This is a genomic window from Streptomyces sp. 5K101 (genome assembly GCF_046506645.1).
Lineage (GTDB): Bacteria > Actinomycetota > Actinomycetes > Streptomycetales > Streptomycetaceae > Streptomyces.
In genome coordinates, this window is record NZ_JBKFFO010000007.1 from 229,300 (window position 1) to 285,640 (window position 56,341).

The 56,341-nt window shown below is 72.3% G+C and carries 48 protein-coding genes and 2 tRNA genes (2 of these 50 running past the window's edge); 15 read left to right on the top strand and 35 right to left on the bottom strand.

The window, feature by feature from the left end; all coding sequences use genetic code 11:
* From ACLB9X_RS16310 to ACLB9X_RS16330, 5 genes are all read right to left on the bottom strand, one after another.
* Positions 1 to 120: the 5' end (the start) of an HD-GYP domain-containing protein gene (locus ACLB9X_RS16310; protein WP_410361072.1), read on the bottom strand. It extends 1,218 nt beyond the left edge of the window; the window shows 120 of its 1,338 coding nt (coding positions 1–120); it begins with the start codon at positions 118 to 120; its stop codon lies beyond the left edge, outside the window.
* A 160-nt stretch (positions 121 to 280) separates the two neighbouring features.
* On the bottom strand, positions 281 to 577 hold the full coding sequence (rsrA, locus tag ACLB9X_RS16315) for a mycothiol system anti-sigma-R factor (protein ID WP_177152924.1): 297 nt from the start codon (positions 575 to 577) through the stop codon (positions 281 to 283).
* The gene (locus tag ACLB9X_RS16320; protein WP_177152923.1) at positions 574 to 1,239 is read right to left on the bottom strand and encodes a sigma-70 family RNA polymerase sigma factor; all 666 of its coding nucleotides are present in this window, start codon (positions 1,237 to 1,239) and stop codon (positions 574 to 576) included. The genes rsrA and ACLB9X_RS16320 overlap by 4 nt, the downstream gene beginning before the upstream one ends.
* Positions 1,240 to 1,486: 247 nt before the next feature.
* Entirely contained in the window at positions 1,487 to 2,122 is a 636-nt protein-coding gene (locus ACLB9X_RS16325) for an alpha/beta family hydrolase (RefSeq protein ID WP_410361073.1), read from the bottom strand.
* A gap of 330 nt (positions 2,123 to 2,452) precedes the next feature.
* A complete protein-coding gene (locus tag ACLB9X_RS16330) occupies positions 2,453 to 3,268 on the bottom strand; it encodes an SOS response-associated peptidase (protein WP_410361074.1) in 816 nt (271 codons plus the stop codon).
* A 49-nt stretch (positions 3,269 to 3,317) separates the two neighbouring features.
* On the opposite strand from ACLB9X_RS16330, the gene ACLB9X_RS16335 reads away from it, so the two are divergent.
* The 4 genes from ACLB9X_RS16335 (at position 3,318) to ACLB9X_RS16350 (ending at position 6,917) form a co-directional block, all read left to right on the top strand.
* The gene (locus tag ACLB9X_RS16335; protein WP_410361075.1) at positions 3,318 to 4,058 is read left to right on the top strand and encodes a M50 family metallopeptidase; all 741 of its coding nucleotides are present in this window, start codon (positions 3,318 to 3,320) and stop codon (positions 4,056 to 4,058) included.
* A 41-nt stretch (positions 4,059 to 4,099) separates the two neighbouring features.
* On the top strand, positions 4,100 to 5,437 hold the full coding sequence (gene aroA / locus ACLB9X_RS16340; protein WP_410361076.1) for a 3-phosphoshikimate 1-carboxyvinyltransferase: 1,338 nt from the start codon (positions 4,100 to 4,102) through the stop codon (positions 5,435 to 5,437).
* Between the two features lie 4 nt (positions 5,438 to 5,441).
* Positions 5,442 to 6,455: a ribosome small subunit-dependent GTPase A gene (gene rsgA / locus ACLB9X_RS16345; protein WP_410361077.1), complete on the top strand. Its 1,014-nt coding sequence runs from the start codon at positions 5,442 to 5,444 to the stop codon at positions 6,453 to 6,455.
* 138 nt (positions 6,456 to 6,593) lie between these two features.
* Positions 6,594 to 6,917, top strand: a complete 324-nt coding sequence (locus tag ACLB9X_RS16350; RefSeq protein ID WP_410361078.1) for a DMT family transporter — start codon at positions 6,594 to 6,596, stop codon at positions 6,915 to 6,917.
* On the opposite strand, the gene ACLB9X_RS16355 is transcribed toward ACLB9X_RS16350, so the two are convergent.
* Entirely contained in the window at positions 6,883 to 7,539 is a 657-nt protein-coding gene (locus ACLB9X_RS16355; RefSeq protein WP_410361079.1) for a TetR/AcrR family transcriptional regulator, read from the bottom strand. The two genes, ACLB9X_RS16350 and ACLB9X_RS16355, sit on opposite strands and share 35 nt — an antisense overlap.
* Positions 7,540 to 7,668: 129 nt before the next feature.
* Here ACLB9X_RS16355 and hisN point away from each other — a divergent pair, with 129 nt between their 5' ends.
* Together hisN and ACLB9X_RS16365 are read left to right on the top strand one after the other, a co-directional pair.
* Complete coding sequence (hisN, locus tag ACLB9X_RS16360; protein ID WP_410361080.1) at positions 7,669 to 8,469, top strand: histidinol-phosphatase; 801 nt, start codon at positions 7,669 to 7,671, stop codon at positions 8,467 to 8,469.
* 169 nt (positions 8,470 to 8,638) lie between these two features.
* Positions 8,639 to 9,037: a cyclic nucleotide-binding/CBS domain-containing protein gene (locus ACLB9X_RS16365; protein WP_410361081.1), complete on the top strand. Its 399-nt coding sequence runs from the start codon at positions 8,639 to 8,641 to the stop codon at positions 9,035 to 9,037.
* Between the two features lie 97 nt (positions 9,038 to 9,134).
* Here ACLB9X_RS16365 and ACLB9X_RS16370 read toward each other — a convergent pair whose 3' ends face one another.
* Positions 9,135 to 10,613, bottom strand: a complete 1,479-nt coding sequence (locus ACLB9X_RS16370; protein WP_410361082.1) for a catalase — start codon at positions 10,611 to 10,613, stop codon at positions 9,135 to 9,137.
* 131 nt (positions 10,614 to 10,744) lie between these two features.
* On the opposite strand from ACLB9X_RS16370, the gene ACLB9X_RS16375 reads away from it, so the two are divergent.
* Positions 10,745 to 11,161, top strand: coding sequence for a Fur family transcriptional regulator (locus ACLB9X_RS16375; protein ID WP_410361083.1), 417 nt, complete (start codon positions 10,745 to 10,747; stop codon positions 11,159 to 11,161).
* A 278-nt stretch (positions 11,162 to 11,439) separates the two neighbouring features.
* On the opposite strand, the gene ACLB9X_RS16380 is transcribed toward ACLB9X_RS16375, so the two are convergent.
* The 4 genes from ACLB9X_RS16380 to ACLB9X_RS16395 all read right to left on the bottom strand — a co-directional run bounded on the left by ACLB9X_RS16380 (position 11,440) and on the right by ACLB9X_RS16395 (position 16,950).
* Positions 11,440 to 11,513, bottom strand: a tRNA-Met gene (locus ACLB9X_RS16380).
* A 72-nt stretch (positions 11,514 to 11,585) separates the two neighbouring features.
* Positions 11,586 to 13,736, bottom strand: coding sequence for a sel1 repeat family protein (locus ACLB9X_RS16385; RefSeq protein WP_410361084.1), 2,151 nt, complete (start codon positions 13,734 to 13,736; stop codon positions 11,586 to 11,588).
* A 213-nt stretch (positions 13,737 to 13,949) separates the two neighbouring features.
* A tRNA-Met gene (locus ACLB9X_RS16390) sits at positions 13,950 to 14,023 on the bottom strand.
* 41 nt (positions 14,024 to 14,064) lie between these two features.
* Positions 14,065 to 16,950, bottom strand: coding sequence for a UPF0182 family protein (locus ACLB9X_RS16395; RefSeq protein WP_410361193.1), 2,886 nt, complete (start codon positions 16,948 to 16,950; stop codon positions 14,065 to 14,067).
* Between the two features lie 137 nt (positions 16,951 to 17,087).
* Between ACLB9X_RS16395 and ACLB9X_RS16400 the strand changes: the two genes are divergently transcribed.
* Entirely contained in the window at positions 17,088 to 17,666 is a 579-nt protein-coding gene (locus ACLB9X_RS16400) for a PPA1309 family protein (protein WP_410361085.1), read from the top strand.
* Positions 17,667 to 17,891: 225 nt separating this feature from the next.
* Here ACLB9X_RS16400 and ACLB9X_RS16405 read toward each other — a convergent pair whose 3' ends face one another.
* From ACLB9X_RS16405 to ACLB9X_RS16420, 4 genes are all read right to left on the bottom strand, one after another.
* Positions 17,892 to 18,980, bottom strand: coding sequence for a PDZ domain-containing protein (locus ACLB9X_RS16405; protein WP_410361086.1), 1,089 nt, complete (start codon positions 18,978 to 18,980; stop codon positions 17,892 to 17,894).
* 85 nt (positions 18,981 to 19,065) lie between these two features.
* Complete coding sequence (locus ACLB9X_RS16410) at positions 19,066 to 19,242, bottom strand: hypothetical protein (RefSeq protein ID WP_410361087.1); 177 nt, start codon at positions 19,240 to 19,242, stop codon at positions 19,066 to 19,068.
* Between the two features lie 239 nt (positions 19,243 to 19,481).
* Positions 19,482 to 19,943, bottom strand: a complete 462-nt coding sequence (locus tag ACLB9X_RS16415; RefSeq protein ID WP_410361088.1) for a molybdenum cofactor biosynthesis protein MoaE — start codon at positions 19,941 to 19,943, stop codon at positions 19,482 to 19,484.
* 177 nt (positions 19,944 to 20,120) lie between these two features.
* On the bottom strand, positions 20,121 to 21,248 hold the full coding sequence (locus tag ACLB9X_RS16420; protein WP_410361089.1) for an SDR family oxidoreductase: 1,128 nt from the start codon (positions 21,246 to 21,248) through the stop codon (positions 20,121 to 20,123).
* Between the two features lie 216 nt (positions 21,249 to 21,464).
* Here ACLB9X_RS16420 and ACLB9X_RS16425 point away from each other — a divergent pair, with 216 nt between their 5' ends.
* Together ACLB9X_RS16425 and ACLB9X_RS16430 are read left to right on the top strand one after the other, a co-directional pair.
* The gene (locus ACLB9X_RS16425) at positions 21,465 to 22,937 is read left to right on the top strand and encodes a zinc-dependent metalloprotease (RefSeq protein WP_410361090.1); all 1,473 of its coding nucleotides are present in this window, start codon (positions 21,465 to 21,467) and stop codon (positions 22,935 to 22,937) included.
* Complete coding sequence (locus ACLB9X_RS16430; protein WP_410361091.1) at positions 22,934 to 23,467, top strand: NUDIX hydrolase; 534 nt, start codon at positions 22,934 to 22,936, stop codon at positions 23,465 to 23,467. The genes ACLB9X_RS16425 and ACLB9X_RS16430 overlap by 4 nt, the downstream gene beginning before the upstream one ends.
* 99 nt (positions 23,468 to 23,566) lie before the next feature.
* On the opposite strand, the gene ACLB9X_RS16435 is transcribed toward ACLB9X_RS16430, so the two are convergent.
* The 4 genes from ACLB9X_RS16435 to ACLB9X_RS16450 all read right to left on the bottom strand — a co-directional run bounded on the left by ACLB9X_RS16435 (position 23,567) and on the right by ACLB9X_RS16450 (position 27,478).
* Positions 23,567 to 24,322 (bottom strand): AIM24 family protein, encoded by a 756-nt coding sequence (locus tag ACLB9X_RS16435; protein ID WP_410361092.1) that lies wholly within the window; start codon positions 24,320 to 24,322, stop codon positions 23,567 to 23,569.
* A gap of 19 nt (positions 24,323 to 24,341) precedes the next feature.
* Positions 24,342 to 25,022, bottom strand: a complete 681-nt coding sequence (locus ACLB9X_RS16440) for an AIM24 family protein (protein ID WP_410361093.1) — start codon at positions 25,020 to 25,022, stop codon at positions 24,342 to 24,344.
* Positions 25,023 to 25,035: 13 nt separating this feature from the next.
* A complete protein-coding gene (locus ACLB9X_RS16445; protein ID WP_410361094.1) occupies positions 25,036 to 26,682 on the bottom strand; it encodes a TerD family protein in 1,647 nt (548 codons plus the stop codon).
* A 175-nt stretch (positions 26,683 to 26,857) separates the two neighbouring features.
* Positions 26,858 to 27,478 (bottom strand): M48 family metallopeptidase, encoded by a 621-nt coding sequence (locus ACLB9X_RS16450; protein ID WP_410361095.1) that lies wholly within the window; start codon positions 27,476 to 27,478, stop codon positions 26,858 to 26,860.
* 219 nt (positions 27,479 to 27,697) lie between these two features.
* On the opposite strand from ACLB9X_RS16450, the gene ACLB9X_RS16455 reads away from it, so the two are divergent.
* Together ACLB9X_RS16455 and ACLB9X_RS16460 are read left to right on the top strand one after the other, a co-directional pair.
* Positions 27,698 to 28,843: a TOMM precursor leader peptide-binding protein gene (locus tag ACLB9X_RS16455; protein WP_410361096.1), complete on the top strand. Its 1,146-nt coding sequence runs from the start codon at positions 27,698 to 27,700 to the stop codon at positions 28,841 to 28,843.
* 64 nt (positions 28,844 to 28,907) lie between these two features.
* Positions 28,908 to 30,314 carry an ABC1 kinase family protein gene (locus ACLB9X_RS16460; RefSeq protein ID WP_410361097.1) on the top strand — a complete coding sequence of 469 codons (1,407 nt, stop codon included), beginning with the start codon at positions 28,908 to 28,910 and terminating at the stop codon, positions 30,312 to 30,314.
* Between the two features lie 37 nt (positions 30,315 to 30,351).
* On the opposite strand, the gene ACLB9X_RS16465 is transcribed toward ACLB9X_RS16460, so the two are convergent.
* From ACLB9X_RS16465 to ACLB9X_RS16485, 5 genes are all read right to left on the bottom strand, one after another.
* On the bottom strand, positions 30,352 to 30,567 hold the full coding sequence (locus ACLB9X_RS16465; protein WP_410361098.1) for a hypothetical protein: 216 nt from the start codon (positions 30,565 to 30,567) through the stop codon (positions 30,352 to 30,354).
* 94 nt (positions 30,568 to 30,661) lie between these two features.
* Positions 30,662 to 30,985, bottom strand: coding sequence for a hypothetical protein (locus tag ACLB9X_RS16470; protein ID WP_410361099.1), 324 nt, complete (start codon positions 30,983 to 30,985; stop codon positions 30,662 to 30,664).
* Positions 30,982 to 31,350 carry a WhiB family transcriptional regulator gene (locus tag ACLB9X_RS16475; RefSeq protein WP_410361100.1) on the bottom strand — a complete coding sequence of 123 codons (369 nt, stop codon included), beginning with the start codon at positions 31,348 to 31,350 and terminating at the stop codon, positions 30,982 to 30,984. Before ACLB9X_RS16475 ends, ACLB9X_RS16470 begins: the two co-directional genes overlap by 4 nt.
* 169 nt (positions 31,351 to 31,519) lie before the next feature.
* Positions 31,520 to 31,846, bottom strand: coding sequence for a hypothetical protein (locus tag ACLB9X_RS16480; RefSeq protein WP_410361101.1), 327 nt, complete (start codon positions 31,844 to 31,846; stop codon positions 31,520 to 31,522).
* Between the two features lie 141 nt (positions 31,847 to 31,987).
* On the bottom strand, positions 31,988 to 34,126 hold the full coding sequence (locus tag ACLB9X_RS16485) for an ATP-dependent DNA helicase UvrD2 (RefSeq protein ID WP_410361194.1): 2,139 nt from the start codon (positions 34,124 to 34,126) through the stop codon (positions 31,988 to 31,990).
* A gap of 284 nt (positions 34,127 to 34,410) precedes the next feature.
* On the opposite strand from ACLB9X_RS16485, the gene ACLB9X_RS16490 reads away from it, so the two are divergent.
* Positions 34,411 to 34,653, top strand: a complete 243-nt coding sequence (locus ACLB9X_RS16490) for a mycoredoxin (protein WP_392323889.1) — start codon at positions 34,411 to 34,413, stop codon at positions 34,651 to 34,653.
* A 43-nt stretch (positions 34,654 to 34,696) separates the two neighbouring features.
* Here ACLB9X_RS16490 and nudC read toward each other — a convergent pair whose 3' ends face one another.
* The 6 genes from nudC to ACLB9X_RS16520 all read right to left on the bottom strand — a co-directional run bounded on the left by nudC (position 34,697) and on the right by ACLB9X_RS16520 (position 46,340).
* The gene (nudC, locus tag ACLB9X_RS16495) at positions 34,697 to 35,644 is read right to left on the bottom strand and encodes an NAD(+) diphosphatase (RefSeq protein WP_410361102.1); all 948 of its coding nucleotides are present in this window, start codon (positions 35,642 to 35,644) and stop codon (positions 34,697 to 34,699) included.
* A gap of 38 nt (positions 35,645 to 35,682) precedes the next feature.
* Entirely contained in the window at positions 35,683 to 37,080 is a 1,398-nt protein-coding gene (locus ACLB9X_RS16500; protein ID WP_410361103.1) for a dipeptidase, read from the bottom strand.
* A gap of 10 nt (positions 37,081 to 37,090) precedes the next feature.
* Positions 37,091 to 40,861: an ATP-dependent helicase gene (locus ACLB9X_RS16505; protein WP_410361104.1), complete on the bottom strand. Its 3,771-nt coding sequence runs from the start codon at positions 40,859 to 40,861 to the stop codon at positions 37,091 to 37,093.
* 65 nt (positions 40,862 to 40,926) lie between these two features.
* Complete coding sequence (locus ACLB9X_RS16510; protein ID WP_410361105.1) at positions 40,927 to 41,919, bottom strand: hypothetical protein; 993 nt, start codon at positions 41,917 to 41,919, stop codon at positions 40,927 to 40,929.
* 98 nt (positions 41,920 to 42,017) lie between these two features.
* The gene (locus ACLB9X_RS16515) at positions 42,018 to 45,755 is read right to left on the bottom strand and encodes a UvrD-helicase domain-containing protein (protein ID WP_410361106.1); all 3,738 of its coding nucleotides are present in this window, start codon (positions 45,753 to 45,755) and stop codon (positions 42,018 to 42,020) included.
* Between the two features lie 102 nt (positions 45,756 to 45,857).
* The gene (locus ACLB9X_RS16520) at positions 45,858 to 46,340 is read right to left on the bottom strand and encodes an MGMT family protein (protein ID WP_410361107.1); all 483 of its coding nucleotides are present in this window, start codon (positions 46,338 to 46,340) and stop codon (positions 45,858 to 45,860) included.
* 206 nt (positions 46,341 to 46,546) lie between these two features.
* Here ACLB9X_RS16520 and ACLB9X_RS16525 point away from each other — a divergent pair, with 206 nt between their 5' ends.
* Together ACLB9X_RS16525 and ACLB9X_RS16530 are read left to right on the top strand one after the other, a co-directional pair.
* Entirely contained in the window at positions 46,547 to 49,441 is a 2,895-nt protein-coding gene (locus ACLB9X_RS16525) for a lysylphosphatidylglycerol synthase domain-containing protein (RefSeq protein ID WP_410361108.1), read from the top strand.
* 137 nt (positions 49,442 to 49,578) lie between these two features.
* Positions 49,579 to 51,135: an alpha/beta hydrolase gene (locus ACLB9X_RS16530; RefSeq protein WP_410361109.1), complete on the top strand. Its 1,557-nt coding sequence runs from the start codon at positions 49,579 to 49,581 to the stop codon at positions 51,133 to 51,135.
* Between the two features lie 58 nt (positions 51,136 to 51,193).
* Here the strand turns inward: ACLB9X_RS16530 and moeZ are convergent, their stop codons facing one another.
* The 5 genes from moeZ to ACLB9X_RS16555 all read right to left on the bottom strand — a co-directional run.
* Positions 51,194 to 52,372 (bottom strand): adenylyltransferase/sulfurtransferase MoeZ, encoded by a 1,179-nt coding sequence (gene moeZ / locus ACLB9X_RS16535; protein ID WP_410361110.1) that lies wholly within the window; start codon positions 52,370 to 52,372, stop codon positions 51,194 to 51,196.
* Between the two features lie 61 nt (positions 52,373 to 52,433).
* Positions 52,434 to 53,195: a spherulation-specific family 4 protein gene (locus ACLB9X_RS16540; RefSeq protein WP_410361111.1), complete on the bottom strand. Its 762-nt coding sequence runs from the start codon at positions 53,193 to 53,195 to the stop codon at positions 52,434 to 52,436.
* The gene (locus ACLB9X_RS16545; RefSeq protein ID WP_410361112.1) at positions 53,183 to 54,142 is read right to left on the bottom strand and encodes an NAD-dependent epimerase/dehydratase family protein; all 960 of its coding nucleotides are present in this window, start codon (positions 54,140 to 54,142) and stop codon (positions 53,183 to 53,185) included. Before ACLB9X_RS16545 ends, ACLB9X_RS16540 begins: the two co-directional genes overlap by 13 nt.
* Positions 54,143 to 54,295: 153 nt before the next feature.
* Positions 54,296 to 55,918, bottom strand: coding sequence for a hypothetical protein (locus ACLB9X_RS16550; RefSeq protein ID WP_410361113.1), 1,623 nt, complete (start codon positions 55,916 to 55,918; stop codon positions 54,296 to 54,298).
* Positions 55,915 to 56,341: the 3' end of a DUF3492 domain-containing protein gene (locus ACLB9X_RS16555; RefSeq protein ID WP_410361114.1), read on the bottom strand. 1,241 nt of this gene lie beyond the right edge of the window; only the last 427 of its 1,668 coding nucleotides appear in the window; the start codon falls outside the window, past its right edge — the gene reads right to left on this strand; the stop codon is at positions 55,915 to 55,917. Before ACLB9X_RS16555 ends, ACLB9X_RS16550 begins: the two co-directional genes overlap by 4 nt.

A 56,341-nucleotide genomic window follows, 5' to 3' on the forward strand; every position in this document is an offset into this window, starting at 1 on the left:
GAGCAGCGCGACCGCGGTCCAGGGCGCCGTGGGAGCCGTCACGGCCGGGGCCGCGCAGACCACAGCGCCGAGGACGGCACCCGTGATGACAGCGTATGCCGCCTTCGTGATGGCCGTCACTGCCCCGCACCCTCCTCGATCCAGCCACACGCTAGCGAGACGAGAGGTGAGGGGCGGCCGTACGGGACCTGTTCGCACGTACGGGTGAACATCACGGAACACGTGAGGCGCGCCACGATCCGTGGCGCGCCTCAGGCAGGTGCGTATGTCTCCGGCGGGGCTACTCCTGTGCCGTCGCCACGTCCTGGTCGGGAACGGCCTGGCCCGAACGGATCAGGTCGATACGCCCCATGACCTTGGCCCGCAGGTCGCTCGGCACGTCGTCATGACCGCAGCACCGCTTCACCAGCTTCTTGACCGCCTGCTCCAGGCCGTACTTCTCCAGGCAGGGGGAGCACTCCTCGAAGTGCACCTCGAACTTGGTGCAGTCGCTGTCGGGCATCTCGTGATCGAGGAACTCGTAGAGATGGTCCAGGACCTCAGAGCAGTCCGTCTCGTGCGGCTCTCCGCAGCTCATGAGCCCGAGCCTTTCGCGTCGTTCGACTCCCCCGCACCGGCCGGGACGAGCCCGCGCTCGCGGGCGTAGTCCTCGAGCATGCCGCGCAGCTGGCGGCGGCCGCGGTGCAGGCGGGACATCACCGTACCGATGGGTGTTCCCATGATGTCCGCGATCTCCTTGTACGCAAAGCCCTCTACGTCGGCGAGATAGACAGCGATCCGGAACTCCTCGGGGATCGCCTGCAGCGCTTCCTTGACGTCCGAATCCGGCAGGTGGTCAAGGGCCTGCGACTCCGCGGAACGCAGCCCCGTCGACATGTGCGACTCGGCGCGGGCGAGCTGCCAGTCCTCGATCTCCTCCGCGGCGCTGCGCTGTGGCTCGCGCTGCTTCTTGCGGTAGGAGTTGATGAACGTGTTCGTGAGGATCCGGTACATCCACGCCTTGAGGTTCGTGCCCTCGCGGAACTGGTGGAACGAGCCGTACGCCTTGGCGTACGTCTCCTGCACGAGGTCCTCCGCATCCGCCGGGTTGCGCGTCATGCGCAGGGCGGCCGAGTACATCTGGTCGAGGTAGCCGAGGGCGTCCCGCTCGAAACGGGCATTGCGCTCGGCGGCCGTCTCCTCGGACTGCTCCGCCCGGCCGTCGTCGGTCCCTGCGTCGGTCCCAGTGACCGCACCCACCTCCTCCAACGCTGTGACGGATCCGAGAGCGGACCCGCTCGAATCGGAGAATAGTCGACCACGCTGCGACGGGGCATGCCGATTCGCACCGCCCACCGCCGGAACCGGCCCGCTCATGCCCTGTGAGAGCACCGTCCAGTCCAGCCCGGTGGCGCGCTCGGCTGTCGGGCAGAAGGTCGTACCCATGCGGCGGACTCCCTACTCATGCTCTGTACTGACATCCGCCACAACAGTGCGCACCCGCGTCTCATTCCCGGAGCACGGCCGTCCAACGGGTCACGGCACCGGTGATCGTCGCGAGGGTCTCGGCCTCCCCGATCCCGGCCCTCTTGGGCACGGCGAACCCGTGATCCCCGAACGGCACCTCGACGAGTTCGTAGGATCCGTCGGGGAACTCCTCGGGCCTGCCGAAGGGGTCGTTGCCGCCCTGCACGACGAGGGTGGGCACGCCCGCGCCCAGCAGTTCGTCCGCGCGGGACTTCTCGGGGCGGCCGGGCGGATGCAGCGGGAAGCTCAGCGCGACCACGCCGGCGGCGCCGAGCTCGACGGCCGTGCGGCAGGCGACGCGCGCACCGGCGCTGCGGCCGCCCGCGACGACGGGCAGCCCGGGCTTCGCGAGGGCGGGCCACACGCCGCGCCATCCGGTGTCGAGCGTCTTCGGCGCGGGGGCGACCTTCTTGCCGGCGACCCGCCAGGGCTGCTCGACGAGGGCGACGGTGACGCCGTGCGACGGCAGGGCGCCCGCGATCGCCTTCAGGTCCCGCGCCTCGATCCCGCCGCCGGCCCCGTGGCCGAGCGCGAGGACGGTGTGCGCGCGCTTGCCGGGGTACCAGGTGATCCGTGCCTGCCCGTCCCCGACGGCGACGCTCTCTCTCCGCTCCATGCGCCCATTCTGACGCGCGCCGGCCACGCCCCGGGGCTCCGCCCCCGGACCCCCGCGCCTCAAGCGCCGGCGGGGCTGACTTTGTCAGCCTGTCCGGCGCTTGAGGACACCGCGCGAAGCGCGGTACGGGCGGAGCCCCGACAGGCGCGACGCGCACCCCCGGGCGCCGCCGGGGCACTCCCCCTGGCTTCGCCCAGGCCCACCCACGGCCGCCAGGCCGTAGGGAGGTACGGGGGCCCGGCCCCCGGAAGACCGCGCGAAGCGCGGTACCGGGTCCGGGCGGAGCCCGGTTACGGGAAGGGGCGGGGTGGGGAAAGGGCTCCCGCAGGGTCAGAACAGCACCGGCTCCTCCGGCCCCGCCAGTTCCTCCAGCAGCTCCGGCCCGTTGTTGCGCACATTACTCACCGCCGTCGTCACCGGATACGCCCGCATCAGCCCCTCCGGCGGCGGCGCGAGCAGGGCGCGGACCTCGGCGGGGTCGGTCGTCGACGGGTCCAGCCACGCGTCCCAGCGGTCGGGCACCAGCATCAGGGGCATCCGGGGGTGGATGTCGGACAGCGACCGCGGCCCCTCGGCCGGTGCCACGCCGAGCGGCCCCTTCTCGGCGTCCGTGGTGATCACCGAGCAGGTCACCCACCAGGCCTGGGGATGGCCGTCCGGAAGCGTGCGGTCGCGCCAGAACTCGTACAGGCCCGCCATCGCGAACACCGAGCCGTCCGCGGGAGTGACGAAGTACGGCTGCTTCCGGGGGCGCTTCTTCTTCCCCTCGACCTCCAGCTCCCGCTCCCCGGTCCCGGTCACCCACTCGTAATAACCGTCCGCCGGCAGGATGCAGCGGCGGGTCAGGAAGGGCCTGCGGAACGACGGCTTCTCGTGCACCGTCTCGGCGCGTGCGTTGATCATGCGGGCCGCGCCCTCGGGCGTCTTGGCGAACGAGGGCACCAGGCCCCACTTCAGCGTCCGCATCTGCCGAACCGGACGCTTGTCGGCCGCGTCCTTCACAGGACGCTCGAGGATCGCGTAGACCTCCTTGGTCGGGGCCACGTTCCAGTCGGGAGCGAGGGTCTCCTCCGGCTCCCACTTCTCCACCTGGAACAGCCCGACCAGGTCCTCGGGCCTACGACTCGCTGCATACCGTCCGCACATAGGTGCCAGACTGCCACTTCCGTACGCGTCCGAGGGAGCCGCCCGCGAAATGGTCACGACACACACCGTCACGGTCCTCGCTGACGCGTCCGCGCAGAGTCTGTGGGACCGGCTCTTCGGGACCCAGGACGCCCCCGAGCCCTGGCTCGTCGTCGTCACCGGGCTCGTGGCGCTCGCCGTCGTCATACCGACCTCCCTGTGGCGGGTGACCCGCAACGCGGTCACCATCGCGCACGAGGGCGGCCACGGCCTGATCGCCCTCGTCACGGGCCGTTCGCTCCGGGGCATCAGGCTGCACTCGGACACCAGCGGCCTGACCGTCAGCCGCGGCAGGCCGACCGGGCTCGGCATGGTCCTGACCGCGGCCGCCGGGTACACCGCCACCCCGTTGCTCGGCCTCGGCGGCGCCTGGCTGCTGGCCGCGCACCACATCACGCTGCTGCTGTGGGCGGCCACGGCGCTGCTGCTGGCGCTGCTCGTCATGGTCCGCAACGCGTACGGCGTCCTGACGGTGACCGTGACCGGCGCCGCGTTCCTGCTCGTGTCCTGGCTGACGGAACCAGGCGTACAGGCTCTCTTCGCCTACACGGCCGTGTGGTTCATGCTGCTCGGGGGCGTACGGCCGGTGTTCGAGCTGCAGTCCAAGCGCCGCCACGGAGGGGCGCCCGACTCGGACGCGGACCAGCTCGGGCGGCTCACTCACGTGCCACCCGCCGTGTGGCTGGCGTTCTTCCATCTGGTGGCCTTCTGTTCGCTGATCGGCGGAGGGCGGTGGCTGCTCGGGCTCTGACCTCGAAAGGCGGTCGGCGCCTAGCCACTAAAGTGATGGCCATGACCGACAGCACCGTGCATCCCGCCCTCTGGCCCGCCCCCTACGCGACCGGAGCCGTCGAAGCGACCGTCACCGTGCCCGGATCGAAATCGGTCACGAACCGCGCGCTCGTCCTGGCCGCCCTCGCCGCCGAGCCGGGCTGGCTGCGCCGCCCACTGCGCTCCCGCGACACCCTCCTGATGTCGGCCGCGCTCCAGGCGATGGGCGTCGGCATCGAGGAGACCGTCTCCTCCAGCACGACGGGCGGCGCCGGCGAGGCGTGGCGCGTCATCCCCTCGGGTCTGCATGGCCCGGCCACGGTTGACGTCGGCAACGCGGGCACGGTGATGCGCTTCCTGCCGCCCGTCGCCGCGCTCGCCGACGGCCCGATCCGTTTCGACGGCGACCCGCGCTCCTACGAGCGCCCCCTCGGCGGCGTGATCGGTGCGCTGCGCACCCTCGGCGCCCGTATCGACGACGACGGCCGTGGGGCACTGCCGATGACGGTGCACGGCGGCGGCGCCCTGGACGGCGGTCCAGTGCGGATCGACGCCTCGTCGTCGTCCCAGTTCGTGTCCGCGCTGCTGCTGTCCGCACCGCGTTTCAACCAGGGCGTCGAGGTGCGCCACGTGGGCGGCCGGCTGCCCTCGATGCCGCACATCCGGATGACCGTCGACATGCTCCGCGCGGTCGGCGCCCAGGTCGACGAGCCGGAGACCGGCGGCGAGCCGGACGTCTGGCGGGTCTCGCACAGCGCCCTGCTGGGCCGCGACCTGACGATCGAGCCCGACCTGTCCAATGCCCAGCCGTTCCTGGCGGCCGCGCTGGTCACCGGCGGCCGGGTCACGATCCCGGACTGGCCCGAGCGCACCACCCAGCCCGGTGACGCGCTGCGCGAAATCTTCACCGAGATGGGCGGCTCCTGCGAGCTGACGACGACGCCGGACGGCACGGCGCTGGTGTTCACGGGCAGTGGCCGCATCCACGGCATCGACGTGGACCTGGGCGAGGTCGGCGAGCTCACGCCGGGCATCGCGGCGGTCGCGGCGCTGGCCGACTCCCCCTCGACGCTGCGCGGCGTGGCGCACCTGCGGCTGCACGAGACCGACCGGCTGGCGGCGCTCACCAAGGAGATCAACGAGCTCGGCGGCGACGTCACCGAGACCGAGGACGGCCTGCACATCCGCCCGCGCCCGCTGCACGGCGGCGTGTTCCACACCTACGACGACCACCGGATGGCGACCGCCGGGTCGATCATCGGTCTCGCGGTGAAGGACGTGCAGATCGAGAACGTGGCGACCACCGCCAAGACGCTGCCCGACTTCCCGCGGATGTGGGCCGAAATGCTCGGGGCCTGACGTCATGCGCCGCTACGGCAAGCACACCGACGAGGACGACATCCGCTCGCGTCCCAACCGCAAGGGGAACCGCCCGCGCACCAGCATCCGGCCCAAGCACGAGGACGCGGCGGAGGGGATGGTCCTCACCGTCGACCGCGGCCGGCTGACGTGTCTGGTCGAGGACCGGATCGTGGTGGCGATGAAGGCCCGCGAGCTGGGCCGCAAGGCGGCGGTCGTGGGTGACCGGGTCGGCATCGTCGGTGACCTGTCGGGCGCGAAGGACACCCTGGCCCGGATCGTGCGGATCGAGGAGCGCAGCTCGGTGCTGCGGCGTACGGCCGACGACGACGATCCGTACGAACGCGTGGTCGTGGCCAACGCGGACCAGCTCGCGATCGTGACGGCGCTCGCCGACCCCGAGCCGCGGCCCCGGCTGATCGACCGCTGCCTCGTCGCGGCGTACGACGGCGGTCTGGAGCCGCTGCTCGTGCTGACCAAGTCGGACCTTGCCCCGCCGGACGAGCTGATGGAGATGTACGGCGCACTCGGTGTGCCCCATGTGGTGACCACCCGCGAGGAGTTCGTCGACGGTCTCGCGGCCGAGCGCGTGCGCGAGCACCTGGTGGGCCGGACGACGGCGTTCGTCGGGCACTCGGGCGTCGGCAAGACGACCCTGGTGAACGCGCTGGTGCCGAGCGAGCGGCGGCGCAGCACCGGCCATGTCAACGCGGTCACCGGCCGGGGCCGGCACACGACCACGTCGGCGCTCGCCCTGCCGCTCGCGGACGAGAAGGGGGGCTGGGTGATCGACACGCCGGGCGTGCGGTCGTTCGGTCTGCACCATGTCGATCCGTCCCGCGTCATCCACGCCTTCCCCGATCTGGAGCCCGGCACGGAGGGCTGCCCGCGCGCCTGTTCGCACGACGAGCAGGACTGTGCGCTGGACGACTGGGTGGCCGAGGGCCACGCGGATCCCGCCCGGCTGTACTCCCTGCGGCGGCTGCTGGCGACGCGGGAGCGGCGCGAAGGTGACTGAGTCGTCCGCGTTTGCGGTCCGCGACCGCCGGTAAGTGCATAATCACACCAAGTCGGACCAAGCAGGCCCAGATCGACCGGTCCCAGATCAAGCAGTCCCAGATCGAGCATTCACCGAATGACGGGAGGCCGAAGACCGATGGCGTGGCTGCTGGTGGTGGTCGCCGGGTTGCTGGAGACGGGCTTCGCCGTCTGCCTCAAGCTGTCGCACGGGTTCACCCGGTTGTGGCCGACGATCGCCTTCGGGGCGTTCGCCCTCGGCAGTTTCGGCCTGTTGACCCTCGCACTGAGGAGGCTCGACGTGGGCCCCGCGTACGCGGTGTGGACGGGGATCGGCGCCGCCGGCACGGCCATCTACGGGATGCTCTTCCTCGGTGACCTGGTCTCCACCCTCAAGATCGTCTCGATCACTCTGGTGATCGTGGGCGTCATCGGTCTGCAGCTCTCGGGCTCGGCGCAGTGACCACGGCCCCGGCTCCGCCGACACAGGCCCGCACCAGCTGGGCGACCGGCTCCCCCACGGGCGCGATCACATAGGACAGCGCGAGGCGTACGGCGAGTTCGCAGCGCTGCGGCAGATCCGCCGGGTCGTCGGTGGCGCGCCCCTCCCGTGACCGCCGCGCATGCCCGACCGCGGTACGCGACCGGTCCCGTACGGCCGCGAGCAGTTCGGCCGGGGCCGGAGGCCCGGCGTCGGCGCGGCGCTGGGCCGGCACGACGGGCTGGGCGCCGCCCCGGCGTGCCGGGCGCGGCACGGGCAGCCTTTCGCCCCAGCAGCCGGTGAGCAGTGCGCGCAGCAGCGGCCGGGTGCGGGCCTCGACGACGGTCCACTCGGCGAGGGAGACGAGCCGTTCGGCGGGTTCGGTCCGCTGGGCCAGCAGCCGTTCGACTCCGCGCAGATAGCGGTCGGCCTCGCGCCGTACCAAAGCGCGGGCGAGGCCGTCCTTGCTGCCGAACTCGTTGTAGAGCGTCTGGCGGGAGACGCCCGCGGCCCCGGCGACATCGGCCATCCGCACCCGGGCCCAGGGCAGTTCGCCGAGCGCCACGAGCGCGGCGTTCAGCAGGGACTCTCGCGCTGCGGGCATCGTGCCTCCCTGGCCGAGCGTGTGTGGGCACAGGGTTGACGGACCCGCCGGGGCTGTCAAGGGACAGCGCGCCTCGGGGCCGCAGCCGCCGCCAGGAACACCCCGTTCCTGCACCGATAGAGTGGCGACATGCCCGACTACCACGATGATCTGCGCCTCGCCCATGTCCTCGCGGACGCCGCCGACGCCACCACGATGGAGCGGTTCAAGGCCCTGGACCTCAAGGTCGAGACCAAGCCGGACATGACGCCGGTGAGCGAGGCCGACAAGGCGGCCGAGGAGCTGATCCGCGGCCAGCTCCAGCGGGCACGGCCGCGCGACGCGATCCTCGGCGAGGAGTACGGCATCGAGGGCACCGGTCCACGGCGCTGGGTCGTCGACCCGATCGACGGCACCAAGAACTATGTGCGCGGCGTTCCGGTGTGGGCGACGCTCATCTCGCTGATGGAGGCGGGTGAGAGCGGGTTCGAGCCGGTGGTGGGCGTGGTGTCGGCCCCGGCGCTGGGCCGCCGCTGGTGGGCGGCGAAGGGCGCGGGCGCGTACACCGGCCGCAGTCTGACGTCGGCGACGCGGCTCCATGTCTCGAAGGTGGAGCGGATGCAGGACGCGTCGTTCGCGTACTCCTCGCTGAGCGGCTGGGAGGAGCAAGGACGTCTCGACGGGTTCCTGGACCTGACGCGTGCCTGCTGGCGCACCCGGGGCTACGGCGATTTCTGGTCGTACATGATGGTCGCCGAGGGTTCGGTGGACATCTGCGCCGAACCGGAGCTGTCGCTGTGGGACATGGCGGCCCCCGCGATCGTGGTGCAGGAGGCGGGCGGGTCGTTCACCGGCCTCGACGGCACTCCCGGACCGCACAGCGGCAACGCCGCCGCGTCCAACGGGCTGCTGCACCGCGAGCTCCTGGGCTATCTGAACCAGCGGTACTGACCCCGCACGGCGCACGCCCGCGCCATCGGAAACTCTCGTGCGCGGCCCAATACGCCGCGCACGCCCCCTTGCTGCCCGGGTGGGGGACTGCAACTCTGAAAGTCCCCCCACTTGTGAACTTGTGAATCGGTTCCCTAACGACCGGTACACCAAGGAGGTGGCTCCGTCCATGCTCGTTCGTGACGCCATGAGCACGGTGGTCCTCACCATCGGACCCGCACACACACTCCGCCAGGCGGCCAGTCTGATGGCCGCACGACGTGTCGGCGCGGCGGTCGTCCTCGACGGCGACCTGGGGCTCGGGATCCTCACCGAGCGCGACATCCTGAACTCGGTCGGCTCGGGTCAGAACCCGGACCTGGAGACCGCCGGAACGCACACCACCACCGACGTCGTGTTCGCCGCACCTTCCTGGACCCTGGAGGAGGCGGCCGGGGCCATGGCGCACGGCGGCTTCCGCCATCTGATCGTGATGGACGGCGGCGGCCCCATCGGCGTCGTCTCCGTCCGCGACATCATCCGCTGCTGGGCCCCGGCCCGGCGGCACGCGGGATCCATCACCGGCTGACCGGACCCGCACAGACGAACGGGCGCGACCGCATACAGACACCGAGAGGGCCGGATCCCCCGAACAGGGATCCGGCCCTCCGGCCACGACAAGCGGGTCAGCCGCGCAGGGCCTGGACCGCGGCTTCGAGCCGCTTGCCGAAGTCGCCGTCCGCCTGACGGAAGTTGTTGATCGCACGCTCGGCGATGTCGTCGCGCGACACCTTGGCGATGAAGCCGGCGAGGTTGCCGATCAGACGGCCCTTCTCGTCCTCGGACATCAGGCGGTAGAGGTTGCCCGCCTGCACGAAGTCGTTGTCCTCGGCGTGCGACGGCGCGGCGTGGTCGCCGGTCACGCCGGTGACCGCGGAGCCGACCCACAGCGGGCGGTCGATCTGGTGCGGGCCGCCGAAGCTGTTGGGCTCGTAGTTCTTCGCGCCCTTGTGGCGGCCGTCGTACAGGAAGCCGTCACGGCTGTTCGTCCGCGCCTCGGTGGCGTGCGGGCGGTTCACCGGCAGGTGGTCGGCGTTGATGCCGACGCGGTAGCGGTGGGCGTCGCCGTAGGCGAACAGGCGGCCCTGGAGCATCTTGTCCGGCGAGGGACCGATGCCCGGCACGAAGTGGGCGGGGCTGAAGATGGACTGCTCGACCTCGGCGAAGATGTTCTCCGGGTTGCGGTTGAGCTCCAGCTTGCCGATCTCGATCGGCGGGTAGTCCTCGTGCGGCCACACCTTGGTGAGGTCGAACGGGTTGAAGCGGTAGGTCGCCGCCTCGGCCGCCGGCATGATCTGCACCTGCACGGTCCAGGTCGGGAAGTCGCCGCGCTCGATGGCCTCGCGCAGGTCGCGCTGGTGGGAGTCGGGGTCCTCACCGGCGAGCTTGTTGGCCTCGTCCTGGGTGAGGTTCTTGATGCCCTGGTCGGTCTTGAAGTGGTACTTGACCCAGAAGACCTCGCCGGCCTCGTTGTTCCACTGGTAGGTGTGGGAGCCGTAGCCGTTCATGTGGCGGTACGAGGCGGGGATGCCGCGGTCGCCGAACAGCCAGGTCACCTGGTGGGTGGACTCGGGCGACAGGCCCCAGAAGTCCCAGACGTTGTCCGCCTCCTGGCTGCCCGTGTACGGGTCGCGCTTCTGGGTGTGGATGAAGTCGGGGAACTTGATGGCGTCCTTGATGAAGAACACCGGGGTGTTGTTGCCGACGAGGTCGTAGTTGCCCTCTTCGGTGTAGAACTTCAGCGCCCAGCCGCGCGGGTCGCGGACCGCGTCCGCCGCACCCAGGTTGCCCGCGACGGTCGAGAAGCGCAGGAACGTCTCCGTCTTCTTGCCGACCTCGGAGAGGAACTTCGCACGCGTCCACTGCGAGACATCACGGGTGAGCGTGAAGGTGCCGTACGCGCCGGCGCCGCGGGCGTGGACCACGCGCTCCGGGATGCGCTCGCGGTTGAAGTGCGCGAGCTTCTCGAGGAGGAGCTGGTCCTGGACGAGAACCGGACCGCCGACGCCCGCCGTCTCGCTGTTCTGGTTGTCGGCGACCGGGGCTCCGGCCTCCGTGGTGAGCGGTCCCTGCGTCACGTGCGCCTCCTGCGTCGTTCTGCCCATTGATCGAATTCAGCACTACCTGTCCTGGTAAGCGCTGGTCCCGATCCTACGATGGACTTTGTCTAAGTCAAGTTAACATCCAAAGTCACACCCGTTCGGGACCTGGGGGCCCTCACTGTTACGCTGGCCCTATGAGTGACCTGTTGGAACGACTCCGCGGACGCGGCTGGCGCATGACCGCGCAGCGGCGCGTCGTGGCCGAGGTCCTCGACGGCGACCATGTCCATCTGACGGCCGACGAGGTCCACGCGCGCGCCGTGGAGCGCCTGCCCGAGATCTCCCGGGCCACCGTCTACAACACGCTGGGCGAGCTGGTCAGCCTCGGCGAGGTGCTGGAGGTAGCCACCGACCGCCGCGCCAAGCGCTACGACCCGAACGCCCACCGGCCCCACCAGCACCTGGTGTGCGCCCAGTGCGGCGCGATCCGTGACGTCCATCCGTCGGGCAACCCGCTGGCCGACCTCCCCGACTCGGAGCGCTTCGGCTTCACGATCTCGGACGTCGAGGTGACCTACCGCGGCACCTGCCCGAACTGCGCTGCCGCGTAGCACGTAACCACCACGGAGGGCCCCGACACGATCGTCGGGGCCCTTCTTCGTCAGGTCGCGGGGCGGGATGGGATCACGGACCGGCTCGATCACGGGCCGGATCGGGTCCGTGTGGTCGGCGGTCGGGCGGTCCGGTAGTCGGGTCCGGCGGTCCGGGCGGTCCATGCGGGTCCGGGCGGTCCATGCGGGTCCGGGCGGTCCGGGCGGTCCGGCAGGGGAATCGGGCGGCCGGAAACGACCGAAGGCCCGGATCTCCAGGATCCGGGCCTTCGTTTCAGTAGCGGGGACAGGATTTGAACCTGCGACCTCTGGGTTATGAGCCCAGCGAGCTACCGAGCTGCTCCACCCCGCGTCGGTGAACACCACCTTACGGGACCCCGTGGACCAGAGCAAATCCCTTCCCGCGGCCTCGCCGGGCCCCCGGCTACGCGGTCAGCTCCTGGATCAGCGCCTCACGCAGCTTCGCCGCGCGCTCCGCGACCTCCGCCGGCCCCAGCTCGACCGCCCGGGCGCACCAGCGCTGCCCCTCGGCGAGCTCGCCCCTGCGGGCGGCAAGCAACGCGAGCCGCAGGGCGGCCCTGCCGTGCCCCGCCCGCGCCGCGCGGGTCCACCACAGGGCGGCCTCCCGCTCGCTGCCCTCGCGGGCGAGCAGCAGCCCCAGGTTGAACGCGCCGCTGCGGCTGCCGGCCTCCGCGGCCTCGCGGTACCAGCGGGCCGCCTCGGCCGTGTCCCCGCGGGCCGCGGCGAGCATGCCGACCCGCACCTGGGCGCGGCGGTGCCCCTGCTCCGCGGCACGCTCGTACCACTCCTCGCACTCGCTCTTCTCCGCCATCGGCTCGCCGAGGGCCGGCGGGCCCGGCGGGGGCCGGCGCGCGTCCAGCACAGTGGCGAGCCGGAACGCGGCTTCGGCGCTCCCGCCGCCCGCCGCGCACCGCAGGTGGCGCTCGGCGGCCTGTTCGTCGCCCTCCTTGAGCCGGGCGATGCCGACCTGGAGCGCGGCCTCGGTGTGTCCGGCCGCCGCTGCACGCTCGTACCAGGACAGCGCGGTGCGGTCGTCGTCCCGGCCGACGTGGAGGATGCCCAGGTTGAACGCCGCGTCGACGCTGCCCGCCTCGGCCGCCTTGGAGAACCAGGGCTCGGCTCCGGCGTGGTCCCCGGCCTGCAGGAGTAGGACGGCGAGCGCGTTGGCGGCCTCGCGGTGGCCCGCGTAGGCGGCGCGGCGGTACCACTGCTCGGCCTGGGCCGTGCGGTCCTGGGCGGCGCACAGCAGCCCGAGGTTGTACGCGCCGTTCACGTCGCCCGCGTCCATGGCGGCGCGGTACCAGCGCTCGGCGCTCTGTGCCTCGCCACGGGCGGCATGCAACGCGCCGAGGGCGTTCGCCGCGTTGCCGTCGCCCTCCTGGGCGGCGCGCAGCCACCACACGGCGGCGCTCTCCTCGTCGCCCGCGTCCCGGAGCAGGAACCCCAGCGCGCAGGCGGCCCGGGCCTCGCCGTCCTTGGCGGCCGTCAGGTACCAGCGGCCGGCCTCCTTCAGCTCGCCGCGCCGCTCGAGGATGGCGCCGAGATGCAGGGCGGCGCGCCGGTGCCCGCGGGCGGCGGCCTGCCGGTGCCACTGGACGGCCTCGTCCAGCGGGCTCGGCTCGCGCACACCGCCGGGGCGGGCGGCCTCCGCCTCGGCGAGCACGCGCAGCCCGGCATCCGTCTGCCAGCCCCCGCGGGCCCCTTCCGCACGCACGCCGCCACCCGGCTTCCGGCCGCTCGGCACTCCGTCACCCCGCGCGGCGCCGGCCGCGCGGGCGCCACCGGCGCCCGAGCCGGGGGCACGGCGGCCACCCGGCGCGGGACGGGACGGCGTGGCGGGCGGGCCGAGCGGGCCGACGCCCTCGCCCTTGCGCGTCTCCTCCGCGGCGCGGCGCTCCAGCGCCCTGGCCAGGCGGTACGCGGCCTCGCGGTGCCCCTGCTCGGCGGCCGTGCGCAGCCAGCGCTCGGCCCCGTCCTCACCGCGGTGCTCCAGCAGGTCGGCCAGTGCGTACGCCCCGAGGGCATGGCCCTGTTCGGCGGACTGGCGCAGCCAGTACTCGGCGGCCGGTTCGTCGCCGCGCTCGCGGAAGTGACGCCCGAGTGCGTGGGCGGCGGCCGCCGAACCGGCGACCGCGGCGATGCGCCACCAGCCGGCCGCCTCGTCCGCGTAGCCGCGCTGGTGCAGCAGGACGCCCAGGTTGTTGGCGGCCGCGCGGTCGCCGTCGGCGGTCGCGCCGCGCAGATAGGGCTCGGCGCCGTCCAGATCCCCCCGGCGCAGCAGGAGTGCGCCGAGCACACTCATCGACGCCGTGTCGCCGTGGTCCGCGGCGCTGCGGTGGCGTGCCTCGATGCCGGCGGTCTCCTCGGCATCGACGTTCGCCGCGGCTCCGATGTCTCCGGTCGTGACGACGTCGTCGCCGCGACCGGAGGCGTTCCCCGCGTCCACGACCTCGACGGCGTCGACGGGATGCATCGCGTCCGGCGCGTTCCCTGCATGCGGCTGTGCAAACCGCCCTGTCTCCAACAGAGTTGCCCTGTCCCCCATACATTCCATCGTCGCACCACCTGCAACCCGCGTACACCTGGTATACCGCAGCCAGTGAGGTCACTTCAGCGTTTTGTCGACATGCCCACAGAGAGATAAGTCAAACACGCCCGTGCCCAACTCGCGCACTCCGGCACGCACTTCGGGAGAGAACCCCCCGAAGGTGTCAGGTCAGCACGAAGAGGGCCCGGATCCTCAAGGATCCGGGCCCTCTTCTTCCAGTAGCGGGGACAGGATTTGAACCTGCGACCTCTGGGTTATGAGCCCAGCGAGCTACCGAGCTGCTCCACCCCGCGTCGTTGTGCCGTAAAGGTATCACGACGCGGGGTGGATCCCGTCAGCCGCCCTGGCCCGGCTCCTTCAGCCGGGCCTCGGCGTCCGCGGCCCGCTGGAGTGCCTTCTGCAGCTCGTCCTGCGACTTGCCGTAGGCCGTCCAGTCGCCCCGCTTCATGGCTGCCTGGCCATCCGAGTACGCCTTCTGCGCGTCCTGGATGGCGTCCTTGAGCGCAGCCTCGCCCGTGGCGGGCGGCTCGGCGGGCTGCGTCGGCGGCTCTTCGGGCTGGGTCGGCGGGGTGGTCCCCTCGTCCGGCGCGGCCTCTCCGAACACCTGCGACAGCGCGCCGCCCAGGTCGTCGGCGAAGCCGATCCGCTGGCCGTAGACCACGGCCACCTTGCTCAGCAGCGGGAACTCCGAGCCGCGGCCCTGGGCGTAGATCGGCTCGACGTACAGGAAGCCGCTGTCCAGGGGGACGGTCAGCAGGTTGCCGTACTTGATGGTCGAGTCGGCGCCCTTGAGGTCGCGGACGAAGGTGGCGATGGGGTCGTGCCTGTTGAGCCGGCTCTGCACCTGCTCGGGCCCGTCGACCTTGTCGTCCGTCACCCGCATCAGTCTGATCTTGCCGTAGTCGCGGCTCATGGCGTCGGCGTCGACCGCCATGAAGGCCCGCAGGTTGGGCCGTCCACTGGGGGTGAACGTCGTCGTCAGCGAGAACTGCTGCTGCTCCTGCCCCGGCAGCCTGAGGGACAGGTAGTACGGCGGGACCGCGTTGCTGTCGGCCTTGGTGGGGTCGTTCGGCACCTGCCAGGCGTCACTCGCGTTGTAGAACGGAGCGGGCTCGGTGACGTGGTACAGCGAGAGCAGCTCGCGCTGGACCTTGAACATGTCCTGCGGGTACCGCAGATGGGCCTTCAGCTCGTCCGGAATGTCGGACTTCGGCTTGACCGTGCCGGGGAACGCCTTCTTCCACGTCTTGAGGACCGGGTCGTTCTCCTCCCACTCGTACAGGGTCACGGTGCCGTCGTAGGCGTCGACCGTGGCCTTCACCGAATTCCGGATGTAGTTGACCTGGTTCTGCTGGGCGACCACCGCGCGCTGCCGGTCGGTGAGCGAGTCGGAGGTGGTCTCCCCGAGCGTCGTACGGGACGCGTACGGATAGCCGTTGGTCGTCGTGTAGGCGTCGACGACCCACTGGATCCGCTTGCCCACGACCGCCGGGTAGGCGTCGCCGTCGATGGTCAGCCACGGGGCGACCGCTTCGACACGCTCCTTGGGCGTGCGGTTGTAGAGAATCTTCGAACCCTCGCCGATCGCCCCTGAGTACAGGATCTGCGGCTCGCTGAACGCGACGGCGTACGCGGCGCGGTTGAGCGCGCCGGAGAGGTCGATGCCGCCCTTGCCCGCGTAGCTCGTGGTGACCTGACCGCCGCCGTCCTTCTCGTAGTCGAGTTCCTTCTGGGGCCCGCCGACGATCGAGTACTGGGAGGTCTTCTCGCCGTAGTAGATCCGCTGCTCGTAGTCGCCGAGGCTGCCCTTGGAGGGGAGGCCGGACTCGGTGAACTCCGGGGCGCCGCCGGTGCCCCTGGCGGTGTCCGTGCCCTTCGCGGCGACGGCGCCGTAGCCGTGGGTGTACGTGAAGTGGTCGTTGATCCAGTTGCGCTTGTCGACGCCATGGAGGTTGAGCTCACGCAGACCGATGACGGTGTCCTGGCCCTTGTACCGGTCGATGTCCAGCGTGGAGGGGAACTGGTAGTACTTCCGCTCCTGCTCCAGCTGCTGGAACGTGGGCGACACGATGTTGGGGTCGTTTATGCGGTAGCTGGCCGCCGAGTCGGCGTCCTTGCGCTGCTCCTCCGCGTCCTTGATCTGTCCGCGACCCGAGTAGTCCGTAGGCTTCACGCCGTCGATGCCGTACGCCTTGCGCGTCGCCTCGATGTTCTTCCGGATGTACTCGGCTTCCTTGGCCTGCTCGTTCGGCTGGACCTGGAACTTCTGCACGATCGCCGGGTAGAGCCCGCCGATCAGGATGGCCGAGAGCACCATGAGCCCGAAGCCGATCATCGGCAGCTGCCAGGTCCGGCGCCAGAGTGTGGCGAAGAACAGCACGGCGCAGATCACCGCAATGCAGAACAGGATCGTCTTGGCCGGCAGATACGCGTTGGCGTCGACGTAGCGCAGGCCGGTCCAGTTGCTCGTGGCCTTGAAGTCGCTCGACTTGACCGCGAGTCCGTACCGGTCGAGCCAGTACGCCACGGCCTTGAGCGCCACGAACAGTCCCAGCAGCACCGACAGGTGGCCGGTGGCCGCGCCCGTCGCCCGCGCGCCCGGGCTGGTGATCCGCAGCCCGCCGTACAGGTAGTGGGTCAGGGCGGCGGCGATCAGGGACAGCACCACGGCCGCGAAGCCGAAGCCGAGCAGGAAGCGGTACCACGGCAGGTCGAACGCGTAGAACGCGACGTCCATCTGGAACTGCGGGTCCTTCTGGCCGAAGGGCACGCCGTTCACCCACATCAGCCAGGTCCGCCACTGGCTGGTGGCGGAGGCGCCGGCGATCAGCCCGACAAGAGCGGTGATCGCGAGGAGCACCCACTTCTTGTACGGGGCGATGCCCATGCGATACCGGTCGAGGCTCTGCTGCTCCAGCGACATCGCGCTGAGCGGCGGCCGCAGCCGGTGGGCCAGCCAGATGTTCAGGCCGACAGCCGCTGTCATGAGCAGGCCGAAGACGGCGAACAATCCGATCTTGGTCCACAGGGTGGTCGTGAAGACGGAGGAGTAATTGACGGAGCGGTACCAGAGCCAGTCGGTCCAGAACCCGGCGAACATGACGAACACCATGGCCAGTGCGGCCAGGACGCCCAGTGTCATGAGCAGGGTCCGGACACGCCGGGACGGCCGGCCCACTCTCATCCGTGGCCCGGTCGGGCCTCCGCCGCGGTCCGGCATCTGGAAAGCCAACGTGCGCACCTCGAAGTTCGCGGTCGTGTGAATCGGGCCCCGCGATCGTAGAGCCCCACTGATGCAACTTACTGAGGCTTTACCTAGTTCCCGCCGCGGGGCAGGAAGGAGGCAGGATATTGACCATGTCCAACGCTTCTTCCCCCGCCCCCGACAACCAGCCCCCTTCGGGCCCGATCGCCGCGAGCCCGCTCACCCGCGCCGTGCTCGAGATCGACGAGTACTCCGCCACGCTCGGCTGGGACCAGCCGGCCCGGCTCTTCGCCCTGGTCGACACCGCCCAGCTGCGTTCCCAGGAGCCGGGTCTGGCCGCCCAGCTCGGCCTCGACGAGGGCGACGCGGCCGCCCCGCTCACCCCGATCGAGCAGGACGAGATCCCGGCCGGCACCCCGCTCGACGAGTTCCTCGGCACGATCGCCTGGCCCGACGCGGTCGTCGGCTGCGCGCTGACGGTGGAGCGCCTGATGCTGCCGCCGTCCGCCGAGGCCTCCGTCCCGGACGGCCTCGACGAGGCGGCCCTGACCACCTGGGTCGCCTCCCACCCGGACCGCCAGGAGGTCCGCATGACGGTGGCCGTGCTCCGCGACGGGGCGCGGGAGTCGGCCCTGCGCCTGCGCGAGAAGGACTCGCCGAACGAGGTGCTGACGGGCGGCGGCCTGGTGCCGGGCCTCGCGGAGGCCCTGGCGGCGACGTTCGAGGACTGATCCGAGCCCGACGGGCCGGACGCGGCGAGGGCGCCGTGTGTCCCGCCCCGCCGACGGCTGCCGTCTGCAGGGCGGGCGCTGTCTGCCCGGGTGGCCGCCGTCCGCCGGGGCGGGGCGGCCGCCGGGCTCAGCCCGCCTCGCCAGTGGCCGCCGTCTCGCGGGCGGACCGCGGTCAGCCCGGGTGGCCGCCGTCTGCCGGGGCGGGGCGGCCGGCGTCTGCCGGGCTCAGCCCTTCGTGCAGCTCGGCAGGTCCTCGGTGTCGCCTGAGCGGATCTTCGCCAGGGACTTCGTCGCGTCGGCCATCGTGTCGACCTTGACCAGCGTCAGGCCGTCCGGGATGTCCGAGGCGGCGGAGGCGCAGTTGCCTGCGGGGGTCATGAAGAACTCGGCGCCGGCCTTGCGCGCGCCGACGAGCTTCATCTCGATGCCGCCGATCGGTCCGACCTTGCCGTCTTCGTCGATCGTGCCGGTCCCGGCGACGAACTTCCCACCGGTGAGGTCTTCCTCGGTCAGCTTGTCGACGATGCCGAGGGCGAACATCAGACCGGCGCTCGGGCCGCCGACATCGGCGAGGTTGATGTCGATGGTGAACGGGAAGGTGTGGTCGGGACCGGCCTGGATACCGACGATCGCGCGGTTGTCGTCCTGGGCCTTCACCGCGGTGATCGTGACCTTCCGGGTGGCCTGGGGCTCCTTGCCCGCCTTCTCGGCAGCGGCGGCGGCCTTGGCGGGGACGACGGTGAAGACGACGTCCTCGCCCGGCTTGTGCTTCACGACCTGCTCGGCGACGTCCCCGGGATCCTTGATCTCGGTGCCGTCCACCGCGCGGATGACGTCGCCGGCATGCAGCCTGCCCTCCGAGGGGGAGCCCTTGACGACGCTGGCGACCACCACCCGCGACGCCACCGGGATCTTCAGCTCCCTCAGCGCCGCCACCTTGGCGCTCTCCTGGGACTGGCTGAACTCCTCGGCGTTCTCCTGCGTCGACTGCTCCTCGGTCTTCCCGTCGGGGTAGAGGGTGTCGTGCGGCACCACCACGTTGTCGTGGGCCAGCCACCCGTAGAGGGCCTCCACGAGGCTCATCTCGTAGTCCGCCCCGGTCACCCTGACGGTCGTCATGTTGAGGTGCCCGGTGGTCGGGAACGTCTTGCGGCCGGAAATCTTGAGTACCGGCTCGCCGTCGGCGGCGCCCAGGGTGTTCACCGTCGGGCCGGGCGACATCTCCGCGTACGGGACCTTGAAGAAGACGCCTGCGCAGAGCAGCGCGATGAAGACGAGGGTGGAGGCGAGCATCGTCGCAGTGCGGCGTGGCATGGAACGACAGTACGGGACGAGCCTGTGCGAGGACGGCCGGGGCCGGTCCGCACGAGGGCCTTCCGGCACCTGCGCCCGCTCGGGATCACTGTCGGACGGCATCCGTACCGGAGGCGGCCTTCTCCATCGCGTCACGGAAGCGCGCGTACCCGGCGAGCTCGGCGATGTCCCCGGTCGTGCGGTTCCGCTGGGCCCAGCCGGCCCATATCGCCGCACCGACAGCAGTGAACAGCGGAATCAGCAACCAGGCCAGAACTGCCATCGCGACCTCCCTACCCCATGAGCGAACGCCTGAGTGATCAGCAGATTAGCCATCTGTGAGATCAACGCTCACGGCAGGGGTGCGGTTACGCAAATCGGGGCGGATGAGGGCCGACGGGTTTCACCGGAGGAAGCGCACTGACGGCTTGTCAGGGAAGCGGCGCCGGGACTGCACCGGCGCTCAGCAGGCTCCCCCCTCCCCCTGCCTTCGGCGGGGACGCCCAGCCCTGCGCCTGGAGCTCAACAGGCTCCGACCCACTCCTCGGTGCCGTCCGAGAACTTCTGGTGCTTCCAGATCGGCACCTCGTGCTTGAGGTCGTCGATCAGCCTCCGGCAGGCCTCGAACGCCTCCCCGCGATGCGGGCACGAAACCGCGACCACCACGGCGAGATCCCCTACCGCCAGGTCACCCACACGGTGGACGGCGGCGAGCGCCCTGACCGGGTACTCGGCGGCCACCTTCTCGGCGATGCGGCGCATCTCCGCCTCCGCCGTCGGATGGCAGGAGTAACCCAGCGTGTCGACATCGGCGCCGCCGTCGTGGTTGCGCACGGTGCCGACGAACAGCGCGGTGCCGCCCGCGGCGTCGTCGCCCACGGCCGCGAAGACCTCGTCGACGGAGAGCGGGGTGTCACGGATCGCGAGCAGCCGGATGGGGTCCTGCGCCGCCTGCTCGCCGGGGTGGTCGTACGTGCGTGCCATGGGGCCATCGTGCCGCACGGCACCGACAGCGCGGAATAGCCCTTGGCACGGTTCGGCCCCGAACGGGCTTGGAGTCTCCTACAGGGGCGCGGCCTTCCGCACAGGTCCTTGCGGCCTGGGCCTCCTCTTTCGGATCGTGCCGGGCGCGCGTGCCCCGGCACCGCAAAGGAGGAGGACCTAGATCCTTCGGCGTGCCTTGCGGGCTCGTCGCACCAGCGCCGCCGTGCCCAGCAGCGCGACCGTCGCGCCCGCGGCGCCGGCGGCCGTGGCGTCCTTGCGGCCGAGGCGGCGGCCCGCGACGGTGTGCCGGCCCTCGACCTCCTCCAGCAGGGCGGCCAGCACCTCCTCGTTCGTCCACCCCGGACGCCAGCCCGCGTCGTGCAGCCGGCTCACGCTCACCACCCAGGGGTGCATCGTGTACGCGAGGTCGCCCGCGGGGGAGGGCGTGAGGCCGATGCGGTGCAGCCGGGCGGCCGCGCCCAGGGCCACCGCCGAGGGCAGTTCCATCCGGCGGATGCCGCTGAGCTCCTCGACCTCCTCCTGCTCCAGCCATCCGTCGCAGCCGACGGCGAGCTCCCCCTCGACCTTCTCCAGCGCCGCGTACTCCAGAGCGCTCACCAGGTCCTCGACATGGCAGAACTGCCAGGCCGGCCGGGATCCGGCCACCACGAGCAACCGGGGCGACTCGAAGTAGCGGGTCAGCGCGGTGTCCGTGCCGCCGACGAGAACGGCCGGCCTGACCACGGTGACGTTCAGCCCCGGATGGGCGCGGGGCGCGCGGCGGCCGAGGCGTTCGATCTCCAGCAGGTCGCCGACGCCGGTCGCCTCGGCGGTCGCGCGCAGCTCGGCGTCCTCGGAGAGCGGGATGTCGTTGTCGGGCAGCGCCCCGTAGACCATCGCGGAGGTGCACAGGACGACCCGGTGGACACCGGCCGCCGCGGCGGCGGTGAGGACCGTCTGCGTGCCGCGCACGTTGTACGCGGTACGGGCGGCCGTGTCGGTCTCCAGGTCGAGGTCCAGCGCGAGGTGCACCACCACGTCGGCGCCCCGCAGCTTCTCCGCGATCGCCGGATCACGGACGTCGAGCACGTGCCAGTGCGCCTCGGGGACCTCGCCGCGGCGCTCGTCGATCGCGATGACCTGTTTGATGTCGTCGGACGCGGCAAGGCGCCTGGTGAGCAGCGCGCCGACGCCCGTGGCGGCACCGGTGACGGCCACGACGGGGCCACGCCCCTCGGGCACGCGGCCGGCGGCCGCGGTTGAGTGGTTTCGCGCTGCGCGAACCTGCGGATCTGGGGAACTCACCAGGCGTCTCCAGCGGTTGTCTTCAATACGCAAGCGAATGACGCATACGCACCAGGTGGCGTCCATCCTGCCGCAGGCCACGTGCCGGCGGGGCACCGAGCCCGCAAGCGGCCCGGATGTCGAAGCCGCACGGCCCCCCGGCCGCATAGGCTGGGTGGTGTTGTCGGGCAGTCGCCGCCGGCAAAGAGCCGGCGGCCCTACGAGCCGAGGAAACCCGTGAGTGACACCCCATTCGGATTCGGCCTTCCGCCGGAGGAGCCGGAGAACGGCGACGAGGGCAAGAAGAGGAATCCCGCCGGAGGTGGCCAGGGCTCCGGCGGATCCCCGTCCAACCCCTTCGGCTTCGGCTTCGGCGAGGGCGGCGGGGACAACCCCTTCGCCGCCATGTTCGGCTCGCTGAACCCCAACGATCTCGGCGCGGCGTTCCAGCAGCTCGGCCAGATGCTGAGCTACGAGGGCGGCCCGGTGAACTGGGACATGGCCAAGCAGATCGCCCGCCAGACGGTCTCCCAGGGCACGCCGGACGGCGTCAAGGACGCGAGCGTCGGCCCGGTGGACCGCACCGCGGTCGAGGAGGCCGTGCGGCTGGCCGACCTGTGGCTGGACGGTGCGACCTCGCTGCCGTCGGGCGCGAGCACGGCCGTGGCGTGGAGCCGCGCGGAGTGGGTGGAGGCGACCCTTCCGGCGTGGCAGCAGCTCGTCGACCCGGTCGCCGAGCGCGTCGGCCTCGCCATGGGCGACGTGCTGCCCGAGGAGATGCAGGCCATGGCGGGCCCGCTGATCGGCATGATGCGCTCCATGGGCGGGGCGATGTTCGGGCAGCAGATCGGGCAGGCGGTCGGCGTCCTGGCCGGCGAGGTGGTCGGCTCGACCGACATCGGCCTGCCGCTGGGCCCGGCCGGCAAGGCCGCGCTCCTCCCGCTGAACGTGGACGCCCTCGGCAAGGACCTGGGCGTGCCCAGGGAGGAGGTGCGGCTGTACCTGGCGCTGCGCGAAGCGGCCCACCAGAGGCTCTTCGCCCATGTGCCGTGGCTGCGCTCGCACCTGTTCGGAGCGGTCGAGGGGTACGCCCGCGGAATCAAGGTGGACACGTCCAGGCTGGAGGACGTGGTCGGCCAGTTCGACCCCTCGCACCCCGAGCAGTTGCAGGAGGCGCTGCAGCAGGGCATGTTCCAGCCCGAGGACACCCCGGAGCAGAAGGCGGCCCTGGCCCGGCTGGAGACGGCGCTCGCGCTGGTCGAGGGCTGGGTCGATGCGGTGGTCCACGAGGCCGCCTCGTCCCGGCTCACGTCCGCGAGCGCCCTGCGCGAGACGCTGCGCAGGCGGCGCGCGTCCGGCGGCCCGGCGGAGCAGACGTTCGCGACCCTGATCGGTCTGCAGCTGCGTCCGCGCAGGCTGCGGGACGCCGCGCGGCTGTGGGCCTCCCTGACGGACGCCCGCGGTGTCGACGGGCGTGACGCCCTGTGGGAGCACCCGGACATGCTGCCGACCGCCACCGACCTGGACGACCCGGACGGCTTCGTGCACCGCGAGCAGCTGGACTTCTCCGAGCTGGACAGGATGCTCGGCGAGGCCGCCGGCGGCACGTCGCCGGACCTCGGCAAGCCGGACGCCGCCAAGGGCAGGCCGGGAGAGTCCGGCGAGAAGCCCGAGGGTCCGGCCGGCGGCGAGGACGACACCGACAAGTGAGCCTCCACGACGACGCCGTCCTCGTGCTCAAGGGCTACGGGGCCCACGAGGACGGCCAGGCCGCGCTGCGGCAGACGTATCTGGACCATCTGGCGGCGCATCCGGACGGGATGTGGAAATCCTGCGAGGCCGGGCATCTCACCGCGAGCGCCCTGGTCGTCGACCCGGAGCGCGGGCGGGTGCTGCTGACGCTGCACCGGAAGCTCGGCATGTGGCTGCAGATGGGCGGCCACTGCGAGCCCCAGGACACGACCCTGGCCGCGGCGGCGCTGCGCGAGGCCACGGAGGAGTCCGGGATCCCGGGGCTGTCCCTGCTGCCCGGCGGCCCGGTCACCCTGGACCGGCACGCGATCCCCGCGCCGTGCCACTGGCACCTGGACGTGCAGTACGCGGCACTGGCCCCGGCCGGTTCCGCCCCCGCGATCAGCGAGGAGTCACTGGATCTGCGCTGGTTCGCCTACGACGAGGTGGCGGGTGTCGCCGACGCCTCCGTCGTACGGCTTCTGGAGCGCACGCGGGCGGCCCTGTAGCGCCCATGGTGCCGCAGCACCCCTGGGCAAGGGGCGGTCGGCTCGGGGTCTCCCCGCCGAAGGCAGGGGGACGGCGACCGCCCCTTGCGTGGGTACGCGTCAGTTCCAGGCGTTGTTCTGGTTCTGCGCGTGGGAGCCGTGCTGGCCCACGCCGTACTGGGCCCGCAGGCCCTGTCCGAGGTCCGCGTTCTGCGGGGGCATGACCTCGCTGGGCTGGACGAGGGCGAAGCCCTGCCCCAGGAAGCTCAACTCCCAGCCCTCTCCCGTGTTGCCGCGGCGGCGGCGCACGTTCGAGGAGTGCGTCTGGGCCTGCATCTGCACGCGCAGCGCGGAGGACCAGGCCACGATGGCGTCGGCGTCCACGTTCACGTACTTGTCCGGCGTCACCTGCATCATCAGGGGCTGCCCGGACGTCATCAGCGCGACCTTGCCCCGGCCGGAGATGTTGAGCTGGTACTTGCCGGATCCGGAGATGCCGTACTGGCTGTCCACCGCGATGACCTCGGTGTGCAGCGTCGAGTCGAGCGCCAGCACATAGGCGCTGTCGACGGTCATGCCCTCCTGGTCCACGTCGACGACGTGGACGTACTGGGCGAGATTGGCGAAGTAGACGGTGCCCTGGCCCGAGCAGCGCATCAGGTCGAGGCCCTCACCGGTGTTGGCGCGGGCCCTGCGCTGGCTGCTCGTCTGGTACTCGCCGTCGAAGTCGACCAGCCCCTGGTAGGCGACCATCGCGCCCTTGCGGGCGAGGATGTCGTCCTGTCCGGTCAGAGTGACCCGCAGCAGCTGCGGGTTCTGTACGACGTAGCGGTCCTGGGACTGCTGCTCGGCGTAGCCGAAAAGCGGACTCTGCATGGTGTGTTCTCGCTCCCCCTCAGCCCCGGATCCGCAGGCGGTCGGTGCTGTCCTCACTCGGCTGTACGACGACGATGCCCTGGCCCGAGAAGGCCATCTGGTACGCCTCTCCGCTGCCCCGCCCGATCAGCGAGGAGGCCTTGAAGCTGCGCTTGCCCTTCACCTTGAGGTTCGGGGACCAGGCGACGAGGGCGTCCGGGTCGACGTACGTCTCGTCCTCGCCGCGGCCGCAGTCGACGACGATGGGTGTGCCGCGGGAGGTGAGGGCGACCCAGCCGGTGCCGGCGACCTCCACGTTCCACAGGCCCTGGCCGGCGAACTTGGCAAGGCCCTTGACCTTCTCGACGCCCCACTGGAGATGGGCGTCGAAGGCCAGGAGGTTGGTGCCGTTGACCGAGATGGAGTCGTTGTCGAGGTTGATGACGACGACGTCGGCGCCGTAGTCGGCGAGGTAGAGCAGCCCGTCGCCGGAGCACTTCATGATCGGCGCGCCTTCGCCGGTCACCCACTGGGAGGCGATCTGGCGGACGGCGGGCGGGTTGGGCTCGTACTGGACGAAGCCCTCGTAGGCGACCATCGAGCCGGTGCGTGCGTACAGGTCCTGGCCGGTGGCCATGGCGACCTTGAGCATGGTGCGGCCGTGGTTCTCCATCCGGGCCGTGACGGGGGTCGGGGCGAAGCCCGCGAGTTGCTGGTTCATGATCCGGGCTCCCTCAGACCTCGTAGGGCTGGACGACGATGAAGTTGCCGGGGGCGCCCCGGAACTGGAGGTTCACGGTCTCGCCGCTGTGTCCCGGGTAGGCGTTGCGGCGCAGCCGGACCTGGCTGGAGAGGATGACCTGCGAGGCCGCCGACCAGGCGATGACCGCGTTGCTGTCGGCGAACGTCGTGGGCGTGACCGGCAGGACGACGGGGACGCCCTGTGTCTTGACGACGACGGTGCCGGTGCCGTGGAACATCATGGTGAACAGCGCGCCGCCGGGGATGCCGTGCCCCTCGATGCGCCGGACCTCGTGCTGCAGCGACTCGTCGAAGGCGAGCACGTTCTCGGCGGAGACGCAGATGCCGTCGCCCTGCAGCTCGATGGAGTGCAGGTGTGCGCCGTTCTCCGCGAGGAAGACCTGGCCACGTCCGCTGCAGCGCATCAGCTGCATCTCCTGGCCCGTGGCGTTGCCGACGATCCGGCCGGCGAACCCGGCGCCCTTGTAGCTGAAGTCGACCTTGCCCTGGTACATGACCATGCTGCCCTGACGGGCCAGCACCGGTGTACCGCCCATGGTCAGGTCGACCCGCATCATCTGTTGGTTCTGCGGGGTCCAGCGCTGCCCGGTGGGCGTCTCGCGGTAGGGCTGGAGGGCCGACTGCAGGCCGGCGCCGGTCTGCGGCACACCCTGGGGGACTCCCTGCGGCGCGCCCTGCGGCATGCCGGGCTGCTGGCCGTACGGGCCGCGGGCGGGCTGGCCGTACGGCATTCCGGGCGGCGGGGCCTGGCCGGGCACCTGCCCCGGCATCTGGCCGGGGACCTGGCCGTACTGCGGCTGCTGAGGCGGCTGCGGCTGGCCGTACGGGGACGGCGCGGGCGGCGGCACGGTGCCGGCGGGAGGTGCCATGGGGGCCGCCATGGTCGGGGCGGCGTGCACCTGCGGGCCCGGCGCGGGGACCTGTGGGGCCGGAGCCGGGGCCGCGGGAGCGCCGAAGCCGGGGGCGGGAGCGGGGGCCTGCGGGGCCTGGGGAGCCTGCGGGGCACCGAAGGCGGGCGCGGGCGCGGCAGGTGCCGCGGGCGGCGCGAACGAGGGCGCGGCGGCCTGCGGCTGCTGCGCGGCGGGCTCCTCCTCGGCGACCTCTCCGCCGAAGTTCTTCAGCAGCGCCTCGAGGCCGCCGTCGAAGCCCTGCCCGACGGCGGCGAACCGCCACACGTCCTTGAGGTAGAAGTCGCCCAGCATCACCGCGCGTTCGGTGCTGAACTCGGAGCCGGTGAAGGCATACCTGACGACCTCTTCGCCGCCCGCGACGATCCGGATGTAACCGGGGCCGATCTGCGACATCTGCCCCGCGCCGTCGATCGTGGCGGTGAAGGACAGCTTGTGGATGCTCGCCGGGATGCGGTCCAGAGTGACGCGGAACGACTCGGTGTCACCGGCCTGCGCACCGAGAAGCTGAATGGACTCCTCGGGCGACTTCGGCTGGTTGAAGAAGATGAAGTACCGGTCGTCGGAGAGTTGCTCGTTCGCATCGAGGCCGAAGCAGCTGATGTCGAAGGTCAGTCCAGGAGCAGCGATCTGCACGCCTACGTACAGATCCGTTCCCGCCGTCAGATCACTGATCTTGGCCTTGTGGCCCCGTTGGAATTCCCTGGCCATGCGTAACGACCGTCCCCCATCCCGAATGTACGAATGCGTCGCGCCAGGCTATCCGCTTCGGGCGACATGGACCCAGGCCGGTACACATTCGGTACAGGACCGTCGACACCTGGTCCACAACGGGCCGTTGACGCCGCACATTGCACCGGGTCGCCACTGCGCGCCCGGGCGGCGCTCACTCCTCGCGCGCGCCGGGCACGTGCGGCAGCCGGCCTGCGGCGACCACGCCTTCGAGGTAGCCGCGGGCCCGCTCGGTACGGGGATAGGCCTCCAGCAGCCGCCAGAAGCGCGGCCCGTGCCCGGGCACCAGCAGGTGGGCGAGCTCGTGGACGAGCACGTAGTCGACGACGTACTCGGGCATGGCCTGCAGCCGATGCGAGAGCCGGATGCTGCCCTCGGCCGGAGTGCACGAGCCCCAACGGGTGTTCTGATTCGTCACCCACCGCACCGATGCGGGCTTTGCCTGTCCGTCGAAGTACTGCTCCGACAACCGCTCGGCACGCTCGTGGAGTTCACGGTCGCCGAGGACGCGCTTGCTCTCCTGCGCCGCGAGCTTGTCCAGCATGACGTCGACCCACCGGCGCTCCTCGGCCTCGGACATCCGGGCGGGGATCAGCACGATGGTGCGGTCGCCCTCGCGGTAGGCGGAGACCGTTCTGCTGCGCCGGGCGCTCCGGCGGACCTCGACCGCGCTCGTGGCGGGCCCGCGGTGCGGGTGACGACCGGCGTTTCGCGTGGTTCCCGCGCCGCGCGCTGTGTTCTCCCCGGTGAGTCGAGGGGACGGGTCGACGGGCACGCCCCGACGTTACCCGCTGTCAGTACGGGAAGTCCCGCCCAGGGGACGGTTCGCCCTTGATCCACTCCATGGCTGCACGGTTTGAACGACTAATGCCCCGCACCTGTGGACAACTTTTCACACGCCTCGGCACGGACGGGCATTCTGACAGCGGTCCGAAGAGTCCGAACACGGTCCGAAGAAGAAGACCATGAATTCGACGGGGGAACGGGGACGGAAATGCATCCGATGATGAAGCCTGCCCTGCGGCGGGCATGGCGCGACCGCCAGTCCGTGCAGGTCGGAGTGACATCCGCGCACGCGGTGACGGTGGGGCCGCTGGACACCGCGACCGGCTCGCTGATCGACCTGCTGGACGGCACCCGGGGGCTGGATCTCCTGCGCGCCGAGGCGCGCACGAGGGGGCTGTCGGACGGGCGGGCCGACGCGCTGGTCGGCCGGCTGGCGGCCGCGGGGCTCCTGGACGACCCGAAAGCCGGCGGGCCGGCCGCTGACTCGCTGCGCAGGAGGCCGGACGCCGTCGACCGGCTGCGTCCGGACCTGGCGTCGCTGTCCGTGGTCCACCGCGAGCCGGGCGGCGCGATGCGGAGGCTGGCGGCGCGGCGGGCCATACGGGTCCAGGTGCGCGGCGCCGGACGCGTCGGCGCCCTGGTCGCCGCGACGCTGTCGGCGGCGGGAGTGGGGCGGGTCGAGGTGCTCGACGGCGGGTTCGCCGAGCCGGGGGACGTGACGCCCGGCGGGTTGACCGCCGAGGACGTCGGGCAGCGGCGGGACGCGGCGGCCCGGCGTCTGGTCCGCCGCTCGGCGCCCGACCGCGCTCCGCGCAGGGCGGAGGTGGCGGAGCCGGGCGGCGGCGAGCCCGCGCTCTGTCTCGTCGTGGTGGCCCCGCGCGACGGGCTCGGCGCCTACGCACCGGACCCGTTGCCCGCCGAGGACTGGATCACCACCGGGATTCCCCATCTCTACGCGGGTGTTGTGGAGGCGACGGGTGTGGTCGGGCCGCTGGTGCTGCCCGGGAGCACGGCCTGCGCCGCCTGTCTGGAGCGGGACCGGGCCGAACGCGATCCGGCCCGGTCGATACTGCTCGCGCAGTGGCGTTCTGGGCGCCGCAGGGCGGTGCCTGCGGCCTGTGACGCCACGCTGGCCACGGCGGTCGCCGGGCTCGCCGCGTGCCACGCGCTGTCCTTCCTCGACGGTGACCTGCCGTCGAGCGCCGACGCCCGCTGGGAGGTGTCGCTGCCGTCCGTGCAGTGGCGGTCCGAGCGGATCGCGCCCCACGCCGACTGCCCGTGCGGTGCCGGGGGCAGGACTGAGAGGAGAGACACCTCGGGGATCGGTCCGACGCACGAGACAATGGCTCGGTAACCGCCGTCAACGGCGCAGTGCCGTAAGGCAGCTGCGGCATGCCGGCTGGGATTTGGAGGGGCGTATGTCTGATCTTCCCCGGAAGGCGGTCACTCGTACCGCGAAGTTGGCCGCGCTGCCGCTGGGTTTCGCCGGCCGGGCCACGTGGGGGCTCGGCAAGCGGATCGGCGGCAAGTCCGCGGAGATCGTGGCCCGTGAGCTGCAACAGCGCACGGCGGAGCAGCTGTTCAAGGTGCTCGGCGAGCTGAAGGGGGGCGCGATGAAGTTCGGGCAGGCGATGTCCGTCTTCGAATCCGCCCTGCCCGAGGAGGTCGCCGGCCCCTACCGCGCGGCACTCACCAAGCTGCAGGACGCCGCTCCCCCGATGCCGACGCGCACCGTCCACGCCGTGCTCGCCGAGCGGATGGGCGAGGAGTGGCGCGAGTTCTTCCTGAGCTTCGAGGACAAGCCCTCGGCCGCCGCCTCCATCGGCCAGGTGCACCGGGCCGTATGGCACGACGGACGCGAGGTCGCGGTCAAGGTGCAGTACCCGGGCGCGGGTGAGGCCCTGTTGTCGGACCTGACCCAGCTGAGCCGCTTCGCCAAGCTCCTGGGCCCCCTCGTCCCGGGGATGGACATCAAGCCCCTCATCGCCGAACTGCGCGACCGGGTCTCGGAGGAGCTGGACTACGAGCTGGAGGCGCAGGCGCAGCGCGAGCACGCTGCGGAGTTCGCCGGCGATCCCGATGTGGTCGTGCCGGACGTCGTCCACCAGTGCGACCACGTACTGGTGACGGAGTGGATCGACGGCATACCGCTGGCCGACGTGATCGCCGACGGCACAGCTGAGCAGCGCGACCGCGCAGGCCAGCTGCTCTCCCGGTTCCTCTTCTCCGGCCCCGCCCGCACGGGACTTCTGCACGCCGACCCCCACCCGGGCAACTTCCGGCTCCTTCCGGGCGAGGACGGCGAGCCTCTGCGGCTCGGCGTGCTGGACTTCGGCACGGTGGACCGGCTGCCGGGCGGGCTCCCGCACACCATCGGCGAATGTCTGCGGATGACGCTGGCAGGCGAGGCCGAGGCCGTCTACCGGATGCTGTGCGAGGAGGGCTTCGTCAAGGAGACGATCGACCTCGACCCGGAAGCGGTCCTGGAGTACCTGCTGCCGATCATCGAGCCCGCGGAGGCGGAGGAGTTCACCTTCACGCGCGGCTGGATGCGTGCGCAGGCGGCGCGGATCGCCGACATCCGCTCTCCGGCACACCAGTTGGGCAAGCAGCTCAACCTGCCGCCCGCGTACCTGCTGATACACCGTGTGACATTGAGCACCATCGGCGTGCTCTGCCAGCTGAAAGCCTCCGTGCGGCTGCGGGAGGAACTGGAGGACTGGCTGCCAGGGTTCCTCGATCCGGAGGAGGAGGGCGACATCCGCGAGGCGGTCGAGGAGCTGGAGGGACCCGGCGAGGGTGCGGCGCTGGAGGCGCAGGGCTGACCCACAGGACGGGCGGGGCAGTCTCCGACGCGCGGCGTCACCACCAGGACGAGTCGAGCCTGCCCTCGATCGACCTGATGTTGGCCCGTGCGCAGTCCTCGCACAGGTAGAGGGGGACCCCGTTCTCCACGGAACAGGTCCAGGTGACCGGCGTCCCCTCGGCGGTCGCACCGCATCGGGAGCACACAGTGCTCTCCGCGCCCGGTGTCTGCGCGCCCTGCTCTCCGGGCTGCGGCGTCTTGTCCTGGTCCACCTCGCGACGATACCGCCGCCCCGGACGGCCCGCGCGGCAACGCACCGCGGGGGCCGGTCCGTTCGAACCGGCCCCCGCGGGGACAGCGTGTGCCTCAGTGCATGACGGCCATGGCCAGTGCGCGGCGGGCGCGCATCGACACGCGCTCGGCGCGGCGCTGCATCCGCCGGGCGGCGACCAGGCGCACGGCCTGGCGTTCCGCATCGGCTTCACGCCGGCGCTCATTCATATGCGCACGAGCCAGGGCTTCTGGGATGAGTTGCATTTCGCGGGTCCTGTTCTGACGCGAGGCGTTCGCGCCGATGGTGGTGACGGCTGGGGTGGCGGAGCCGGAGGGCTCGCTGGCGGAGGAGGTCATCGGGGCCTGCTTATGGGGATCGTGCGTGAGGGGTCGGTCGATGGTGCCTGCGGTGCTCATGCCGCGACCGGGTTCTTGCGCGGACGGCCACGCGGCCGCTTCCGGGCGACGACGACACCCTGGACGAAGAGCTCTCCGCCCCAGACACCCCACGGCTCACGCCGCTCCTTGGCGCCCGCGAGGCACGCCTCCATCAGCGGGCAGGTACGGCAGAGGGACTTGGCGTACTCGACGTCGGCCGGCGACTCGGCGAAGAAGACCTCCGGGTCGTAGGAACGGCAGGGGACCGGTACGCCGAGGTTCTCGATGGCGTCGTCGAGCGCGGACAGCGCGGTGAGGGGAGTCAAGGTGGAGTCCTCGGGAAGGGCGGGCGGGGAGATCGGCTGGGAAGGCGGTACGGACGGGGCGTGCGCTTCGAGTTGCACGGTGTCTTGTTCCTCGTCTGTCGTGCCGGCCGGTCGGCCGGTTGGCTGTTGGTACCGGGTACTTCTGGTCCCGAGGCCCCTTCGCTTTGTCATCCCGCTGGGGAAAACAGAAGGGCCGCGGATCCCGGGTGGGGTTCCGCGGCCCTGAAGGCGCCGGCCTGATGCTGGATCAGGCTGGATCACTCCAGGGTTCGAGCCCACGGAAGGCCCACTTCGAGTGGTGGTGCGTCGTCTGCTGCTGGGTCTCGGCACTGGCCGCCGCAAAGGCATAGGCCCGAGCCTCTGCCGCTGCTACTCCTGCTTCCAGTGCCTTGGTCGGTCGCTCATTGCGCTCCAGGACGGGCAGACCGCCCATGCCGGACACGGGAAGGACGGCGAAGTCGCCGGACATACCGGTGCCGATGAACGCCGAGGAGAAGCCGAGCGAGCAGGCGGAGGCGACCGAGCGATCGGTCATTTTGGCGGTGCTGATGAAGCTGGTCTTGATGCTGATCACTGGATTCGCCTCCTCTCGGCGTCTCGGGGACCGGGCGAGCCGGTCGCGGTATTCGGATAAGTACAGCACGAGGACAGGGCTTCAGAGAAGCCGCCGTTCTCGTGGTTAAGAACCTATGGGGATTGCCTGGGCGGGCGCAAACTATTTTTTCGACGAGTTCGCATCAATCTCCTCGTCGGCCCCCATCGGCTCCCCACCTGCGCAGATGGCCAGCACATCGGCACCGAAGCGCTCCAGCTTGCGGCCGCCGACCCCCGAGATGCCGGCCAACTCCCCCTCCGTTCCCGGCACCGCCTCGGCGATCGCCATCAGGGTCTTGTCGGTGAAGACGCAGTACGCCGGCTGGCCGAGGTCCTTGGCCCGGTCCGAGCGCCACTCGCGCAGCCGCTCGTACAGAGCCTCGTCCATGTCCGAGGGGCAGTCCTCACAGCGCATCAGCTTCATCTCACCGGCATCCGTGAGGGTCTTGCCGCAAACCCGGCACAACACCGGCCCACGCCGCTTGCGCTTGCCCCCACTCCCGCGCTCGACACCGCCCGCGCCTCCGGCCCCGCGGGCGCCGGGCGCGGCCGATCCGGGACGCAGTCCGTTCAGGAAACGGCTCGGGCGACGGGAGGCGCGGCCGCCCGGCGCACGGGACAGCGCCCAGGACAAGCACAGGTGGAGCCGGGCTCGGGTGACTCCCACATAGAGCAGCCGACGCTCCTCCTCGACCTGCTCGTCGGTCTTGGCGTAGGTGATCGGCATCATGCCCTCGGTGAGGCCGACCAGGAACACCGCGTCCCACTCCAGGCCCTTGGCCGAGTGCAGGGAGGCGAGCGTGACGCCCTGGACCGTCGGGGCGTGCTGCGCGGCGGCGCGCTCGTCGAGCTCGGCGACGAGATCCGCGAGCGTCGCGCCGGGCCTGGCGCGGGCGAAGTCCTCGGCGAGGCGGACCAGTGCCGCGAGGGACTCCCAGCGGTCGCGGACCGCGCCCGATCCGGCGGGCGGCTCGGTGGTCCAGCCCTTCGTGGAGAGCACGGCCCGGACCTGGGAGGGCAAGTCCTCGGCGTCGTCGAGCAAGGAGTCGTTGGCCCCCGCCCGGGCGGCGCCGCGCAGGGCGACCCCGGCCTCGCGGACCTCCTGGCGCTCGAAGAAGCGCTCCGCACCGCGCAGCTGGTACGGGACGCCCGCATCGGCCAGGGCCTGTTCGTAGACCTCGGACTGGGCGTTGATCCGGTAGAGGACGGCGATCTCGCCGGCCGGGACGCCGGCGGCGATCAGATCACGGATGCGGCGAGCCGTGCCCTCGGCCTCGGCGGGCTCGTCCCCGTACTCGACGTAGGCGGGCTCGGGACCGGAGTCGCGCTGCGAGACCAGCTCGAGGCGGTGCTCGGCTGCGCGGCCGCGCGCCTGGCCCAGCAGTCCGTTGGCCAGGTGGACGACCTGGGGGGTGGAGCGGTAGTCGCGGACGAGTTTGACCACGGTCGCGTCGGGGTGGCGGGTGCGGAAGTTCAGCAGGTGGTCCGGGGTGGCGCCGGTGAACGAGTAGATCGTCTGGCTGGCGTCGCCGACCACGCACAGGCTGTCCCGGTCCCCGAGCCACAGCTCCAGCAGGCGCTGCTGGAGCGGGCTGACGTCCTGGTACTCGTCGACCACGAAGTGCTGGTACTGGCGGCGGACCTGCTCGGCGATGTCGTGCCGGTCCTGGAGGATGCCGACCGTGAGCAGCAGCACGTCCTCGAAGTCGATGGCCGAGCGGTCGCGCTTGAGCTGCTCGTACATCGCATAGATCTGGCTGATTTCCGCCGGGTCGCGCGGAGCCTCCCGCAGGGCCTTGGCGACCGCGGCCGGGTAGTCGGCCGGCACGGTCTGCGTGACCTTGGCCCACTCGATCTCGCTGGTCACGTCCCGCAGCTCGTTCCGGTCGAGGCGGACGCGGCAGCGGGCCGCGGCCTCGGCGACCAGCTGGATCTTGCGCTCCAGCAGCCGGGGCAGGTCGCCGCCCACGGCTTTCGGCCAGAAGTACTGCAGCTGACGCAGGGCCGCGGAGTGGAAGGTGCGGGCCTGGACGCCGCCGGCGCCGAGCTGGCGCAGCCGGCCCCGCATCTCGCCGGCCGCCCGGTTGGTGAACGTGACCGCGAGCACACTGGCGGGCTGCAATATCCCCGCGCGGACGCCGTACGCGATGCGGTGGGTGATCGCGCGCGTCTTGCCCGTGCCGGCACCGGCCAGCACGCACACCGGACCGTGCAGGGCGGTCGCCACCTCGCGCTGCTCGGGGTCGAGTCCGTCGAGCACCGCGTCGGCCGACTCGGGGACCTGCGGGAAGAGAGAGGAGTGCGTTGCTGCTGTCACCCCGCCATGCTGCCAGGTCCCAGGAGGCCGGTGCGGCGGTTGTCCACAGGGGCCCGGTATTCGTCGTACCGCACCCGCACCCGCACCCCCGGCACCCGCCCCCGCACCGCATCCCCACCCGCACCCCCGCCACCCGCCCATCCGCGGGTTCGGGAATCGCCGGGCCGGTCGCTTACGTTCTAGGGCGAGGTGAACACGCACCCGCGAGCTGAGGAGCACGAGAGACGATGCAGGGCACTGTGACGATGTACAGCACCACCTGGTGCGGATACTGCCGCCGCCTGAAGAGCCAGATGGACCGTGAGGGCATCGCGTACACCGAGGTCAACATCGAGCTCGACCCGGATTCGGCGGCCTTCGTCGAGAAGGCCAACGGCGGCAACCAGACCGTCCCGACCGTCCTCTTCCCGGACGGTTCCACGCTGACGAACCCGTCGCTTGCCCAGGTCAAGCAGAAGATCGGCGCCTAGCTCGTCCCCGTGCCCGGCCCCGCGCGACGCGAGGGCCGGAGCGTCAGAGAAGATCCCCGGGCCTGGGCAGCGGCTTGCCGTACCACAGCTCGATCAGGCGGGCCGCGATCGAGATCCCGTAGGGAGGCAGCACCTCCCCGCACTCGAACGCGGCCCGCAGGTCCTCCCGGGAGAACCAGCGCGCCTCGTGGATCTCCTCGCCGTCCACGGTGATCTCCGACGACGTCGCCTGCGCGGTGAAGCCGAGCATCAGGCTGGAGGGAAAGGGCCAGGGCTGGCTGGCGACGTACTGCACGTCACCGACGGTGACGCCCACCTCCTCGCGCACCTCGCGCCGCACCGACTGCTCGATCGACTCGCCGGGCTCCACGAAGCCCGCGAGCGTCGAGAAACGGCCCTCGGGCCAGTGCACCTGGCGGCCCAGCAGCGCGCGGTCCTCCTCGTCCGTGACGAGCATGATCACGGCGGGGTCGGTCCTGGGGTAGTGCTCGGCGCCGCACGCCGGGCAGCGGCGGATGTGGCCCGCCGCCGCGATGACCGTGCGTTCGCCGCAGCGTGAACAGAAGCGGTGCAGCCGCTGCCAGTTCTCCAGTGCCACCGCGTGCACCAGCAGCCCCGCGTCCCGCGGGCTGAGCAGCAGGCCTGCCTCGCGCAGTCCCGCGGGCCGGGCCGACTGGTCCATGCGGCCCGGCAGTGAGTCCTTCTGGAGAGCGAAGTAGCGCACCCCGTCCTCGTCCGTGCCGAGGAAGTAGCGGTGGGTCTCGGTGACCGGTGCCTCGAAGGCGGGCGTCATGACCAGCTCGGTGCGGCCGTCCGGTGTGTCGTCGATCAGCGCCTGGCCGCCGGAGACGACGAAGACCCGGGTCGTGGGGTGGCTCCATGCCGCAGCGAGCCACGCCTCGTCCAGACGGTTGTGCGCTTCGCGGTCGATGCCGCTCTGTGCGGTCAGGGCGATGGGGCGGTCTGCGGCGGCGTAGCTCTCGGTGCTCACGGTGTTCTTCCAACTCCCCCGGGGTGATCGGTGTCGGTTCAGCGAAGTGCGTCGGCCATGTCGCCCCACAGGTGGGCGGATGCTTCCACACCCTTGACGAGCAGGTCCAGCTCGACCTTCTCGTCGGGTGCGTGCCAGCCGTCGGACGGTACGGAGATGCCGAGGAACAGGACGGGGGCGCCGAGGACGTCCTGGAGGTCGGCGGCCGGGCCGGATCCTCCCTCGCGCGTGAAGCGGATCTTCTCGCCGTCGAAGGCGCGGCTCATGGACCGTACGACCGACCGCAGGGCCGGGTGGTCCAGCGGCGTCAGACACGGGCGGGTGGCGGCGCCGAAGACGATCTCGTGGCGGATCCCGGCGGGGACGCGGGCGGCGACCCAGTCGGTGACCGCCCGCTCGATCTTGTCCGGCTCCTGTCCGGCCACCAGCCGGAAGGACAGCTTCACGAACGCCGACGACGGGACGATCGTCTTGCCGCCGGCACCCTGGTAGCCGCCGCCGATGCCGTTGACCTCGGCGGTCGGGCGGGCCCAGATGCGCTCCAGCGTGGTGTACCCGGCCTCGCCGAGCGTCCCGTGGGACTTGGCGGTGCGCAGCCACGACTCCTCGTCGAACGGGAGCTCGGCGAACAGCTCCCGCTCGGCGTCGCCCAGGGGCGCGATGCCGTCGTAGAAGCCGGGGACGGTGACGCGCTCGTCCTCGTCGTGCAGGGCGGCGACGATACGGGCGGCGACCGTGGCCGGGTTGGGGACGGCGCCGCCGAACGAACCGGAGTGAATGTCCTGGTCGGGGCCGTACAGGGTGATCTCGCAGTCGGCGAGGCCGCGCATGCCGGTGCAGACGGTGGGCGTCGTCTCGGACCACATGCCGGTGTCGGAGACGATCACGGCGTCGGCCGCGAGGCGCTGCGCGTGCTCCTCGACGAGCGCACGGAAGTGCGGAGAGCCGGACTCCTCCTCGCCCTCGACGATGAGCTTGAGGTTGACGGCGGGTGCCGTGCGTCCGGTGGCGGCGAGGTGCGCGCGTACGCCGAGGGTGTGGAAGAACACCTGGCCCTTGTCGTCGGCGGCGCCCCGCGCGTACAGACGGCCGTCCTCGATCACCGGCTCGAACGGGTCGGTGCGCCAGCCGTCCTCGCGGGCCGCGGGCTGCACGTCGTGGTGACCGTAGACCAGCACCGTGGGCGCGTCCGGGTCGCTGGACGGCCACTCGGCGAACACCGCGGGGGCGCGGGGCGTCGGCCAGACCTCGGTGACGGGGAAGCCGGTCTCCGCGAGCATGGCCGCGAGCCACTCGGCGCTGCGCCGTACGTCGTCGTCGTGGTCGGGGTGTGCCGACACGGACGGGATCCGCAGCCACTCGACGAGGTCGTCGACGAAGGTGGTGCGGTGCTGCTCGATGTACGTACGGACGGCGTTGTCCGGGGTCGCGCTCATGCTCCTGAGCCTAACGGGCCACCGGCTCCGACTCGTCGGCCGTCCCACCCAGCAGGATGCGCTCCAGCCCGGCGCGGTCGGGGAGCGCTCCAGGCCGGACGACTTCTCCGCTGCGGACGAAGACGAACGCGGCGGCCACGGCGTCCGGCGGGACGCCCTGCTGCTCGGCCCAGGCGAGGCGGTAGACCGCGAGCTGGAGGGGGTCGGCGGTGCCGTCGCGGGCCGTCTTCCAGTCGACGATCTCGTAGGTGTGCTCCCCGGTGCGGTACACCGCGTCGATACGGCCCCGTACGACGCGGCCCGCGAGGGTGATCTGGAACGACGCCTCGACGCGGTACGGGGTGCGGCGGGCGTACTCGGTGCGGTCGAACGCGTCCTTGAGCGCGGCGAGGTCCTGCTCGTCGGCGATGTCGTGCCCGTCGGCGGCGGCTCCCGGGGCGCCCGGGGCCCCGGGGAGGTCGTCGGGGTCGAGCATGGGCAGCGGCAGTTCCTCGAACCGCGACTCCACCCAGGCGTGGAACCGGGTGCCGCGCCGCGCGGCGGGCTGCGGCGGCCGGGGCATGGGCCGCGCGAGGTCGCGGGCGAAGCCGTCGGGGTCGGCGGCGAGCCGCAGCAGCTGCGAGGCGGACAGGGACCGCGGCAGCAGGACGTCACGGGTGGCGGCGCGGGTGCGGCGGAGTTCGCCGGTGAGCGCGTGGAGGTCGCGGTCCCACGAGGCGATGGTGCGGGCGTCCTCGGGCGTGAGGTCCCCCGCCCCTCCGCTTCCCTCAACGGGGGGCAGGCCCCCGGTCCCCCGGCCCGACCGCTCGTCGAACGCGGGGCCCGGGGCCCCCACGCCCCGGGCCGCGCCCGCTTCGCGGCGCGAAGGTATGACGCCGCCCGCTCCGCCGGCCTCGCGGCGCGAGGCCGGCGCTGTGGCCTGCCCGCCGACCTCTTCCTGCGCGGGCGCGGTGGTGAGTGGTGGGGTGAGCTCGTCGGCCGTAGGCGGCGCGGTGATCGGCGCTGTGGGCTCGGCACGCCCCGGCGCCGCAGGGGCCGGTGCCGCGGGCCCGGGGCCCGTGGGCGGGGTGGGCAGCGGTTGCGTCGGCTCGACACGGGTGGGGTCGGCATGGGCCGGACCGGCGGCAGGGGGGCGCTCGGGGGATCGGTCCTGTTGGTGGGGGACGAGCGGGGGGACGTCCAGGTCGGCGTAGGGCGGCTCCTCCTCGTCGGCCGGGGGCTCCTCGGGCCAGTCCCAGTCGTCGGGCTCGTCGGCACCGGCCGGGTCGGCGGCAGGCGTGGGCGGTGCCGTCGCCAGGGACGCCATGTAGGTCAGCACGGTCTCCGCCGCCTCGCGCCGGCGGGACAGGGACGCCGGGTCGAGTGGCAGCGGCCAGGCGTGGTCCGCGTCCCCCGCCCGCAGCGCCGGGTTCTCCGCGTCCTCCTCGGGCTCCTCCGCCCAGACCTCGATCTCGCCGTGGCCCTGCGCGCAGTGGTCGTACAGCGCCTGGAGGAACGCCGAAGGCCCCCGGCGGCGCTTCTGGCTGGGCCCCCACCAGTGCGCCGAGCCGAGGAGGAGACTGCGGGGCCGGGTGAACGTCACGTACGCCAGGCGCAGTTCCTCCGTGTACTGGTGGTCCTTCATCGACTCCTTGAACGCCTTCAGGCCCCGCGCGTCCCACGAGCGCACGTCCGGGAGCGTGTCCGCGTCACCCCGCAGCGCATGCGGGAGCACCTTGGCCTGGGAGGTCCAGGACTCGCGCGCCTGGTCGTTCGGGAAGTGCTTGGCGACCAGGCCCGGAAGGGCGACGACGTCCCATTCGAGGCCCTTCGACTTGTGGGCCGTCAGCACCTTGACGGTGTTCTCGCCGCCGGGCAGGGCGTTGTCCAGGCCCTTCTCGTACTGCGCGGCGGTCCGCAGGAAGCCGAGGAACGCCAGCAGCGTCGCCTCGCCGTCCAGCGCCGCGAAACCGGCGGCGACGTCCATGAAGTTGGCGAGGGTCTCGCGCCGGCGGGCGGCGAGGGCGTGCGGGGAGGCGGACAGCTCGACCTCGAGTCCGGTGGCGGTCAGCACCCGGTGCAGGACGTCCATCAGCGGGTCGGCCAGCGACCGCCGCAGCTCGCGCAGCTCGGTGGCGAGACGGGCGAACCGCACCCGCGCGTCGGCCGAGAACGGCAGGCTGTCGTCCTCCCCGCCGCCCGGCTCCAGGAAGGTGTCCAGCGCGTCGGCCAGCGAGACGACCTCGGCCGGGTCGGTGCCCTCGACGGCCGCCTCGAGGCGCTGGTCGGGGTCGTCGTCGGCGCCGGTCCGGTGCACGAGCAGCCGCGCACGCCGGCCCAGCAGCGCCAGGTCGCGCGGCCCGATCCGCCAGCGCGGGCCGGTGAGGAGGCGTACGAGCGAGGCGTTGGCACCCGGGTCCTGAAGGACCTCGCACACGGCCACCAGGTCGGCGACCTCCGGCAGGTGCAGCAGCCCGGACAGGCCCACCACCTCGACGGGGACGTCACGCGCGACCAGTGCCGCCTGGATCTCGGGGAAGTCGGCGGCCGTACGGCACAGGACCGCGATCTCGCCGGGCTCCTTGCCGGTGCGCACCAGGTGGGCGATCGAGTCGGCGAGCCAGTCGATCTCCTCGGCGTGCGTGGACAGCAGGGCGCAGCGGACGATGCCGTCCCGCTCGGCGCCCGGCGCGGGCCGCAGCGCCTCCACGCCTTCGTGCATCGCGCGCAGCGGAGCCGCGAGGCCGTTGGCCAGGTGCAGCAGCCGGCCGCCGCTGCGGCGGTTCTCGCTGAGCGCGTAGCGGGCGGCGGGGCTGCCGTCGGGGAACGGGAAGTGGCGCGGGAAGTCGTCCAGGTTGGCCACGGACGCGCCGCGCCAGCCGTAGATCGCCTGGCACGGGTCGCCGACCGCGGTGACGGCGTGCCCCGTGCCCTGCCCGAAGAGACCGGACAGCAGCAGCCGCTGGGCCACCGACGTGTCCTGGTACTCGTCGAGCAGGACGACCCGGAACTCGTCCCGCAGGATCGTGCCGACCTCGGGTCTGGTCAGTGCCAGCTCGGCGGAGAGCGCGATCTGGTCGCCGAAGTCGAGCAGGTCGCGCTCGCGCTTGGCCGCCCGGTAACGAACGGTCAGATCGAGCAGCTCGCGGCGTGCCGCTGCCGCCTCGGGGACCTTGCGGAGGTCGGCGTTGCTCAGCTTCGTGGTCTCCAGGATGCCCAGCAGCTCGGTGTCGTACGCCGCGAGCTGCTCGGGGCGCACCAGATGCTCGGCCAGCTCGGCGTCGAGCGCTAGGACGTCGCTCACGAGCGAGGGGAAGGACCGGGTGAGCGCCGGATACGGTCCGGGTGCCTCGCGCAGCACCCGGGCGGCGAGCTGGTAGCGCGTGGCGTCGGCGAGGAGCCGCGCCGACGGTTCGAGTCCTATGCGCAGGCCGTGGTCGGTCAGCAGCTGTCCGGCGAAGGCGTGGTACGTCGAGATGCGGGGCTCGCCCGGAGGGTTGTCGGGGTCGATCGCGTCCGGGTCCGTCACGCCCGCCCGCACGAGCGCCGTCCGGACGCGCTCGGCGAGCTCGCCCGCCGCCTTGTTGGTGAACGTCAGACCGAGGACCTGCTCGGGGGCGACCTGGCCGGTGCCGACCAGCCACACCACACGCGCCGCCATCACCGTCGTCTTCCCCGAGCCGGCACCGGCCACGATGACCTGCGGGGCGGGCGGCGCGGTGATGCAGGCCGTCTGCTCCGGGGTGAAGGGAATGCCGAGGAGCTCCTTGAGCTGCTCGGGATCGGTGATGCGTGCGGTCACCTCAGAGAGGCTAATGGGGACCACTGACAGCGGTGGCCGCCACGGGCCGGGACGGGAGGCCGGGGTCAGGGCGTGGTCGCATCGCCGCCTTCGCCGGCGTCGGTCCCGTCGGCGTCGGCTCCCGTGTCGGTGTCGGTGCCGGTGTCCGGATCCGCTCCCCCACCGGCTTCGGCACCCGCCGCGCCCGGTCCCGCCGACTCGACATCCGCGCCGGTGCCCGTCCCCGTCCCCGTGCCGAACTGTGTGCCGCCGCCGAAATTCTCCAGGTCCACGACCTCGTCCGCGGGCGGCGCCGTGACCTTCACGGGCTTGTCGTAGTCCGAGAACGTCACCGTGCCCGGTTCGCCGCTGTCCGACCTGACGACCTTCAGGAGGTACGGCTTGCCCTCCCTCGCCACGTAGGCGGTCGTCGTCTCCCGGCCCTTCTTCTTCAGGAGGACCGCCACGGGTACACCGTCGATCTCGGTGTCCTCACCGCGTGTCAGGCGCGCACGCTTGGCCTTTTCCTCGTCCAGCCCGGCGAGCATCTCGTCGAGGTCGCACACGCCCCGCACGTCCGCGACGGCGCTCGTCGACATCTTGATCCAGCGGTTCTTCATCAGCTCGATCACGGTGTCGGTGTTGCCGCCGTCCGGCACGGCGGTGGCGCGGCTGCTCAACGAGGCGCGCCAGAACGTCTCGTCGCCCTTGATGTACAGCACCTCGCCGAGCCTGCGGAGGTCAGCGCTGCCGTTCTTGACGCCCAGTCGACCCGTGCAGTTGTTCTTCGCGTCCATCGTGAGGTCGACCGACACCCGTTCTCCCTCGGGCTCGATCTCGCCCTTCATGCGCAGTGACGAGGCCGCCCTCGTCGTCTCCACCGCCTTTTCGGCGACCTGCTCGGCACTCAGGCCCTCCAGGGGGTCACCCGTCGCACCGCTCGTCGTGGTCGCGGGCACCTGGCCCTGGCCCGCCGCGCTCTTGGCCTTGATGCCGCCGTCCTGGGAACAGCCCGCCAGTGCGGCGATCGCGCTCACGCACACGATCGCCGTGGTCAGGGACTTTCTCGTGGCCGCCATGTGTCGCTCCTCGAAGATCCGCCTGCCGCAGCCACTACCGGCTGCCATGGACCTTCATTGGATGCAGGCAAAGGGATCAAAGCCCGACAAAACACCGATCATTCCACTATTTGGCGGCCCTCCGGCTGAGCGCTGCACGAGGCGCGGAACGTGCAGTGCGTGCAGTGCTGGCCGGTCGACGGCGTGAAACGCTCGTCCAGCACCCGGCCGGCGGCGTTGGCCAGCAGCTCGCCGACCCACTCCCCCGAAAGCGCCTCCTGGGCCTGCACCTTGGGCAGTGCGTCGCCGCCCTCCTTCTTGGCTGCGGGCTGGCGCAGCTGGACGAGTTCGGCGCCGCCGGGCTCGGGCCGCGTGCCGTCGAAGACCTCGTCGACGGCGCCCTCGCGGACGGCCAGCTGGTACACGGCGAGCTGGGGATGCCGGGCGACCTCGTCCCGGGTGGGCGACTGCTTGCCGGTCTTGAAGTCCACGACGTAGGCACGGCCCTGGGCGTCCTGTTCGACACGGTCCATGGAGCCGCGAATGCGCACCTCGTACTCCCCCGCCTCCAGGGTCACGTCGAAGTCGTGCTCGGTCGCCGCCGGGGTCCGTCCGCCGCGGTCCATGACGTGCCAGCGCAGGAAGCGTTCGAGCGCCACGCGCGCGTGCTCCTTCTCCTGCTTCGACTTCCACGGGGCGTCGAAGACGAGGGCGTCCCAGACGGAGTCGAGCCGTTCCATGAGGACGGCGAGGTCGGCGGGGCTGCGGCCGGACGCGACCTCGTCGGCGAGGACGTGCACGACGTTGCCGAAGCCCTGGGCCGCGGTGGCCGGGGCGGCCGCCTTGACCTCGCGTCCCAGGAACCACTGGAGGGCGCACGTGTTGGCGAGCTGGTCCAGCGCGCTGCCCGAAAGGGCGACGGGCCGGTCCCGGTCGCGCAGCGGTGCGGCGCTGTGCGTGGGGTCGTACATGCCCCACCAGCGGTACGGGTGCGCCGACGGCACCAGGGGCTGGCCCTCGTCGTCGGTGAGCGCCGCGAGCCGGGCGAGACGGCGGGCGGCGGCGTCCCGCAGCTCCGGGGAGGCGTCCGGGTCCACGGTGGTGGCCCGCAGCTCGGCGACGAGCGGGGCGACAGCGAGGGGGCGCCGGGGCCGGCCGGTGACGTCGCGCGGCTCGGTGCCGAGTTCGGTGAGGAAGCGGGAGGGCTGGTCGCCGTCGTCGGCGGGGGCCTTGACGGCGGTGACGACGAGCCGGTCGCGGGCGCGAGTGGCGGCGACGTAGAAGAGGCGGCGTTCCTCGGCGAGGAGGGCGCCGGGGGTGAGGGGCTCGGCGAGGCCGTCGCGTCCGATGCGGTCGGCCTCCAGCAGGGACCCGCGGCGGCGCAGGTCCGGCCACAGGCCCTCCTGCACGCCCGCGACGACGACGAGACTCCACTCGAGTCCCTTGGCACGGTGCGCGGTCATCAGCCGTACGGCGTCGGGGCGGACCCGTCTGCGCGTGAGAGTGTCGGCGGCGATGTCCTGGGCGTCGAGCTCCTCGATGAAGTTGAGGGCGCCGCGGCCGCCGGTGCGTTCCTCGGCGCGTGCGGCGGTCTCGAAGAGGGCGCAGACGGCGTCGAGGTCGCGGTCGGCGTTGCGGCCGGCCGCGCCGCCGCGGAAGGCCGCGCGCTCCAGGCGCTGCGGCCAGGAGGTGCCGTCCCACAGCAGCCACAGCGCCTCTTCGGCGGTGCCGCCGCCTTCGAGCAGCTCCCGCGTCTTGCGCAGCAGGGCACCGAGCCGCTGGGCGCCGCGGGCGTAGGCGGGGTCGTGCGCGACGAGGCGCTCGGGCTCGGCGAGCGCGCGGGTGATGAGCTGGTCGGAGGGCGGCGGCAGGCGGTTGCCCCCGGCCCGCTCCTCGTCGCGCAGGGCCCGGCCGAGGCGCCGGAGGTCGGCGGAGTCCATGCCGCCGAGGGGCGAGGTGAGCAGGCTGAGCGCGGTCTCGGTGTCGAGCGGCCCCTGCACGTCACGGATCCCGCCCTCCGCGTGCGGAACGTCGTCGGCCTCCTCGCCGCGCGGCACGCCGCCGACCGCGGGCCCCTCGGCGCGGGGGCCGTCACCCGCCGGGGACTCGGCACCTGCGGCGCGGCTGCCCTCGGGCCCGTCGCCCGCGCCCTCCGCGTGCGGAACGTCGGCGGCCTCCTCGCCGCGCGGCACGCCGCCGTCGGCGAGCCCCTCGGCACGGGGGCTGTTACCGCCGTCTACGGGCTCCTCGACGCGGGTGTCCTCGGGCCCGCCGTCCGCGCCCTCCGCGTGCGGAACGTCGTCGGCGGGGGCAGGAGGGTCCGCTGCCCGTACGGGCTCCGGCTTCGGGTCCCCGGAGCTGTCCACCACCACGTCCGCATCCGTCCCAGCGCGTGGCGTGTCCTCGCGCGGGGCCGGCACGCCCCCGGAGCCGTCCGGCCCCTCCAGGCCCGCGACCGGGGCGCGGGCCGCCGCCGTCGCCGCCACTCGGAGCGCTGTCAGGAGCGGGGCCACCGCCGGTTCGTGGCGCAGCGGGATGTCGTCGCCGTCGACCTCCAGGGGGACACCCGCCGACGTGAGTGCGCGCCGCAGGGACGGGATCGTGCGGCCGCCCGCGCGGACCAGGACCGCCATCTCGTGCCAGGGCACCCCGTCCTCGAGATGGGCCCGGCGCAGGATGTCCGCGATGTTGTCGAGCTCCGTGGACGCCGTCGGGTAGGTGTACGCCTCCACCCGGCCGCCCTCCCGGACCGCCGCCAGCTCCCGGTGCGCCCGGACCTTGTCGGCCGGGAGCCTGGTCAGGGGCATACGGCGGGTCAGCAGGCGCGTCGCCTCCAGCAGCGCGGCCCCGCTGCGCCGGGACGTCGTCAGCACGGCGACGTCCGACGGCCTGCCCTCCGCGTGCCGGAAGGCGTCGGGGAAGTCGAGGATGCCGTTCACATCGGCGCCCCGGAAGGCGTAGATGGACTGGTCCGGGTCGCCGAAGGCGACCAGCGTGCGGCCCCCGCCCGCCAGCGCCCGCAGCAGCCGCACCTGTGCCGGGTCCGTGTCCTGGTACTCGTCCACGAACACCGCGTCGTACGGGAGGCCCCCCGGCGACAGCACGTTCTCCGCCAGCAGCACCGCGCGGTGGACCAGCTCCGCGTAGTCGAGTACGCCCTGCATGTCGAGCACGTCCAGGTACTCGGCCAGGAAGGCCGCCGCCGCCCCCCAGTCGGGGCGGCCGGTACGGGCCGCGAAGCGCGCCAGGGCGTCCGGGCCGAGTCCGAGCTCACGGCTGCGTGCCAGCACCGCCCGCACCTCGTCGGCGAAGCCGCGCGTGGTGAGGCAGGCCCGCAGCTCGTCGGGCCAGCGCACGCCGGCCATACCGTGGCGTTCCAGGTCGATCTGGCCTGCGAGCAGTTCCCGTACGGCGACGTCCTGCTCGGGTCCGGACAGCAGACGCAACGGCTCCGAGAACAGGTCGGCGTCCTGGTGGGCCCGTACGAGGGCGTAGCAGAAGGAGTGGAACGTGGTCGCCTGCGGCCCGTGCGCGCCTCCCAGGCGCAGCGCCATGCGGTCGCGCAGTTCGACCGCGGCCTTGCGGCTGAAGGTGAGCACGAGGATGCGCGCCGGGTCCGCGCCCCGGGCGATCCGGGCGGCGACGGCCTCCACCAGAGTGGTCGTCTTTCCGGTGCCCGGTCCCGCCAGGACCAGCAGCGGCCCGTGGCCGTGGTCAACCACGGCGCGCTGCGCCGCGTCCAGGTGAGGGGGCTCCACGGGGACCGGCGGGGTGCGCACCAGTCGGTACGCGCCCGGGGACCTCCGGCGTACCTGGTGCGGGTACGCCGTACGCCCGGTTGTGGAGGAGGAACTCACGTGGATCGCCGGTCCTGGGGGGGTGTGCTGATGAGGAGAGTGCGGCGCGTGCCGCGCGCAAGGGACGCTACGCCCTGCGGGGACGCGCGGGCAGCGGTCGCGTCACGTACCCCGTACGGTCGCGGGACCCCCCGCAGCGCCGCCGTTTGGCGGAAGCTGTCCTATGTGAGCCCCGTTGTGAGCCCCTCCGCTGTGAGGCACATCTCCCGGGACGGCGCCGCCCGGGCCTGCGTCGCGCTGCTCCACGCCGTCCCACCGCGCCCGCTTCATGTCGAGGCGCGGCAGATGTCGTTCCGCGACGCGCGACGCGTCCCGCAGCGGAGTGCCCTCCGCGCGATAGTGGTCGAGTGCACGCAGCTCGTGGCCGGGCAGCAGGACCCCGTCGGCCCGGACGACGCGCCACCACGGCACGGGGCCGCCGTAGAGCGCCATCACACGGCCGACCTGGCGGGGTCCGCCCTCGCCGAGCCACTCCGCGACGTCCCCGTACGTCATCACGCGGCCCGGCGGGATCAGCTCGGCGACCTCCAGCACCCGCTCCGCGTAGGCGGGGTACTGGGGCAACTCGTCCGTCCGGTCGTCCATCCGACCCATCCTGCCGTATGCCACCGACAACGAGCCGGAGAGGGTGTGAACCGGTGCACGGACGGCAAAGAGGAGCATCTCGCGCGCCCGACGCCCCCGCGATACACCCTGATGCCCCCCTCTGTCGTCCGGTCGTGCCACCATCGTGCGGGCGGTGACTGGTGATACGAGATCAAGAAGAGACCGAGACGGTGAAGGAGCAGGGCGTGCAGCCTTCGAAGGCGGCAGGCGGCCCTGAGCGCGAGCCGCATCCGCAATTGCCTGTTCCGCCGACCGGCCGGGACGCCGCTCAGCCCGCGGCGGACCGGGAACCGACGGCCGGCGCCGGCTCCGCCACGCCCGCGAACGCCCCGGCCGGCGCCGACGCCGCCGCGCCCGCCGACTCCGGCGCCACCCCGCCTCCGCGCACAGGAGCCGGAGCCACCCCGCCTCCACACACGCGCGCCGGCGCCACCCCACCCTCGGACGAGGACCCCGCAGACGCGGAGGCCGGCGGTCCCCACGGCCCGGCGCGTGCCGACATGAACCGCGCCGACCGCGTCTTCGGTGACGAGCCGCTGCTCGCCGCCCGGGTCCACCGCCCCTCGGACCTGATGCGGCTGCTCGTCGGCATCCTGGTGATCGCCGTGGTCCTGGCCGTCGCCGCGTTCGCCCAGGGCACCACCACCGGGCTCGAGTCGGACATCAGCAAGGGCACCGGCCAGGCCCCGGACCTGCTGGTCAAGCTTGCGGGCCTGGTGTCGAGCATCGCCGTGCTGCTCGTCCCGGTCGCCTTCGCCATCGAACGCCTGGTCAAACGGGACGGCCTGCGGATCGCGGACGGCGTGCTCGCCGCGGTCCTGGCCCACGGCGTGACGCTCGCCACCGACCTGTGGGTCTCGCGCAGCGCCCCCGGCAGCCTCCAGGACGCGCTGACCCAGCCGCAGGCGAACGGACTGACGGACCCGGTGCACGGCTACCTCGCGCCCGTCATCGCGTACATGACGGCCGTCGGTATGGCCCGCAGGCCGCGCTGGCGCGTGGTGCTGTGGGTCGTCCTGCTGCTGGACGCGTTCGCCATGCTGGTCGCCGGGTACACCACACCCTTCTCGATCATCCTGACCGTCCTCCTCGGCTGGACCGTCGCGTACGGCACCCTCTACGCGGTCGGCTCCCCCAACGTCCGTCCCACCGGCCAGAACCTGCTCGCCGGTCTGCGCCACGTCGGCTTCCACCCGGTGTCCGCGATGCGCGCCGACGACACCCCGGAGAACGCCGATCAGGACCGGGGCCGGCGGTATCTGGTCTCGCTGGAGGACGGTCCACCGCTCGACGTGACCGTCGTCGACCGCGAGCAGCAGGCACACGGCTTCTTCTACCGGGTGTGGCGTCGCCTGACGCTGCGCTCGATCACCACGCGCCGCTCCATCCAGTCGCTGCGCCAGGCCCTGGAACAGGAGGCCCTGCTGGCCTACGCGGCGATCGCGGCGGGGGCCAACGCGCCCAAGCTCATCGCCACCTCCGAGCTGGGCCCCGACGCCGTGATGCTCGTCTACGAGCACCAGGGCGGGCAGGTGCTCGACGCGCTGGAGGACAAGGAGATCACCGACGAGGTGGTCCTCGGCACCTGGCGTCAGGTGAAGGCGCTCCAGTCCCGGCGCATCGCCCACCGCAGGCTCGCCGGGGACGCGATCCTGGTGGACCAGGCGGGCCGGGTCGTCGTCACGGACCTGCGCGGCGGCGAGATCGCGGCCGGCGACGTGGTCCTGCGCATGGACATCGCCCAGATGCTGACCACGCTCGGTCTGCGGGTGGGTGCGGAGCGGGCGGTCGCCGCGGCCGTGGAGGTGCTCGGCCCCGACAAGGTCGCCGACTGTCTGCCGCTGCTCCAGCCGCTCGCGCTCACCCGCTCCACCCGTGCCACGCTGCGCCAGCAGGCGCGCGACCGGGCCCAGCGCGAGCGCGAGGCGGTGCTGGAGGCGTCGGCGGCGGCCAGGAAGGCCCGTACGCCGGACGCGGCGGCCGAGGACCGCAAGGCGGCCCGCAAGGTCGAGCGCGCGGAGAAGCTGGCCGACAAGCGGGCCCTGGACGAGGCGATGGAGGAGGCCCGCGAGGAGGACCTGCTCTCGCAGATCCGCCGCCAGGTGCTGCTGATCCGCCCGCAGGCGCCCGTCGAGCCGGTCCGGCTGGAGCGGATCAGGCCCCGTACGCTCGTCAGCTTCATCGCCGGCGCCGTCGCCGCGTACTTCTTGCTGTCGCAGATCACGGGGATCGACTTCGGCACGGTCTTCGACAAGGCGCACTGGGGCTGGGTCGCCGCGGCCCTCGGGTTCTCGGCGCTGAGCTATGTGGCGGCTGCGATGAGCCTGCTGGGCTTCGTCCCCGAGCGGGTCGGGTTCGGGCGGACCGTGCTCGCGCAGGTCGCCGGGTCGTTCGTCAAGATCGTGGCCCCGGCCGCGGTCGGCGGCGTCGCGCTCAACACGCGCTTCCTGCAGCGCTCGGGGGTACGGCCGGGGCTGGCGGTGGCGAGCGTGGGCGCGTCGCAGCTGTTCGGTCTCGGCGCGCACATCCTGCTCCTGCTGGCCTTCGGCTACCTGACCGGGACGGAGCGGACGACGACGTTCACACCGTCGAGGACCGTGATCGCGGGCCTGCTGACGGTCGCCGTGCTGGTGCTGGTCGTGACGGCGATCCCGTTCCTGCGGAAGTTCGTCGCCACCCGGCTGCGGTCGCTGTTCGCCGGGGTGGTGCCGCGCATGCTCGACGTGCTCCAGCGGCCGGTGAAACTGCTCACGGGCATCGGCGGGATGCTGATGCTGACCGGTGTGTTCGTGCTGTGCCTGGACGCGTCGATCCGGGCCTTCGGCGGCGGCAGCCAGCCGCTCAGCTACGCGACCATCGCCGTGGTGTTCCTCGCGGGCAACGCCCTCGGGTCGGCCGCGCCGACTCCGGGCGGTGTGGGCGCCGTCGAAGGCGCGCTCGTGGGCGGTCTGCTGCTGGTGGGTTTGCCCAAGGAGGTCGCCGCGCCCGCCGTGCTGCTGTACCGCACGATGACGCTCTGGCTGCCGGTGCTGCCCGGGTGGTTCGCCTTCAACCACCTCACGCGCAAGGGCGCGCTCTGACGGCCGCTCTCCGCCGCACCGCCCGGAAATCACCCGTACGGAGCAGCGAGGCCACCCGTACGGTACCTTGACCGGTCCACCACCCGCATGGACCGTTCGCCCGTGCGGAGCAAGCCGCGCCGTCGCACGATGGCCCTATGCCGACCACTCGTGCACCGGCCCGTACGGCCGCCGTCGCCACCGCCGTCGCCGTCCTGCTGGCCGCCGCCGGCTGCGGGGACGGCGGGGGGAACGACGAGGACCGCCCCAAGGATCTCGCCGCCCAGGTGCTGGAGTGGCAGCCCTGCCCGGCGCCTTCCGAGGCCGAGGGCGGCGGGCCGAAACCGTCCCCGCTGCCCGGTGGCACCGTCTGGGAGTGCTCGTTCCTGGACACGCCGCTCGACTGGGACGAGCCGGACGGCGAGACCATCGAGCTGGCCCTCATCCGCGCACGCGCCCGCGACCAGGCGAACCGCATCGGCTCGCTCGTCTTCAACTTCGGCGGCCCCGGCGGCTCGGGCGTGGCCACCCTGCCCGCCGCCGCCAAGGACTACGGCACCCTCCAGGCCCGCTACGACCTGGTGAGCTTCGACCCGCGCGGTGTCGGCCGCAGCGTGCCCGTGGAGTGCCTGGACGACCGGGAGATGGACGCGTACGTGGCCCAGGACTCGACGCCCGACGACGCGTCCGAGGAGGCGAAGTTCGTCGGGGGCATCCAGTCGTTCACCGAGTCCTGCGAGGAGAACTCGGGCAACGAGCTGCCCCATGTCGCCACCGTCGACGCCGCACGCGACATGGACCTGATGCGCGCGGTTCTCGGCGACGACAAGCTGCACTACTTCGGGATCTCGTACGGCACGGAGCTGGGCGGCGTGTACGCGCACCTGTTCCCGCAGCGGGTGGGGCGAGCGGTGTTCGACGCGGTGGTCGACCCGAGCGAGGACGCCGAGCAGGGCTCCCTCGGCCAGGCCGAGGGCTTCCAGCTGGCGCTGACCAACTTCCTGAAGTACTGCGTGAGCCGTGGCGACGACTGCCGGCTCCCCGGCTCCACCGTCGCGGAGATGCAGGACTGGATCATCGGGTTCCTCGACCAACTGGACCGGAGGCCGATCCCCGGCATCGGGGAACGCAAGCTGACGCAGAGCCAGGCGCTGAACGGCATCGCGCAGACGCTGTACTCGCGCGAGTACTGGGAGCTGCTGGAGCAGGGCCTCGACGAGGCGGAGGGCGGCAGCGGCGCGCTGCTGCTCGCCTTCTCCGACGCGCTGACCGGCCGCTCGGAGACCGGCACCTACAGCAACATCCAGGCGGCCGGCATGGCGATCGGCTGTGCCGACTCCAAGGAGCGGTACACGCTGGAGGAGACCAAGGCGAAGCTGCCCGCGTTCCGCAAGGCGTCGCCCGTCTTCGGCGAGTTCCTGGCCTGGGGCCTGATGAGCTGCACCGACTGGCCGGTGCCGGGCATGTGGACGCACCCGGACGTCTCCGCCGCCGGCGCCGCGCCGATCGTCGTCATCGGCAACACGGGCGACCCGGCCACCCCGTACGAAGGGGCGAAGGCGATGAAGGAGGCCCTCGGCAAGGGCGTGGGCGTCCAGATCACCTACCGGGGCCAGGGGCACGGCGCGTACGGCAACAGCGCGTGCGTGGACCGGGCGGTGGACGCCTATCTGCTGAGAGGCACGGTTCCGAAGGACGGGACGGTCTGCCGGTAGGACGGCAACGGCAGGGGCCCCGGACCGCGTGTGCGGTCCGGGGCCCCTGCGCGTTCGGTCAGTAGACCGGCTTCTCCGGCTCGATCTGGTTGACCCAGCCGATCACGCCGCCGCCGACGTGCACCGCGTCGGCGAAGCCCGCCGACTTGAGCACCGCGAGGACTTCCGCACTGCGGACACCCGTCTTGCAATGCAGGACGATCTTCTTGTCCTGCGGCAGGTCCTGCAGGGCGCTGCCCATCAGGAACTCGTTCTTCGGGATCAGCCGCGCGCCCGGGATCGAGACGATCTCGTACTCGTTGACCTCGCGGACGTCGATGATGTCGATGTTCTCGCCGTCGTCGATCCACTCCTTGAGCTGCTTGGGAGTGATCGTCGAACCGGCCGCCGCCTCCTGGGCCTCCTCGGACACGACGCCGCAGAAGGCCTCGTAGTCGATGAGCTCGGTGACGGTCGGGTTCTCCCCGCAGACCGCGCAGTTCGGGTCCTTGCGGACCTTGACCTGGCGGTACTGCATCTCCAGGGCGTCGTAGATCATCAGCCGGCCGACCAGCGGCTCACCGATGCCGGCGAGCAGCTTGATCGCCTCGTTGACCTGGATGGAGCCGATGGACGCGCAGAGCACGCCCAGCACGCCGCCCTCGGCGCAGGAGGGAACCATGCCCGGCGGCGGGGGCTCCGGGTAGAGGCAGCGGTAGCAGGGGCCGTGCTCGGACCAGAAGACGGAGGCCTGGCCGTCGAAGCGGTAGATCGAGCCCCAGACGTACGGCTTGTTCAGCAGCACGCACGCGTCGTTGACCAGGTAGCGGGTCGCGAAGTTGTCCGTGCCGTCGACGATCAGGTCGTACTGGCTGAAGATGTCCATCACGTTCTCGGCCTCGAGCCGCTCTTCGTGGAGGACGACGTTCACGTACGGGTTGATGCCCTTGACGCTGTCGCGGGCGGACTCGGCCTTGGAGCGGCCGATGTCCGCCTGGCTGTGGATGATCTGACGCTGCAGGTTCGACTCGTCGACCTCGTCGAACTCCACGATGCCGAGCGTGCCGACGCCGGCCGCGGCGAGGTACATGAGGGCGGGCGAACCCAGGCCGCCGGCGCCCACACACAGCACCTTGGCGTTCTTCAGCCGCTTCTGCCCGTCCATCCCCACGTCGGGGATGATCAGGTGGCGGGAGTACCTGCGGACCTCGTCGACGGTGAGCTCAGCAGCTGGCTCGACCAGGGGTGGCAGCGACACGGGGACTCCGTAGATCGGTATCAGTACGGTTGTTCTTCCCGTAACACTGCCACGGCCCTTCTCATTCCGAGACACCTGGTCCGATCTGCGAGACGATTTCGTCCCAGTAGCCGGGCAGCGCCTCGTATGGGCAGCTTTGCTCCTTTCTCGCGTCCGGAGATCCCCGGTCGGTGAAGAAGATCGTTCCGGCGCCCTGCCAGCGCGCGATGCGGGTGGCCTCCTCCAGATGCGTGCGCGGCACCCCGTGGACGAAGTGCGCGAACCGCTCCGGCGGGTAGTCCGCCGTCCACTCCGCCACCTGCGACCAGCGGTAGTCCGACCACGGCCCGGAGAACGTGACCAGTTGGTCCGCCGCCTCCGCGTATCCGGCGTACGGGTGCGTGCCGTGCCCGAGGACCAGGTGGCCGCCGCCCGTCATGGCGTCCAGCGTGGCGGTGGTGCGGCGCACCTGCGCCAGCTCCGCGCGCTCGACCGGACAGCGGTCCAGCAGGAAGCCGTCGACCCGGTACCAGTCGGTGAAGTGCCGGGCGTCAGCGACGATGTCGCCGAAGGAGCGCTCCCCATGGGCGAGGTCGAGGTGCCCCAGGACGCGCACCCCGGCGTTCCGCAGCCGGCCCGCCGCCTCCAGGCAGTGCGGGTCGGGCAGGGCGCCGGGGCCGTCCGCGACGTTGAGGACCACCCAGTGCAGTGGCGCTCCCGGGCGGGTCAGCTCGGCCCATTCGAAGGGCGCGAGCAGCGGGTGGGCGTATCCGGGGATGCCGAAGCCCAGCCTGTCCGCGCCGGTGGCCGAGAGTCTGGTTCCGGAACTCGTCAGATGCGGCATGCCGCCTCCATCCAGATGTCGGCGAGGGATTCCTCGAGGTTGATGCGGGGCCGCCAGCCGAGCCGGTCCCGCGCGGTGCGCACGTCGGCCTGCTGCCAGCCGCCGCACCCGTCGGGATACGGGGAGGGGGTGGCGGCCAGGTGCTCGACGACGGACTCGGAGCGCGGGGCGCCGATGCCGGGGCGGACCGAGGGGGCGTCCAGTTCGTGCAGCGCGCCGGTGAAGCCCGCGACGCGGGCCAGGGTCGCCGCCGCGTCCCTGAGCCTCACCGCGCGCCCGGTGCCGATGTTGACGACGCCCTGGGCCGCGGAGAGGGAGGCGGCGTGCACGGCGCGCGCCACGTCCCGCACGTCGACGAAGTCGCGCTGCACGCCGAGGCCGCTGAGCTTCAGCTCCCCGTCGCCCTGCTGCATGGCCCGCCGCATCGCCTCGGCGAGGCGGCCGAGCGGGGAGCCGGCCGGGGTGCCGGGCCCCACGGGTGAGAAGACCCGCAGGACGACGGCGTCGAGTCCGGAGCCGAGCACCAGCTCGGTGGCGGCGAGTTTGCTGACCCCGTACGGCCCGCCGGGGCGCGGCACGGCGTCCTCCGCCGTCGACGAGCCGGGCTGGGACGGCCCGTACTCCGAGGCGCAGCCGATCTGCACGAGCCGGGCGCCGCAGCCGCTGCGGCGCAGCGCCTCGCAGACGGTGGCGACGGCGACGGTGTTGTGCCGGGTCAGCTCGCGGGCGCCGCCGCGGGTGGCACCCGCGCAGTTGATGACGACACCCGGGTGGACGGCGCCGAGGAAGCGCGTGAGCGCGCCCGGGCTGCCGCCGGAGAGATCGAAGCGCACGTCGGCGTCGTCGCCGCGGCCGAGCGCCGTGAGGTGCACGGCCGGATCGGCGAGGAGCCGGTCGGCGACGAACCGGCCGAGGAATCCGTTGGCACCGAGCAGAAGCACCCTCATCGTGCGGCTCCTCGGTGCCGACGGGCCGTGTGCGGGTGGTTCGGGGTCATGCGCAGTCTCCTTCGGGTGTTGCCGTTCGATGCCGTGGACGCCGGCTGTCCGCGGTGTCGGCTCCGCGGAGCACGTCGGCCTGTGCCAACGGCGTGCGGGTGTTCAGCGGGTGTGGGCCGAGGCCCGGGCGAGCGCCGCGAACGCGTGGGCGGCGAGTCCCAGCGCGGCGGCCCCGCAGGCCAGTACGGGTACGGCGGCCGCGCCCCACACCCCGACGAGCGCCTCCAGGGGGCGCGCGACGGGGTCGAGGCCGGGCAGCCTGCCCGTCAGCAGCAGGGCCGGCGCCGCGGCCTCGACGGCGCAGGCGGCGGCCAGGGCGGTCGACGCGGGCTCGGGGAAGCCGTGGACGACGAGCAGCCGGGCCAGGAAGAGCAGCGTGCCGAGGACCGCGGTGGGCCCGAGCGTCCCCGCGCCGGGCAGGACGAGCCCGGTCAGCGCGACGAGTGCGCCGAGCGCCGCGACGTACAGCAGGAGGACGGCGAGCAGCAGGGGCCGGGTCCCGGCGGCGAAGTCGTCCAGTGCGCGGCTCGTCCCGAGCCTGCGGCTCGCCTGTGCGGCGAAGAAGTCCGCGCACCAGGCCGCCGGTGCGACCGCGAGGGCGAGCGCGACGACGGGGACGGGGGTCATGGGCCACAGGCGGTCCGGGCCGCCGGCGACGATCTCGGTCGTGAGTCCTTGGCCGCATGCCGCGTAGAGGAGCAGCCAGAGCGTCCACAGGCGGGTGGCGGGGAGCTTACGGCCTCGTGCGCGCAGGGGGCCGCGGCGCAGAGCGAACAGCAGCGCGAGGCCCGTGGCGAGTGCGCCGATCGCGCCCGACGCGAGCCGGGCGGCGCCCTCGGAGGCCGCCGTGGCCGCGACCGCCAGGGCGCACACGACGCCCGGCAGCAGCGGCGTCAGGTACGGCCCGACCCGCCCGGCGCGCGAATCGGCGGCGCGCGTCGGGCGGTCATCCGTGGTGGCAGGGGCGCGCTCCGCCCGCGCGAACATCTCCTCGGCGAGCGAGAAGACGTCCCGGTGCCGGAAGCGGGCGGCGGTGCGGTCGGTCAGCCCGTGGGCCTCGAGTCCCGCGGCGATCTCCAGGGGGTCGACGGCCTGTTCGCACAGTTCGCGGTGCCGGTGGATGAGCCCTTTGACGGGATCGACGCCGCCGCGCCGCACGGCACCGCGCGTGCTCTCGCCCCGCGCGGTGGCGCCGGCTGTGCGGAAACGGTCCGGCACGCCCGCGCCGCGCGGTGCCGCACGGTCCGGCGCGGCGGCGCTCTCGGCACCGTCGTCGCCGGGCGCCCGGCCGGGGCCGTCCACGGCCCCCGCGCCGCCAGTGACACGTGTCACGCCTGGCCCGGGCCCGGTCGCGGCCTCCAGGGGTGTGCCACTGGGCGCCGGACGACCGAGTGGCTCGGCCCCGCCGACGGCCGGGCCACGTGTGCAGGACCGGTCCGGCACATCCGCACGCCCGGCACCCTCCCGTCCGCCCCCGCGCCCGCCTCCTCCCTCATCCGGCGGGACGCCCTCCGTGTCCGCCCCCTCCGGTACCGAGGAAGGATCCGGAGGGCCACCGGACGCGGGCTCCGTGCGGATGTCGTCGAGGGTCGTCAGGGCCGCCAGCGCCCACACCGCGCGGACGTGGTCGTCGTCGGCCGCGGCCTCCAGATCGACACCGCGGTCCTCGTGCAGGGCCGTCGGCTCCTCGGGGGCCGTTTTCCCCGTGACGCGTGACGCGTTCATCGGCCTGCCTCCTTCCCCGTCTGCGGTGCCGAGCCGGCGTCGACGAGCCCCGGCCCGGAAGCCGCTGCCCAGCCCGGCGTGTGGCTGCCCGCGCCGCCCGTCCAGCCGCCGGGCACATGCGACTCGGCCGGGTGCGCGAAAGGCAGCGGCTCCCCGTCGGCGTCGACGGCCTCCCGCTGCACCGGCGAGTGCGAGATCAGCTCCAGGTAAATGCCGCGAAATGCCGTCAGGTTCTGTTCCACGGTGAAGAGTTCGAGCGCGCGGGCGCGCGCGGCCGCGCCCAGCCGCGCCCGGCGCTCCGGGTCGCGCAGCAGCGCGAGGCACGCGTCCGCGAGCGCCCGCGGGTTGCGCGGGGGCACGACCAGCCCCGTGCCGCCGATGACTTCGACGACCGCGCCGACGTCCGTGGACACCGTGGCTCGC

What these genes read in the sequence shown, in the direction of transcription:
- ACLB9X_RS16405 (WP_410361086.1), bottom strand. Translation starts at nt 18,980, where the DNA reads ATGCCACGCCGCACTGCGACGATGCTCGCCTCCACCCTCGTCTTCATC.
- ACLB9X_RS16445 (WP_410361094.1), bottom strand. Translation starts at nt 26,682, where the DNA reads ATGGCCAGGGAATTCCAACGGGGCCACAAGGCCAAGATCAGTGATCTG.
- ACLB9X_RS16550 (WP_410361113.1), bottom strand. Translation starts at nt 55,918, where the DNA reads ATGAACGCGTCACGCGTCACGGGGAAAACGGCCCCCGAGGAGCCGACG.
- ACLB9X_RS16335 (WP_410361075.1), top strand. Translation starts at nt 3,318, where the DNA reads ATGGTCACGACACACACCGTCACGGTCCTCGCTGACGCGTCCGCGCAG.
- ACLB9X_RS16470 (WP_410361099.1), bottom strand. Translation starts at nt 30,985, where the DNA reads ATGAGCACCGCAGGCACCATCGACCGACCCCTCACGCACGATCCCCAT.
- ACLB9X_RS16460 (WP_410361097.1), top strand. Translation starts at nt 28,908, where the DNA reads ATGTCTGATCTTCCCCGGAAGGCGGTCACTCGTACCGCGAAGTTGGCC.
- ACLB9X_RS16370 (WP_410361082.1), bottom strand. Translation starts at nt 10,613, where the DNA reads ATGGGCAGAACGACGCAGGAGGCGCACGTGACGCAGGGACCGCTCACC.
- ACLB9X_RS16330 (WP_410361074.1), bottom strand. Translation starts at nt 3,268, where the DNA reads ATGTGCGGACGGTATGCAGCGAGTCGTAGGCCCGAGGACCTGGTCGGG.
- ACLB9X_RS16540 (WP_410361111.1), bottom strand. Translation starts at nt 53,195, where the DNA reads ATGCCGCATCTGACGAGTTCCGGAACCAGACTCTCGGCCACCGGCGCG.
- ACLB9X_RS16365 (WP_410361081.1), top strand. Translation starts at nt 8,639, where the DNA reads ATGCTCGTTCGTGACGCCATGAGCACGGTGGTCCTCACCATCGGACCC.
- ACLB9X_RS16530 (WP_410361109.1), top strand. Translation starts at nt 49,579, where the DNA reads ATGCCGACCACTCGTGCACCGGCCCGTACGGCCGCCGTCGCCACCGCC.
- rsgA (WP_410361077.1), top strand. Translation starts at nt 5,442, where the DNA reads ATGCGCCGCTACGGCAAGCACACCGACGAGGACGACATCCGCTCGCGT.
- ACLB9X_RS16385 (WP_410361084.1), bottom strand. Translation starts at nt 13,736, where the DNA reads ATGGAATGTATGGGGGACAGGGCAACTCTGTTGGAGACAGGGCGGTTT.
- ACLB9X_RS16375 (WP_410361083.1), top strand. Translation starts at nt 10,745, where the DNA reads ATGAGTGACCTGTTGGAACGACTCCGCGGACGCGGCTGGCGCATGACC.
- ACLB9X_RS16500 (WP_410361103.1), bottom strand. Translation starts at nt 37,080, where the DNA reads ATGAGCGCGACCCCGGACAACGCCGTCCGTACGTACATCGAGCAGCAC.
- rsrA (WP_177152924.1), bottom strand. Translation starts at nt 577, where the DNA reads ATGAGCTGCGGAGAGCCGCACGAGACGGACTGCTCTGAGGTCCTGGAC.
- ACLB9X_RS16395 (WP_410361193.1), bottom strand. Translation starts at nt 16,950, where the DNA reads ATGCCGGACCGCGGCGGAGGCCCGACCGGGCCACGGATGAGAGTGGGC.
- ACLB9X_RS16355 (WP_410361079.1), bottom strand. Translation starts at nt 7,539, where the DNA reads ATGCCCGCAGCGCGAGAGTCCCTGCTGAACGCCGCGCTCGTGGCGCTC.
- ACLB9X_RS16350 (WP_410361078.1), top strand. Translation starts at nt 6,594, where the DNA reads ATGGCGTGGCTGCTGGTGGTGGTCGCCGGGTTGCTGGAGACGGGCTTC.
- ACLB9X_RS16415 (WP_410361088.1), bottom strand. Translation starts at nt 19,943, where the DNA reads ATGGCACGCACGTACGACCACCCCGGCGAGCAGGCGGCGCAGGACCCC.
- ACLB9X_RS16400 (WP_410361085.1), top strand. Translation starts at nt 17,088, where the DNA reads ATGTCCAACGCTTCTTCCCCCGCCCCCGACAACCAGCCCCCTTCGGGC.
- ACLB9X_RS16440 (WP_410361093.1), bottom strand. Translation starts at nt 25,022, where the DNA reads ATGAACCAGCAACTCGCGGGCTTCGCCCCGACCCCCGTCACGGCCCGG.
- ACLB9X_RS16435 (WP_410361092.1), bottom strand. Translation starts at nt 24,322, where the DNA reads ATGCAGAGTCCGCTTTTCGGCTACGCCGAGCAGCAGTCCCAGGACCGC.
- ACLB9X_RS16410 (WP_410361087.1), bottom strand. Translation starts at nt 19,242, where the DNA reads ATGGCAGTTCTGGCCTGGTTGCTGATTCCGCTGTTCACTGCTGTCGGT.
- ACLB9X_RS16325 (WP_410361073.1), bottom strand. Translation starts at nt 2,122, where the DNA reads ATGGAGCGGAGAGAGAGCGTCGCCGTCGGGGACGGGCAGGCACGGATC.
- ACLB9X_RS16545 (WP_410361112.1), bottom strand. Translation starts at nt 54,142, where the DNA reads ATGAGGGTGCTTCTGCTCGGTGCCAACGGATTCCTCGGCCGGTTCGTC.
- aroA (WP_410361076.1), top strand. Translation starts at nt 4,100, where the DNA reads ATGACCGACAGCACCGTGCATCCCGCCCTCTGGCCCGCCCCCTACGCG.
- ACLB9X_RS16490 (WP_392323889.1), top strand. Translation starts at nt 34,411, where the DNA reads ATGCAGGGCACTGTGACGATGTACAGCACCACCTGGTGCGGATACTGC.
- ACLB9X_RS16455 (WP_410361096.1), top strand. Translation starts at nt 27,698, where the DNA reads ATGCATCCGATGATGAAGCCTGCCCTGCGGCGGGCATGGCGCGACCGC.
- hisN (WP_410361080.1), top strand. Translation starts at nt 7,669, where the DNA reads ATGCCCGACTACCACGATGATCTGCGCCTCGCCCATGTCCTCGCGGAC.
- ACLB9X_RS16510 (WP_410361105.1), bottom strand. Translation starts at nt 41,919, where the DNA reads ATGGCGGCCACGAGAAAGTCCCTGACCACGGCGATCGTGTGCGTGAGC.
- ACLB9X_RS16520 (WP_410361107.1), bottom strand. Translation starts at nt 46,340, where the DNA reads ATGGACGACCGGACGGACGAGTTGCCCCAGTACCCCGCCTACGCGGAG.